Source organism: Salipiger mucosus DSM 16094 (assembly GCF_000442255.1).
Taxonomy (GTDB): Bacteria; Pseudomonadota; Alphaproteobacteria; order Rhodobacterales; family Rhodobacteraceae; genus Salipiger; species Salipiger mucosus.
Window position 1 is genome coordinate 55,221 of record NZ_KE557280.1, and the last position, 54,917, is coordinate 110,137.

Here is a 54,917-nt window from a genome sequence, read left to right on the forward strand (position 1 = left end):
CGAAACTGACGGCGAACTTGTAGTCGGTCGAGAGCAGCTGCACGAGCCCCGAGGGTTCGAGGCTCTCGGGCAGAAGATGGCCCAGCACCTTCTTCCAGGCATAGGTGATCCCGACCTCGGAGAAGGCAATGATGTAGCCGCCCGCGATGGCCCCGAGGGGCGAGCCCATGCCCCCCACGATGGCGCTGGCGAAGATCGGCAGCAGCAGCTGGAAATAGGTGAAGGGCTTGAAACTCTTGTCGAGGCCGTAGAGCACGCCCGCGATGGTCGCCAGTGCCGCGACGAAGAGCCAGGTCACCAGCACGACGCGCTCGGGGTTGATGCCCGAGAGCAGGGCGAGGTCCTCGTTGTCGGAGTAGGCCCGCATCGACTTGCCGGTGCGGGTGTGGGTGAGGAACCAGAAGAGGAAGGCAACCACCAGGACGGCCACCACCACCGTGATGCCCTGCGTGGTCTTGATCGCCAGGCCCTCGTCGAGCCCCGTCATGGCGCGGAAGTCCAGCGCGCTGATGATGAAGCGCTCGCCGTCGGCGAAGCGCTGGTCGTCGGGCCCGATGACGAAGCGGGTCAGCCCGTTGTAGACGAACATCACCCCCATCGACACGATCACGAGGATCACGGGCTTGGCCTTCTGAGCCCTGTAGAAGCGATAGACCACCCGGTCGGTCGCCAGCAGCAGCGCCGCCGCGCCCAGGATGCCCGCCGGGATCGCCAGAAGCGCGGTCGGCAGCGGCCCGAGGCTCACGCCCATGCCCTGCAGACCCCAGGTGGCCAGCACGGCGCACATCGTGCCCCAGGCCATGGAATCGCCGTGCGCGAAGTTCGAGAACCGCAGGATCCCGTAGATCAGCGTCACCCCCAGCGCCCCCAGCGCCAGCTGGCTGCCGTAGGCCACGGCCGGGATCAGCACGAAATTCGCCAGCGCCACCAGCGCGTTCACGATATCCATCAGACCCGCCCCCCGGGCTTCTTCTTGTTCCAAATACGCACGTCCGGCCCTCTCCGCCTCGTCATCCGCCCAGGAAGCTGCGCCGCACCTCGGCATCGGCCAGAAGCTCGCGCCCCGTCCCGGTATGCGCGTTGCGCCCCTGCACCAGCACGTAGCCCCGGTCGGCGATCTCCAGCGCCTGCCGTGCGTTCTGCTCCACCATGAGCACCGGCAGCCCGGTGCGCGCCACCTCGATGATCCGGTCGAAGAGCTCGTCCATCACGATGGGGCTCACCCCGGCCGTGGGCTCGTCCAGCATCAGCACCTTCGGCTGCGTCATCAGCGCCCGGCCCACCGCCACCTGCTGGCGCTGCCCGCCGGAAAGCTCGCCCGCCGCCTGCCGCCGCTTGTCGCGCAGCACGGGAAACAGGTCGTAGACCTGCTCCATGGTCCCGCGGAAATCGTCGCGACGCAGGAAGGCGCCCATCTCGAGGTTTTCCTCCACCGTCATCGAGGTGAAGATGTTGCCGTTCTGCGGCACGAAGCCCATGCCGCGCGCCACCCGCGCCTGCGGCGCCAGTTCGGTGATCTCCTCGCCGGCGAGCGTCACCGCGCCCTCGCGGAGGCTCAGCATGCCGAAGAGCGCCTTCATCGCCGTGGACTTGCCCGCGCCGTTGGGGCCCACGATCACGGCGATCTCGCCGCGCTCGACCGCGATGGTGCAGCCGTGCAGGATGTCCGCCCCGCGCCCGTAGCCGCCGGTCATCGCCTCGCCCACGAGGTAGGGCCCGCCGGGCGCCGCATGCGCCTCGCCGCCACCGGCCACCGGCTGCGCCGTGCCCGCGCCCGCGCCCGCAGGGTTGGCGATCGAGCGATCCCGGTTGCTGCGATCGTCGGAATAGGGCCCGCCGCTCATGCCCCGGCCCCGTGCTTCTTCTTGTTCCAAATACGCATCCGCGCCCTCTCGTCCGGGCGCCCCGCGAGGGCAGGCGCCCGCAGATCGTCATGGCCCCTCATGCCGGCTCCCGGTTCTTCAGCCCGGTGCCGAGATAGGCCTCGATCACCGCCTCGTCGGCCTTGATCTCGTCGATGGTGCCCTCGGCCAGTACCTTGCCCTCGGCCATGACGATGACCGGATCGCAGAGGCGGCCGATGAAATCCATGTCGTGCTCGATCATGCAGAAGGTATAGCCGCGCTCCTCGTTGAGCCGCCGGATCGCGTCGCCGATGGTGTTGAGCAGCGTGCGGTTCACGCCCGCGCCGACCTCGTCGAGAAACACGATCTTGGCGTCCACCATCATCGTGCGCCCCAGCTCGAGCAGCTTCTTCTGTCCGCCCGAGAGGTTGCCGGCCTTCTCGTCCTTGAGGTGCGAGATCGTCAGGAACTCCAGCACCTCGTCGGCCTTCTTGAGCAGCGCGGCTTCTTCCTGTGCGATGCGGCCGCGCCCGAACCAGGCGTTCCAGATCGATTCCCCCGCCTGGCTGCCCGGCACCATCATGAGGTTCTCGCGGCAGCTCATGGAGGAGAACTCGTGCGCGATCTGGAAGGTGCGCAGCAGCCCGCGGTGGAACAGCTCGTGCGGCGCAAGGCCGGTGATGTCCTGCCCGTCCATCACGACGCGCCCGGAGGTCGGCGGCAGCGCGCCCGCGATCACGTTGAAGAGCGTCGACTTGCCCGCCCCGTTCGGGCCCACAAGCCCGGTGATCGTGCCGTCGGCGATCTCGAGGCTCGCCCCGTCGACCGCATGGAACCCGCCGAAGTGGCGGTGAAGGTTCTCGACCCGGATCACTGCATGCACTCCCCTTGCTCGGGCTCCGACATTACGAAAAGGCCCGGGGGCATGCCCCGGGCCACGCGTCGCCGGGCGGGCCCGGCTTACTTGAAGGAGACGGTCTCGAAGGCGCCGTCCTTGATCTCGTAGTAGCGGTAGGTGCCGGCGGCCTCGCCGGGGCCGATCAGCTCGACGTTGGTCGCGCCGACGTAGTCGACCTCGCCGCCGTCGGCCAGGATCTCGAGCGCCTTGCCCAGCTCGCCCGGCAGGATCTTCTCGCCCGGGGCGTTGGCCACGTCCATGACGTTGGCCGCCACGGCCGCCGAGGAGGCCTCGCCGCCCTTCATCATCGCGAGCGCGATCAGCGCCGCCGCGTCGTAGCTTTCGCGGGTGTAGGAGCTCTCGGCGTTGATGCCGGCCTCGGTCGCCACCTCGGTGAAGGCCTCGGTGCCGTCGCCCTCGGCCCAGGGGACCGAGCCGAAGGAGCCGTCGAGGTAGTCGCCCAGGTCCGCCAGCAGCGAGTCGGCATACATGCCGTCACCCAGCATGAAGGTGTCGAAGGCGCCGGTGTCGAGCGCCGAGCGGATCATGCCCTTGCCGCCCGAGTCGGCGTAGCCCAGCACCGCCAGAACCTCGCCGCCGGCCGAGGCCAGCGCGCCGATCTCGGCCGAGTAGTCGGCCTTGTTGTCCTCGTGCGGGGCCGAGAGGGTGATCGTGCCGCCCATCTCCTCGAAGGAGGCCGCGAAGGCATCCGCGAGACCCTTGCCGTAGTCGTTGTTGGTGTAGGTGACCGCCACCTCGGAGATGCCGCGCTCGTCGAGGATGCCGGCGAGCACTTCGCCCTGGCGCGCATCCGACGGCGAGGTGCGGAAGAAGAGGCCGTTGTCCTCGGTGGTCGACAGGCCGGGCGAGGTCGCCGCGGGCGAGATCATCGGCACGCCGTTGGGCACGGCCACGTTGGTCAGGATCGCCCCGGTCACGCCCGAGCAGTCGGCGCCCATGATGGCGACCACGCCGTCGGTGGTCACGAGCCGTTCCGCGGCTGCGGTGGCGGCCGAGCTGTCGACGCAGGTCGCGTCGCCCCGTTCGGGCACGAGCGTCACGCCGTCGAGGAAGTTGCCGCTCTCGTTGACCTCGGTCAGCGCCAGCTCGGCGGACTCGCCCATGGGCGGGGTGAGGGATTCGATCGGACCGGTGAAGCTCAGGATGACGCCGATGCGGGCGTCCATCGCGTGGCTTTCCGCGTGTGCGGTGCCGGCTGCGATCAGGGTGGCGGCGGATGCCATCAGCCACTTCTTCATGTCATCAGTCTCCCGTGTTGAAAACTCTTGGTTTTGGCCCGACCCTAAGCAGCCCCCGCGCAAAAGAAAAGCCCGCAGCCGGCGCACGCTGCGTCAGCGCTCAGCGCCGCCTGCGGATCAGCCCGCGCGCCGGGTCGTAGCCCCGAAGCGCCAGCGCGAGGAAGCCGAGGGTGGCGAGCGCCGTCCATCCCAGCGCCGGGAGATTCCATTCGAGGTAGAGCGCGAAGCGGATCAGCTCGACCGCGTGGGTGAAGGGGTTCACCGCGCAGATGTCGCGCAGCAGCGGCGAGGATTCGGCCATCTTCCAGAGCGGGTAGAGCGCCGAGCTTAGAAAGAACATCGGGAAGATGACGAAGTTCATCACGCCCGCGAAGTTCTCGAGCTGCTTGATGAAGCTCGAGAGCGCCAGCCCCAGCGCCCCCAGCATGAGCCCGGCGAGCAGCAGCGCGGGCAGGGCGGCAAGGTATCCCCCCGGGGCCATGTCGATGCCGAAGGCCGCGGCGATGGCGAGGAAGGCATAGACCTGAAGGATCGAGATGAAGGTCGCGCCGAAGAGCTTGGAGACCAGCAGGAACCAGCGTGGCAGCGGCGCGGTCAGCAGCAGGCGCATCGAGCCCATCTCGCGGTCGTAGACGAGGCTGAGCGAGCTCTGCATCCCGTTGAAGAGCAGGATCATGCCGCAGAGGCCCGGCACGATGTAGGTCTCGTAGGTGATGTAGGTCTGGTAGGGCGGGATGATCGAGAGCCCCAGCGCCGCGCGGAAGCCCGCCGCGAAGACGAGAAGCCAGACCAGCGGGCGCACCAGCGCGGCGAGGAAGCGCTCGCGCTGATGGATGAAGCGCAGGGCCTCGCGGGCGACGATGGCTGCGAAGGCGGTGACCCAGGGCCTCATGCCTCGGCTCCCGTGCGGGCGAGGAACCACTCGCGCAGGGGCGTGGCGCCGTGCAGCTCGTGCGCGGTGCCGTCGGCGAGGATGCGGCCCTGGTGGAGCAGGATCAGCTGGTCGTCGTTCGCGACCTCGTCGGTCAGATGCGTGGCCCATAGCACGGTGAGCCCTTCGTCGCGGGCGAGCGCGTGGACGTGGTCGGTGATCGCGGTGCGGGCGGCCGCGTCGAGGCCCACGGTGGGCTCGTCGAGCAGCAGCACCGAAGGGCGGTGCAGCAGGGCGCGCGCGATCTCGGTGCGCCTGCGGTGGCCGCCGTTCAGGTCCCGTGTCTTCTCGGAGGCACGCTCGCGCATCCAGAGCCGGTCGAGGGCGGCGTCGATGCGGCTGCGGGCCTCGCGGCCGGCGAGGCCGTGCAGCGCGGCGAAATAGGCGAGGTTCTGGCGCACGGTGAGATCGAGGTCGAGCGTGGGCTGCTGGAAGACCACGCCCATGCGCGCCAGCGCGCCGCGCGGGCTGCGCGCCATGTCGTGCCCCGCGATCGCGATCCGGCCCGAGGGCGCCGTGAAGAGCCGCGTCAGCAGCCCGAACAGCGTGGATTTGCCCGCGCCGTTGGGCCCCAGAAGCGCGGCGAAGCGGCCCGGCGGCACGATGAAACCCACGGCGTCGAGGGCCGTCTTCGACCCGTAGCGGAACGTCAGGTCCGCGACCTCAAGGCTCATGTGATGTCCTCCCCGGGGCCACGGTAACAGAGCGGGCGGCCGGCGCCAGTGCTCCGGAAGGCGGTGTTGTCGAGGCATCGCGCAAAGATTTTTCGGACGAAAAATCTTGGGTCTGCGACGAAGGTTGCGGTGCTGCGGGCTTGCAGGCGCGCGCAATCGGCGCAATCCTCGCGCCCGGGGACCGGCTCGGCGGCACCGGGCGGCTAGGCCATTGGTCCCGATTTGCGCCGCGCGGCGACGTGACTACTGTGGACCCGGCAAGAAGAGGAACACCCACATGCACATGAGCGACACCCGCGATATCGAGGCCCCGCGCGAGGTGGTCTGGGCGGCGATCACCGACCCCGAGGTCCTGAAGCAATGCGTGCCCGGCTGCACCGAGATGACCGGCAGCCCCGAGGAGGGTTTCCAGGCGACCGTGGTGCAGAAAGTCGGCCCGGTGAAGGCCACCTTCAAGGGACAGGTGACCCTGTCCGAGATGAACGAGCCCGAGAGCCTGACGCTCAGCGGCGAGGGCAAGGGCGGGGCCGCGGGCTTTGCCAAGGGCGGCGCCGACGTCACGCTCACCGACAAGGGCGACGGCGTGACCGAACTGCACTACGAGGTCGAGGCCAAGGTCGGCGGCAAGCTCGCGCAGCTGGGCAGCCGCATCATCGACGGATTCGCCAAGAAGATGGCGGACCAGTTCTTCACCAACCTCCAGGACGCGGTCGAGGGGCCCGAGGATCCCGATGCCGCCCCCGAGGCCGACGGCGAGGCCGCAGAGGATGGCAAGAAGAAGGGCTGGTTCAAGCGGATGGTTTCGGGCTGATCGGCCCGCAGCGCCATGCCGCGGTTGACGCGCGGCGCGGCGCGGGAAAGGATTTCAATGACAACAGGATACCCAGGGAGGGATTGAATGACCAAGGTAACGATGACGGTGAACGGCAAGACGGTCGCGAAGGAGGTCCGGGGCAACATGCTCATGACCGAGTTCCTGCGCGACGAGTTGCATCTCACCGGCACCCACGTGGGCTGCGACACGAGCCAGTGCGGCGCCTGCGTGATCCACGTCAACGGCCAGGACGTGAAGGCCTGCACCATGTTCGCCGGCGAGGCCGAGGGCGCAGAGGTCGCCACGATCGAGGGCATGGCCAATGCCGACGGCTCGCTCAACACGATCCAGCAGGCGTTCCAGGACTACCACGGGCTGCAGTGCGGCTTCTGCACGCCGGGCATGGTGATGACCGCGGCGGCATTGCTGCGCGACAATCCCAAGCCCAGCGAGACCGAGATCCGGGACTACCTCGAGGGCAACATCTGCCGCTGCACGGGCTACCACAACATCGTCAAGGCGATCATGGCGGCCAGCGGTCAGGACGTGAGCGCCATCGCGGCCGAGTGACGAGGTCGGCGTGCGTCGCGTGACGCGCGCCGGGAGGCAACGTGCGCCCGAGGCGCACCGCATAGGGAGGAGGACCCCATGCCCAAGGATCATGGAATCGGAGCGGCTCCGAAGCGCCGGGAGGACGTGCGCTTTCTGACCGGCACCGGACAGTACACTGACGATATCAACGTCTACGGACAGACCTATTGCCACTTCCTGCGCTCGGACGTGGCGCACGGCAAGATCACCTCGATAGACACCAGCGAGGCCGAGAAGATGCCCGGCGTGGTGCGCATCTTCACCGGCAAGGATTTCGAAGGTCTGGGCGGTCTGCCCTGCGGCTGGCAGGTGACCGACAAGCACGGCGCGCCGATGAAGGAGCCCGGACACCCGGTGCTCGCGCAGGGCAAGGTGCGCCACGTGGGCGACCCGATCGCCGCGGTGGTGGCCGACAGCCTCGAGGAGGCGCGCGACGCCGCCGAGGCGATCATGGTCGAGATCGAGGACCTGCCGGCGGTGGTCGACATGAAGGCCGCGCTGGAATCCGGTGCCGCCAAGGTGCACGACGATCTCGACGACAACCTCTGCTACGACTGGCAGTTCGGCTCGGAGCAGGAGGCGGTGGACAAGGCCTTTGCCGAGGCCGCGCATGTCTCCACGCTGGAGCTGGTGAACAACCGCCTCGTGGCGAACCCGATGGAGCCGCGCGTCGCGGTGGGCGAATACAACCGCGCCAACGACGAATCGACGCTCTACACCACCAGCCAGAACCCGCACGTGATCCGGCTGCTGATGGGCGCTTTCGTGCTCAACATCCCCGAGCACAAGCTGCGAGTGGTGGCGCCCGACGTGGGCGGCGGCTTCGGCACGAAGATCTTCCACTACGCGGAAGAGGCCTTCGTCACCTGGGCCTCGCGGCAGATCAACCGGCCGGTGAAATGGACCTCGACCCGGTCCGAGGCCTTCATGTCCGACGCCCACGGGCGCGACCACGTCACCAAGATCGAACTGGCGCTGGACAAGGACAACAACTTCACCGGGCTGCGGACCGACACCTACGCCAACATGGGCGCGTATCTGTCGACCTTCTCGAGCTCGGTACCGACCTGGCTGCACGGCACGCTGATGGCGGGCAACTACAAGACGCCGGCGGTGCAGGTGAACGTGAAGGCCGTCTTCACCAACACGGTGCCGGTGGATGCCTACCGTGGGGCCGGGCGCCCCGAGGCGACCTTCCAGCTGGAACGGGTGGTCGACAAGGCCGCGCGCGAGCTGGGCGTGGACCCGATCGCGCTGCGCCGGCAGAACTTCATCACCGAGTTCCCCTACGCGACCCCGGTGGCCGTCGAGTACGACACCGGCGACTACGTGGCGACCATGGACAAGCTCGAGGAGATGATCGACCGCGCGGGTTTCGAAGCGCGCCGCAAGGAGAGCGAGTCGCGTGGCAAGCTGCGCGGGCTCGGCATCAACTGTTACATCGAGGCCTGCGGCATCGCGCCGTCGAACCTCGTGGGGCAACTGGGCGCGCGCGCGGGCCTCTACGACGCCGCGACCGTGCGGGTGAACGCCACCGGCTCGATCAGCGTCATGGTCGGCGCGCACAGCCACGGGCAGGGGCACGAGACGGCCTTCCCGCAGGTGGTCGCCGAGATGCTGGGCATCGACGAGAGCATGATCGACATCGTGCACGGCGACAGCAGCAAGATCCCCTTCGGCATGGGCACCTACGGCTCGCGCAGCCTCGCGGTCTGCGGTTCGGCGATGGTTCGCGCGACCGAGAAGATCATCAACAAGGCCAAGAAGATCGCGGCGCACCTGCTCGAGGCCTCGGAAGGGGACATCGAGCTCAAGGACGGCCAGTTCACCGTGGCGGGCACCGACAAGTCGGTCGCCTGGGGCGACGTGACGCTCGCCGCCTACGTGCCGCACAACTACCCGCTCGAGGAGATCGAGCCGGGGCTCGAGGAGACGGCCTTCTACGATCCGGCCAACTTCACCTACCCGGCGGGCGCCTATGCCTGCGAGGTCGAGGTGGATCCCGAGACCGGCAAGGTCACGATCGAACGGTTTGCCGCCGCGGACGACTTCGGCAACGTGGTGAACCCGATGATCGTCGAGGGGCAGGTGCACGGCGGGCTGGCGCAGGGCATCGGGCAGGCCATGCTCGAAAACTGCGTCTACGACGAGAGCGGGCAGCTGCTGACGGCGTCCTACATGGACTACGCCATGCCGCGCGCGGACGACGTGCCCTTCTACGCGGTGGATCACAGCTGCGCCACGCCCTGCACCCACAACCCGCTTGGGGTGAAGGGCTGCGGCGAGGCCGGGGCCATCGGCTCGCCGCCCTCGGTGGTGAACGCGGTGATCGACGCGCTGCACTCGGGCGGTCACAAGGTGGAGCACATCGACATGCCGGTCTCGCCGCACCGGGTGTGGCAGGCCATGCAGGGCTGAGGACAGGCGGCGCCTCCGCCCCCTCCCTGACCCTCCCCTCGACGGGGGAGGGAAAGACGGCGGGAGGGGGCGGAGGCGCCGGAGACAACAGGAGAGACACGAGATGTATTCTTTCGATTTCGAACGGCCGACCACGCTGGATGACGCGGTCAAGGCGCTGGGGCAGGACGAGGCCCAGGCGCTTGGGGGCGGGCAGACGCTGATCCCCTCGCTGAAGCAGCGGCTGGCGATGCCCTCGAAGCTGGTGAGCCTCGCGGCCATCGAGGAGCTCAAGGGCGTGACGGCCGAGGGCGGCGTGCTGACCGTTGGCGGCGGCACAACGCATGGCACCGTGGCGGCCGAGGCCTCGGCCTATCCGGCGCTGGCGGCGCTGGCCTCGAACATCGGCGACCCGGCGGTGCGCAACCGCGGCACCGTGGGCGGCAGCCTTGCCAACAACGACCCGGCGGCCTGCTATCCGGCGGCGGCGCTGGCCTCGGGCGCGACCATCGTGACCAACACCCGCGAGATCGCCGCCGACGACTACTTCCAGGGCATGTTCACCACCGCGCTGGACGAGGGCGAGATCATCACCGCGGTGAAGTTCCCGATCCCGGAAAAGGCCGCCTACATCAAGTTCGAGCAACCCGCCTCGCGCTTTGCCCTCGTGGGGGTCTTCGTCGCGAAATACTCCGACGGCGTGAAGGTCGCGGTGACGGGCGCCTCGGAAGAGGGCGTGTTCCGCTGGACCGAGGCCGAGGAAAAGCTGTCGGCGGACTTCTCCGCCGGCGCGGTCGAGGGGCTGAGCCTGCCGGCCGAGGGCATGATGTCGGACCTGCACGGATCGGGGGCCTACCGCGCGCACCTGATCGGCGTGCTGACCAAGCGCGCCGTGGCCGCCGCCGGCTGACACGAACCCGGACAGGCTGTCGCCGCCCGACGCGGCGGCAGCCCGCTTGACCGCGATCCCGGAAGGCGCTTTTCTGCAAGCGACATCAGGGGGGTGCAGGTCATGCTTGATCCGGATTTCGCGCGGGCGCAGTTTCCCGCCTTTGCCGAGCCGTCGCTCGACGGCTGGGCCTTCTTCGAGAACGCGGGCGGCTCCTATGCCTGTCGGCAGGTGATCGACCGGCTGACGCGCTTCTACCGCGAGCGCAAGATGCAGCCCTACGGTGCCGCGGCTCCCAGTGCCGCGGGCGGCGCCGAGATGGACGAGGCGCGCGAGCGCCTCTCGGCCCTGCTGGGCGTGGCCTGCGACGAGCTGAGCTTCGGCCCCTCGACCACGCAGAACGCCTATGTCCTCGCGCAGGCCTTCCGCCGGTTCCTGTCGCCCGGCGAGGCCATCGTCGTCACCGACCAGGACCACGAGGCCAATTCCGGGCCCTGGCGGCGGCTGGCCGAAGCGGGCATCGAGATCCGCGAGTGGAAGATGAACCCGGCGACCGGGCAGCTCGATCCCGACGACCTTGCGCCGCTGCTGGACGATACAGTGCGGCTGGTCTGCTTTCCGCATTGCTCGAACGTCGTGGGGGCCACCAACCCGGTGGCCGAGATCACCGCGCTTGCCCATGCCGCCGGCGCCTTCACCTGCGTGGATGGCGTGAGCCATGCGCCGCACGGCTTCCCGGACATCGGGGCGCTGGGGTGCGACATCTACCTCTTCTCGGCCTACAAGACCTATGGCCCGCACCAGGGGATCATGACGATCCGCCGCGCGCTGGCCGAGGTGCTGCCCAACGAGGCGCATTTCTTCAACGGTGACACGCTTTACAAGAAGTTCACGCCCGCGGGTCCGGACCATGCGCAGGTCGCGGCCTGCGCCGGCATGGTGGACTATGTCGAGGCGCTTGGCGCGCATCACGCCTGCGCCGCGAAGGACGTGGCGGGGCTCATGCACGACCGCGAGACGATGCTGCTCCAGCCGCTGCTGGACTGGGCCGCGTCGCGCAACGGGCTACGGCTGCTGGGACCGCGCGAGGCGGAGCGGCGCGCGCCGACCGTCGCGCTGGACCTGGGCCGGCCGGCCGCGCCGGTGGCTGCCGCTCTGGCCGAGCACGGGATCATCGCGGGCGGCGGCGACTTCTACGCGGTCCGTGCGCTGCGGGCGCTGGGGGTCGACCCCGACCAGGGCGTGCTGCGGCTGTCCTTCGTGCACTACACCACCGAAGAGGAGGTCGCCCGCGCCATCGAGGCGCTGGAACGAGTGATCTGAACCGGAGGGCCTGTCGTAGGTTATTGAAACACTTGCAGGCAGACCCGAGGAGCAGCATGCCCGAGACTTCGCCCGTCATCGTGTGGATCCGCCGCGATCTGCGCCTGAGCGACCACGCAGCGCTGCACGCGGCCGGGCAGGCGGGACGGCCCGTCATTCCGGTCTTCATCCGCGACCACACCGTCGACGACCTCGGCGCCGCGCCGAAATGGCGGCTGGGCCTGGGCGTCGGGCACTTCGCCGAGACGCTGGCCGCGAAGGGCAGCAGGCTGGTGCTGCGCGCGGGGCCCGCGCGCGAGGTGCTGGAGCAGCTGGTGGACGAGACCGGCGCCGGTGCCGTCTGGTGGCAGCGCGCCTACGATCCGGCTTCGGTCGAGCGCGACACAGCGGTGAAGAGCGCTCTCAAGGATCGCGGCATCGACGCCCAGAGCTTTGCCGGGCACGTGCTGTTCGAGCCCTGGACGGTCGAGACCAAGCAGGGCGAATTCTACAAGGTTTACAGCCCGTTCTGGCGTGCTGTTCACACGCGTGACGTGGCCGAGCCGCTGCCCGCGCCGGACCGTCTGCCAGCGCCGGAGAGCTGGCCCGAGAGCGACGCGCTGGACGACTGGCGCCTTGGCGAGGCGATGCGGCGCGGGGCGGCCGTCGTCCGTCCCTGGGTGCAACTGGGCGAAGAGGCGGCGCAGGCGCGGCTGGGCGGTTTCATGTCCGGCAAGATCGGCGCTTACAAGGACGGCTGCAACGCGGTGGCCGAGGATGGCACCTCAAACCTTTCGGAGAACCTCGCGCTTGGCGAGATCAGCCCGGCGCAGTGCTGGCACGCAGGCCTGCGCGCGCAGGAGGCCGGCAAGGAGGGCGCCGAGACCTGGCTCAAGGAGCTGGTCTGGCGCGACTTCGCCTATCACCTTCTGTGGCACACGCCGCATCTGCCCGAGAGCAACTGGCGCCCGGAGTGGGACGGGTTTCCCTGGAACGAGGACGAACGCCGCAAGGAAGTGATCGCCTGGAAGCGCGCGCGCACGGGTATTCCCTTTGTCGATGCGGGCCTGCGTGAGATGTACGTGACCGGACGGATGCACAACCGGGCGCGCATGGTCGTGGCAAGTTACCTGACCAAGCACCTGATGTGCCATTGGAAAATCGGTCTGGAGTGGTTCGAGGACTGCCTCATCGACTGGGATCCGGCCAGCAATTCGCTTGGCTGGCAGTGGACCGCCGGCTCTGGTCCTGACGCCGCGCCCTATTTCCGGGTCTTCAACCCGATCACCCAGCGCGAACGCTTCGACCCCGATGCCGACTACGTGCGCCGCTGGATCGCCGAGGGGCAGCGGAACCCGCCGGAAACGGCACTGGCCTACTTCGACGCGATCCCCGAAAGCTGGGCGATGTCGCCGGAGGATGACTACCCCGAACCGGTCGTTGGTGCCGACGAAGGCCGCAAGGCGGCGCTCGCGGCCTATGAAAACAGGGACTTCTGAGCCATTCCCGCGCATTGGCGCTTGCCGGATCGTGGGGGGCGACTAATCTTGCCCGAACGCCGGCCGAGAACAGCAAGAAAACGGAGACGTGCATGATCCTCACCGACACGACGGGCCAGACCGGGCTGCCGCGATACTTCTCGCGCGTCTTCGACGCGGTGAACGACATGAACCGGGGCCGGCTGGACTTCGTGTTGCCCGACGGGCGGCGCTTTCGCGCCGAGGGGCACAATCCCGGTCCCGTGGCGGAGCTGCACATCCACAACTCCGATATCTTCGCCCGGCTTATCCGCGAGGGCGACCTGGGCTTCTGCGAGGCCTACATGGACGGGTGGTGGACCTCGCCCGACCTGATGGCCTTTCTCGATCTCGTGCATGCCGACAACGACGACCTCTACGATGGTTTCCCCGGCATGGGACTGGTGCGAGCCTTCGAGAAGCTGCGCTTCGTGCTGCAGTCGAACACCAAGCGGCAGGCGCGCAAGAACATCTCGCATCACTACGACCTCGGCAACGAGTTCTATTCCCGCTGGCTCGACGACACGATGACCTACTCCTCGGCGCTCTTCGAGACCGGGCAGGAGAGCCTCGAGAAGGCGCAGATCGCGAAATACGCCTCGATGGTCGACCAGATGGGCGCGAAACCGGGCGACCACGTGCTGGAAATCGGCTGCGGCTGGGGCGGGTTCGCGGAATACGCCGCGCGCGAGCGGGGGCTGCGGGTGACGGGCCTCACGATCAGCCGAGAGCAGTTGAACTATGCCCGCGAGAGAATTGAAAAGGCAGGACTTTCCGACCGTGTCGAGCTGAAGCTGCAGGACTACCGCGACGAGCGGGGCAGTTATGACGGCATCGCCTCGATCGAGATGTTCGAGGCGGTGGGCGAACGCTACTGGCCGGCCTATTTCGGCACGCTGCGCGACCGTCTCAAGCCCGGCGGCAATGCGACGCTGCAGATCATCACCGTCCAGCACAAGCGCTGGGAGGTCTACCGGCGCGGCGTGGATTTCATCCAGAAATACATCTTCCCGGGCGGCATGCTGCCGAGCCCGGTGGTGCTGCGTCAGGAAATCGAGAAGGCCGGCCTCAGCGTCGCGCGTTCGGTCGAGTTCGGCGAAAGCTATTCCCAGACCCTGCGGCGCTGGCACGAGCGCTTCAACGAGGCCTGGGAGGACATTGCCTGTCTCGGATTCGACACAAGATTTAGAAGAATGTGGAATTTCTATCTCACATCTTGCGCGGCCACGTTCCACAGCGGAAACTGCGACGTGACGCAGATCACGGTGACGAGGCCAAGCTGATTCCATGTGGACCGCCGCAAGACTGGTAACAGCCCTCTGCCTGGCGGTGCTCGGATACCTCGCGTCCGAGGTGGTTCGTGGTCTCTGGACGGAAACCACTCAATTCGGCTGGTTCAACTGGGTGAACACCGTCATCGGATTTTTTTGCGGCTGGTTCATCGTCGGCCCGAGACTGGGAAACGGTATGGGCCCGGGGATCTCTCTCGGGGCGACCGGCGCGGCGGCGCTGGTGTTCTGGGGCCTTTTCGTTCAGTCCGTGAACGAGATGGTGCGGCTGGCCATGCGTCACCGGTTCGACGGCCCGGTCGAGGCCTTTTCGGCCATCTTCGACCTTGGCACCGAATACGGCGCTGTCCTGCTCGACGGCGGCTTCTTCATCTTGATGATCGTGGGTGCGATCATCACCGGTGTCCTCGGGGAGATCGCGGCGCGGAACTGGCGCTAGGAGTAGGGAGTCATCTTGACCGACCGTTTCGTTTTTGGCGCGCTGTGCTATCGCCCGCTTCTGGAAATCGTGCTCGGCGGGCCGGTGACGCGGCAGCCCGCGCGGCTGCCGGACTACAGCGTCTACGCCCTGCGCGGCGGGCCGCTCGACCTGGGCGCGCTCTGTGCGACACCGGGCGCGGCGGCAGAGGGATTGCTGCTCACCGGGCTCGACGCCACGCAGGCCGCGCGGCTGGATTTCCACGCCGGCGGCGTCACGCCGCAGAAGGTCGAGGTGGTCGCTGCCGAGGGCCGGACTCCTGCCGAGGCGCATGTCGAGGGGTGCCCGCCGCAGGACTGCCGGGCGCTCTGGGATCACGATGGTTGGATCGCGGACTGGGGCAGCCTGGCCTGCGCCACGGCCGAGGCGATGATGCTGCGTTTCGGCCGGGTGGATGCGGCCGAGGTCGCCGGCCTCGCACCCTTTCTCGCGGCGCGCGCCTGGGCGCGGCACCTCGCGCAGCACGGTGCGCCCTGCAGCCTGCGCAGCGACATGGGCCGCGACAAGGTCGAGCTGGTGCGCGACAAGCCGGGCTTCGAGGGATTCTTCCGCCTCCGGGCCTTCGACATCCGCCATCGCCGCTTTGACGGCACCATCTCGGAAACCATCGGGCGCGAAGGCTTCATCGCCTACGACGCGGCGCTGGTGCTGCCCTACGACCCGGTGACCGACCAGGTGCTACTGATCGAGCAGCTGCGCTACGGGCCCGTGCTGCGCGGCGACCCGCACCCCTGGGTGCTCGAGCCGGTGGCGGGCCTCGTGGACGCGGGCGAGAGCCCCGATTCCTGCGCGCTGCGCGAGGCGGTGGAGGAGGCGGGCCTGCACCTGCGCGACATCCGCCCCATGGCCCGGGTCTATGCCTCGCCCGGCTACACGACCGAGTTCTTCCACTGCTTCCTGGGGCTGGCGGATCTGGCATCCTACACGGCCGGTCTTGGCGGGCTGGACAGCGAGCACGAGGACATCCGCAGTCACGTGATGAGCTTCGACAAGGCCATAGCGCTGGTCGAGAGCGGCGAGGTCAACGTTGGACCGCTGGCGATGATGCTGCTTTGGCTGGCACGCGAGCGTGATCGGCTGCGCGCGACCGCTTGAGTTCCCGGCGACCTCACCATAGACACGTGGGACAAATTCGGAACCACGGGAGGGCGCCCCAATGCGCGTGGCACAGGATCTGGCACAGGCCATCGGACACACGCCGCTGATCCGGCTCAAACACGCCAGTGAGGCGACGGGTTGCGAGATCCTCGGCAAGGCCGAGTTCATGAACCCCGGCCAGTCGGTCAAGGACCGCGCGGCGCTCTACATCATCCGCGACGCGATGGAGAAGGGCCTGCTCGAGCCGGGCGGCACCGTGGTCGAGGGGACCGCCGGCAACACCGGCATCGGACTGGCACTGGTGGGCGCTTCGCTGGGGCTCAAGACGGTGATCGTGATCCCCGAGACCCAGAGCCAGGAAAAGAAGGACATGATCCGCCTGGCCGGCGCGGACCTCGTGCAGGTGCCCGCGGCGCCCTACAAGAACCCGAACAACTACGTGAAGTACTCCGGCCGGCTCGCCGAGAAGCTGGCGAAGAGCGAGCCCGGCGGCGCGATCTGGGCCAACCAGTTCGACAACGTCGCCAACCGCCGCGCGCACGTCGAGACCACGGGGCCCGAGATCTGGGAGCAGACCGACGGCAAGGTCGACGGTTTCGTCTGCGCCGTGGGGTCGGGCGGCACGCTTGCGGGCGTGGCCGAGGCGCTGCAGCCCAAGGGCGTTAAGATCGGTCTCGCCGATCCGATGGGCGCCGCGCTCTACAGCTACTACACGACCGGCGAGTTCAAGGCCGAGGGTGACTCCATCGCCGAGGGGATCGGGCAGGGGCGCGTGACCGCGAACCTCGAGGGGTTCACGCCCGACTTCTGCTGTCAGGTGCCCGACGACGAGGCGCTGCCGGTGGTCTACGACCTGCTGTCGCAGGAGGGGCTCTGCCTTGGCGGCTCCTCGGGGATCAACGTGGCCGGCGCCATGCGCATGGCGCGCGAGATGGGGCCCGGGCACACGATCGTCACGGTACTGTGCGACTACGGCAACCGCTACCAGTCCAAGCTCTTCAACCCCGAGTTCCTGAAGGGCAAGGGCCTGCCGGTGCCGCACTGGCTGGATCGCGCGCCGGCGAGCATTCCCGGCGTCTTCGAGGACGCCTGACCGGAAGGGCCGAGCCATGAGCGAAGCGGTCGACGGCCGCGCTGGCCGAGTCCTCCCGATCCTGACCCGTGGTGCCGCGCTGTGTGCGGCGGCGCTGGTGGCGCTCGTGCTCACGCTGAGCGCCGTCTTCGGGCAGGTCGACCGGGACCAGTACGCGGAATGGGAAAATCTCGCGACACGGGCCGAAGAGGTGCTTTCGGCCGAGCGCGCGTCGGACGATGCGCTCGAGGAACTGCGCGCATCTCTGGCGCAATGGCGCGAGACCTTTCTGAACGGCGAGAACGTGAACGCGGCGCGCATCGACACGTTGCAGTCGCAGCTCGACTCGCTGGGCCCGGCGCCCGACGACGGCTCCCGCGAGACCGACAACCTCGCGCAGCGGCGCAGTGAACTCGAGGAGCAGCTGGCCGCGGCGCAGGCACCTGTGCGGCGGGCCGAGGAAGCCTACATCCGGGCCGACGGGCTGATCCGCGAGATCGACGAGATCATCCGCACGCGGCAGGCCGACGAGTTGTTGCGCATCGGACCCTCGCCGCTGATCCCGCAACTCTGGCCGCAGGCGGCCGAGGAAGCGCTTGGCGCGCTCAACAATCTCTGGACCGAGATGCGCCGTAACGCGGGGTCCGAGTTGGTGCTGACCTCTCTGCGAAGCAACCTGCCGGTCATCCTGTTGCTGGTCGCGGTGGCGCTGGTGCTGGTCATGCGCGGGCCGATCTGGGTGCGCAGGGCCGGTGACAGGCTGCGCCACTGGGCACGGCGGGGCACCGGCGTCTGGCGCTTCCTCGTGTCGCTGGGCCTGATCCTGGTGCCGCTGGCGGGCCTGATCGCCCTGACGAGCGCGGCCTACCTGACCGAACTGGCGGGCGCGAACGGGCAGACGATCCTGCTCATGGTGCCGATCTGGGGCGGCGTGCTGCTCTTCATCCGCTGGCTGGCCGACCGGAGTTTCAACCAGGACGACGCGGTCGCCACGCTGCCGCTGGGACCTGCGCGGCGGACCGAGGCCTGGGTCTATTCCAGCTTCCTCGCGCTGCTCTTCGTTCTGCGGTCGGTCGGCGAGACCTTTGCGAAGATCTACGAGTTTTCCGAGGACACGCGGGTGGTGCTGGACTTCCCGGTGCTGGTGCTGTGCTCGCTGGTGCTGTTCCGCCTGGGCCAGATCCTGGCCGGAGTGGTCGCCGAGGCCGCCCAGGATGGCGACGACCATCCGGCGACGGCGACCGACGAGCATGGCACGCTGCTGACCGGCGCCTACTTCCGCCTGCGGCTCACGCGGCTGGTCGGGCAGGCCTGCATGGGCATTGCCGTCGTCGGCCCGGCGATGGCGGTGATCGGCTATGTCATGGCCGGCGACGCGCTCGTCTACCCGGCGATAGAAACGCTGGCGCTGATGGCGCTGGTGCTCGTGCTGCAGCGCTTCATCAACGACCTCTACGAGCTCGTGACCGGCCGCAACGCCGATGAATCGAACAGCCTGATCACCGTGCTGGCGGGCTTTGCGCTGATGCTGGGGGCCCTGCCGCTGCTGGCCTTGACCTGGGGCGCGCGGCCGGCGGACCTGACCGAGCTCTGGGCGCACTTCCGCGAGGGGCTGGTGCTGGGCGACACGCGGATCTCGCCGACCTCGTTCCTTGCGATGATCGCGATCTTCGCCCTGGGCTACGCGCTAACCCGGCTGCTGCAGTCGGGGCTGCGCAACTCGATCCTGCCGCGCACGCGCATGGATCTCGGCGGGCAGAACGCCGTGGTCACGGGGCTGGGCTACATCGGGGTCATTCTCGCCGCGCTGGCCGCGATCACGGCGGCGGGGATCGACCTCACCGCGCTGGGGTATGTCGCCGGTGCGCTGTCGGTCGGCATCGGCTTCGGTCTGCAGAACATCGTGTCCAACTTCGTCTCGGGCATCATCCTGCTGGTCGAGCGCCCGATCTCGGAGGGCGACTGGATCGAGGTCGGGCCCAACATGGGCATCGTCAAGGACATCTCGGTGCGCTCGACCCGGATCGAGACCTTCTCGCGCACCGACGTGATCGTTCCGAACTCGGATTTCGTCTCGGGGACGGTGACCAACTACACCCGGGGCAACACCATCGGGCGGGTCTTCATCGAGGTGGGCGTGGCCTATGGCACCGACACGCAGAAGGTGCATGACATCCTGCTCAGCATCACCCGGCAGCACCGGCTCGTGATGCTGAACCCGGCGCCCATGGTGACCTTCGCGCGCTTCGGGGCCGACGCGCTGGAGTTCGAGATCCGGGCCATCATCACGGACGTGAACGAGGTGCTGATCGTCACGTCCGAGTTCAACCACGAGATCGCCCGCCGCTTCCAGGAAGAGGGGATCGAGATCCCCTTCGCGCAGCGTGACATCTGGCTGCGCAACCCCGAAACGCTACGACAGCGTCCGGAGCGGTCGGGGCAGGAGCCCTTCGCCCGGGCCGCGGACGGGCGGGGCAAGGGCGACGACCGCGTGGCGCGCGACCCGGAACAGTACGACGATGGCGCCGGCGACGGCGAAGGAGAATAGACCATGACGACGAAGCTGCTGTTTCGCGAGGACGCCTATGCGCGCGACGCGCAGGCCGAGGTTGCCGCGCTGACGGAAGAGGGGGGGATCGTGCTCGATGCCACGATCTTCTATCCCACCGGGGGCGGTCAGCCCGGCGACAGCGGGCGCCTCGACTGGCCCGGCGGGTCGATGACCATCGCGACGGCCGTGAAGGGAGAGGGCGGCACCGTGGTGCTGGTTCCGGCCGAACCCGTTGCGGTGCCGCCTGTGGGCACGCGGGTGACGCAGAACCTCGACTGGGAGCGGCGCCACAAGCACATGCGCGTGCACACGGCGTTGCACCTGCTGTCGGTGGTCGTGCCCCTGCCGGTGACCGGCGGCTCGATCGGTGCCGGGTCGGGGCGGCTCGACTTTGCCATGCCCGAACCGCCCGAGGACAAGGCCGCGCTCGAGGCTGCGCTGAACGAGCTGGTGGATCGGGACCTCGTGGTGAGCGAGGAATGGATCGACGACGCGACGCTCGACGCCAACCCCGAGCTGGTCAAGACGATGGCGGTGCAGCCGCCGCGCGGACAGGGCCAGGTCCGGCTGGTGCGGATCGGCGAGGGCCCAGAGCCGGTGGATCTTCAGCCCTGCGGCGGCACGCACGTGGCGCGCACCGGCGAAATCGGCAGTGTGCGGCTTGGCAAGATCGAGAACAAGGGCCGGCAGAACCGCCGGGTGAACCTCATCCTCGAGTAGGGCGCCCGTCGCGGCTCAGGCGGGGGCGCGTTGCCGCGCGCTGCGCCGCCCGTGCAGGATGTAGAGCGCCAGCGCGCCAAGCACGACGGCACCGCCGGCCAGCATGCGCGGGCCGGGCGTCTCTCCGAGCGCGGCCCAGACCCAGACCGGCCCGAGCACGGTTTCCAGTAGCATGAAGAGGCTCACGTTGGCCGCCTGCGTGTGGCGCGAGGCCGAACTCAGCGAGAAGAACGAGGCGGGCAGGATCACCAGCCCGGTCAGCAGGATCGCGGTGACGTTGCCATCGGTCATCTGCGCGGGCCCGGTGAGCAGAAGCCCGGTCAGGCCCGAGAGCGACGCCCCGGTGCCGAGTGCCGGGAGCAGCGGCAGCGCAGGCGCGCGGCGCAGGGTGACGAAGGTCGTCGCAAGGCAGCCCGCCACGCCGAAACCGCAGAGCGCGCCCGTCAGCGCCGCGCGGTCGAAGGCCAGTTCGCCCTGGTCCGAGACGGCCAGCGCGATGCCCGCGAGGACGACGGCGATGGTGATCCATGTGGCGCGCGAGGTGGGCTCGCCCAGCCAGAGCCGCGACAGGACCGCCGCCCAGACCGGCGAGGTGGCGATGGCGATGAGCACCACGGCGACCGGCGCTGCGGCGATGCCCAGCGGGAAGAGCATCGCGTTGAAATACTGCGCCGCGATCAGCACGACGCCCGCGCCACTGGCCACCCGCGCCAGCGCGCCCCGGTCGCGCGATGTCAGCAGCCAGGCGCCCCAGAAGACCGCGCCGACGCAAAGCCCGCGCCAGCCCAGCATCTGCAGGCCCTCCATTCCGGATAACCGCATGAAAAGCGCGTCGGGGGTCAGCACCAGGGCGCCGAAGGCGGCCAGCCCGATGCCGTAGAGCGGGTGCGCGTGCATCCTGTCTCCGAGGGATCGCGAGTGAAAAGGCCCCGCCCTTGTCGCGGGCGGGGCCGGGAAAGGCAAGCCGAAGCGGCTCAGGCGTAGAGCGGCTGCAGGCCCATCTGCATGTGCAGCACGTTCACGCCGGTCTCGGGCAGGGCCATCGCCTTGGCCAGTCGGTCGAGGTACTGCGCCTCCTCGGGCGTGTCGACGCGCATGGTCATGAGCGAGGCGGCATAGACCTGCGTGCGCAGCGCTGGCGGCGTGTCGCCTGCAAGGCCCTCGGGGTCGAGCGGCGCGGCGATCTGGTCCTCGACGAATGCGACGTCCGCGCGGTCGGCATCGGCGCCCAGGGTGTCGAGGATCTTGGCCCGTTCCGCCTGGTCGATCTCGCCATCGGCCTTTGCGGCCTGGATCATGGCGCGCAGCATGAGGGCGGCGGTCTTCTCGGCCTCGGGCGCGGTCTCGGCGGTGCGGAACTGGTCCACCATGCCGCCGACGTGCCGGCCACCCGAGATGGCGGCGCCGCCCGCGGCGGCCAGCAGCCCGGCAAGACCCGGGCCGCTCTGGTCCGACATGGCCGAGAGCAGGCCGCGCCGCGTGTCGCTCGCAGCGCCCGGGCCGCCTGTCGCGGCGCCGGTCATGGCTCCCATGTTGCCCATGCTGCCGAGCAGGGCGCCGAGCCCGCCCTGCTGCATGCTGGCCATCATGTCCTGCAGCGGGTTCGACCGGCCGGCCATCGCCTCACCCATTCGCGCCTGCATCTGCGTTCCGGGCTCCTTGCCCGGCACCTGGGCGCCGCCGCGTAGCAGGGCGCCGAAGCCCTGTCCGCCCGACAGCCGATCGACGCCCCGCGCCGCGGCATAGCCGATCGCCACCTTGGCAAGCGTTCCCATGAGACCCATCCGACACCTCCTTCGTCTCCGATGATTCAAGGCCAGCCTGACAGAAAGCGGAGCCGCTGGCGAAGGGGAATCGGGGCCCGTCTTGACGCCGCAGGGCCGCCGGTGTCTGTGTCGCGGATGACGACACGACGCGCGATGGACATGGCCGGGGCTGCCGGGCTTTTCGGATTCTCGACCTTGCTGGCCTTCAACCAGGTGGTCATCAAGGTCACCAACGCGGGCTTTTCGCCGGTTTTTGCCGCCGGGCTGCGTTCGGTCATTTCGCTGGCGGTGATCGGCCTCTGGCTGCTGCTCCGGCGGCGCTCACTGGGGGCGATGCGTCGCTCGGTCGGGGGCGGGCTGCTCGTGGGGCTGTTCTTCTCGGCCGAGTTCCTGATGCTCTTCACCGCGCTCGACCTGACGACGGTCGCGCGGGCCTCGATCATCTTCTATTCCATGCCGGTCTGGCTGGCACTGGCGGCCCACTTCGTGTTGCCGGGCGAGCGACTGAGCCCGGTGCGCGCGCTGGGACTTGGGCTGGCCATGCTGGGGGTTGCCTGGGCACTTTATGACCCGGGCAGCCAAGGCTTCGGCGATTGGCGCGGCGAAGCCTTGGCCCTGGCGGCCGCGTTGTGCTGGGCGGGGATCGCACTGACCCTGCGGCTGAGCCGCGTTTCCGAGATTCCGCCGGAGGGGCAGCTCGTCTGGCAGCTTGCCGTCTCGGCTTTGGTGCTCACCGCGGTGGCGCCGCTCTTCGGCCCGGTCCTGCGCGCGCCGGAGGCGCTGCACGTCACCGGGCTGGTCTTTCAGGGTGTGGCCGTGTCTGGCCTGGGCTTTCTCGCCTGGCTCTTCCTGCTGTCGCGCTACCGGGCTTCCGACGTGGCGGCCTTCAGCTTCCTGTCGCCGGTGCTGGCCGTGGGCATGGGCTGGGCGCTTCTGGACGAGCCGGTGGGCCCGGGCCTGCTGGGGGCGCTGGCGCTGGTGGCCGTCGGTGTCGTGCTCATCAACAGGCGCTGAGGCGGGGCCTCAGGTGCCGCAGAAGGTGGCGGGCACGACCTCGTCCGGCAGTGGCGGGCGCTGCAGTTCCTCGGCCTCGGGCTGGTCGTCGTAGGGGCACGACAGGACCGCGTTGAGGTGGTGGAAGGGCCGGTCATCGCCATCGACCGCCGCGGCGATCATCTGTTCGATACGGTGATTGCGCGGGATGAAGGCTGGGTTCACGGAGCGCATCAGCCCCTCGGGATCGGGCTCCTCGGCGATCCGGCTGCGCCATCGCGCCTCCCACGCATCAAACGCCGCACGGTCGGTGAACTGGTCGCGCGCCGTGCCGGCGGGCAGGGCGCGGAAGGTGTTCGTGAAGTCCGCCTGGTTGGCGTGCATCGCCGCCAGCAGGTCGCCCACGAGCTGCGCGTCCTCGGGGCGCGGCTCGGCAATGCCGATCTTGGCGGCGAAGCGGCGCAGCCACTCGGCGCGGATCAGGTCGGGCATGGCGTGCACGATCTCGGTGAACTCTTCGACCGCGCGGTCGTGATCCTCGGTCAGCGGCACCAGCGCGGTGGCGAGCTGTGCCATGTTCCAGACGACGATTTCGGCCTGCGCGGAATAGCCGTAGCGGCCCCAGCGGTCGATCGAGGAATAGACCTGGTCGGGATCGAAGGCGTCCATGAAGGCGCAGGGCCCGTAATCGATGGTCTCGCCCGAGAGCGTGCAGTTGTCGGTGTTCATGACGCCGTGGATGAAGCCCAGGCTCAGCCACTGCGCGACGAGCATCGCCTGGCGCTCGCATACCTGCGAGAGCAGCTCGGCGGGGGTCGTGGCCTCGGGGTAATGGCGCTGCACGGTGTAGTCGAAGAGCCGCTTGAGGTCGTCGTACTGACGCCGCGATGCGAAGAGCTGGAAGGTGCCCACGCGGATGTGACTGGCGGCCACGCGCGTCAGCACGGCGCCGGGCAGGGGCGCCTCGCGCAGGACATCGTCGCCGGTGCGCACGGCAGCCAAGGCGCGGGTCGTTGGCACGCCCAGTGCGTGCATCGCCTCGGAGACGACGTATTCGCGCAGCACAGGCCCCAGCCAAGCGCGCCCGTCGCCGCCGCGGGAAAAGGGCGTGCGGCCCGAGCCCTTGAGCTGGATGTCGCGGCGCTTGCCGTCGCGGCCCACGACCTCGCCCAGCAGGTGCGCGCGGCCATCGCCGAGTTGTGGGTTGAAGCTGCCGAACTGGTGGCCGGCGTAGATCTGCGCCAGCGGTTCGGCCCCCTGCGGCACCTCGTTGCCGGCAAAGACCGATGCCAGCTCGGCGGCCTCGGCGGTGCCGACGCCGAGCAGCTCGGCCAGGGATTCGTTGACCGCAATGAGCCGCGGCGCGCTGACCGGGGTCGGCGCAAGGCGGGCATAGAAACCGTCGGGCAGGCGGGCGTAGGAATTGTCGAAGGGGATCTGCAGCGTCATGCCCCGAATATAGGGATTGTGCCGGGGCGCGACCAGTGCGCTTGCCCTGCGCGACAGCGCACTAACTCCGTGTCCAGAAATATTGACAGGAGGAGCGACATGGCCGCAACAAATCATTACAGCATGCAGCTGCGCGATCGTCCGGAATACGCCAGCAAGCCCGCGCCGCTGACGTTTTCGCCGGAGACACCCGTGGCCGAGGCGGTGGCCGCGATGAACGAACGCAACTACGGCTCGGTCGTCGTCGTGGATGCCGAGGACAAGGTTCAGGGTATCGTGACCGAGCGTGATGTGCTGCGAAAACTCGTCGGCGCGGGTCGCGCTGCAACCGAGACCCGGCTGAGCGAGATCATGACCGCCAACCCTCGCGTGGCCCGCGAGACCGACGAGGTCATCGACTGGCTGCGCATCATGTCGAACGAGCGCTTTCGCCGCTTGCCGGTCGTGGACGAGGCGGGCCGCATCCGGATGATCTTCACCCAGGGCGATTTCGTCTCCTACACTTGGCCCGACCTCATCTACCAGGCCAAGGAGCTCGCCAAGGCCAGCGTCGGGCGCAATTATCCCGTCTGGCTGATCGGCGGTGGCATCATGCTCTACTCGATCCTCATGGTGATCGTGGTCGCCTCGATCATCTAGGGCGACCCGCGGCTCACAGCGCGCGGGTCATCGGCGCGGTCTGCTCGCGCAGGCGGAAGCGGGCGCGGCGGTAGAACCTTTGCAGGCCCTCGTCGTCGCGGTCGACCTCGATATGCAGGGCGGTGATGCCGCTGTCGCGCAGGCCCTTGGCCAGCACGTCGAGCGCTTCGCCGCCCATGCCGCGACGGCGCACGGCCGCGCGGATGAAAATCTCGTTCACCGTGGCGTCGAGCCCCCCGAATTGTAGCGACCAGCCAAAGCTGACCGCCACGTAGCCGACGGGGGCCTTGCGCGGCCCGATGAGCCAGACCGCGCCGTGCGGCTGCCCCTCGAGCAACGGGGCGAGCGCCGCGCCGATATGGTCGGCGTCGATCTCGTTGCCCCGCTCGGCGTGAAATCCCGCCACCAGCGGCAGCAGCCGGTCGAGGTCCTCGGGTCCCGCGAGATGCAGCGATTTCATAGCCGGGCCAGCCTTTCCGTCAGCAGGGAGAAAAATCCGTCGGAGTCGAGGTCGCCCATGAAGGTGGCGTTGGGCGCCCGGTCGGTGACGCCCCACCAGTCGGCCACCGTCATCCCCAGCGTGAGCTGCGAGGTGGTCTCGATCTCGACGTTGATGTGCCGGCCGGTGAACAGGTCGGGGTTCAGCAGCCAGGCGGTGACGCAGGGATCGTGCAGCGGCGCGCCGAGCGAGCCGTATTTCTCGCGGTCGAAACGCTCGAAGAAGTCTGTCATCCGCGCCACGGCCTCGCCCACCGGGGTGCCGAGGCGGCGGAAGGCGTCGTTGCGGGGCTTGGTGACCAGCGCCTTGTGCGTCACGTCGAGCGGCATGACCGTGAGCGGCACGCCGGAGCGGAAAACGATATCGGCGGCCTCGGGGTCCACGTGGATGTTGAACTCGGCCGCGGGGGTGATGTTGCCCACCTCGAAGTAGGCGCCGCCCATGAGCACGATCTCGGCAACGCGGCCGACCACGTCCGGCGCCCGCTGGAAGGCCGTCGCGATGTTGGTGAGCGGGCCCAGCGGGCAGAGCGTGACCGTGCCCTCAGGCTCGTCGCGCAGCGTCTCGATCAGGAAGTCCACCGCGTGCTTGTCCTGCAGGTGCATGGTGGGCTCGGGCAACTCGGGGCCGTCGAGACCGGTCTTGCCGTGCACATGCTCGGCGGTGATGAGCCGGCGTTCCAGGGGCGCCTCGCAGCCGGCGAAGACGGGCAGGTCGGGACGGCCCGCCAGTTCGCAGACGATGCGCGCGTTGCGCGCCGTCAGCTCGAGCGGCACGTTGCCGGCGACCGCCGTGATGCCGAGCACCTCTAGCTCGTCCGGAGAGGCCAGCGCCAGCAGGATCGCGACGGCGTCGTCCTGGCCGGGATCGGTGTCGATGATGATGCGTCGTGCCATGTCTGTCGCGCCCCCGCGTTTCACCCGCGGACAGGTGACACGCACCGACCTCCCGTTCAAGCGCCATGACGGGCAGGGCGCGGGACTTCGCTCGCCGCGAAGCAGCGAAAGTCAGCCGTTGCCGCGACGCGGCGCGGTGTTAGACTCGTGGCGAAAAATGGGATAGGAATGGCCTCGGTTAGCGCTAACACCGTTGGCCGCGCAGCAAGGAATATCCATGCCCCATACAACTGGAGTTCGCCCCGAGATGGTATCCCGCGTCATTCCCGTCGATCCCTTCGACCTCGTGATCTTCGGCGGCACCGGCGACCTTGCCCGCCGCAAGATCCTGCCCGGTCTTTTCCGCCGTTTCCGCTCGGGCCAGATGCCCGAAGGGGCACATGTCATCGGCGCCGCGCGTTCGGACATGGACGACGCGGCCTACCGCGACATGGTGCGCGAGGCGATCGGCGAGCACGGGGGCTCGGAAGCCAAGGATTCCAAGGCCCTCGAGCATTTCCTAGAGCACGTGCGTTACGTCGCCGTGGATGCACGCGGCAACACCGGCTGGGACGCGCTGAAGGAGGTTCTCCGCGAAGACGAGGGGCTCGTGCGGGCCTTCTATTTCTCCGTGGGGCCCGGCCTCTTTGCGGAATTGGCAGAGGGCCTGCGCCGCCACGGGCTGGCCGATGCCGAGACGCGGATCGTGGTGGAAAAGCCCTTCGGTCACGACCTCGAAAGCGCGCGCGCGCTGAACGAGGAACTGGCCCGACATTTCCACGAAACGCAGATCTACCGGATCGATCACTACCTGGGCAAGGAGACGGTGCAGAACCTCATGGCCGTGCGCTTCGGCAACATGCTGTTCGAGCCGCTGTGGAACTCGCAATACGTCGACCACATCCAGATCACCGTGGCCGAGACCGTGGGCGTGGGCGGGCGCGGGTCCTACTACGACAAGTCGGGCGCGATGCGGGACATGGTGCAGAACCACCTGATGCAGCTGCTGTGCCTGATCGCGATGGAGCCGCCGGCGCGGTTCGAACCCGACGCGGTGCGCGACGAGAAGCTCAAGGTGATCCGCGCGCTCGATCCGGTGGACCCGGATTCCATCGTGCGCGGACAGTATACCTCGGACGGCACGGTGAACTCCTACCGCGAGGACGCCGAGAACCCGCTTTCGAAGACCGAGAGCTTCATCGCGCTCAAGACCTACATCTCGAACTGGCGGTGGGCGAACACGCCCTTCTACCTGCGCACCGGCAAGCGGCTGAGCGCGCGGGCCTCGGAGATCGCCGTGGTGTTCAAGGACGCGCCGCACTCGATTTTCGGCATCGACGCGGGGCGCCATTCCAACGTCCTGTCGATCAGGCTGCAGCCGAACGAGGGCATGACGCTGGGTGTCACCATCAAGGAGCCGGGTCCGGGCGGCATGCGGCTTGTCGACGTGCCGCTGGACATGACCTTCGCCGACGCGCTTGGACCAGAGGCCGAGGAAGTGCCGGACGCCTACGAGCGGCTCATCATGGACGTGATCCGGGGCAACCAGACGCTTTTCATGCGCGGCGACGAGGTCGAGGCCGCCTGGGCCTGGACCGACCCGTTGATCGAGGGCTGGCAGCGCCGCGGGGATTCGCCCAAGCCCTATGACGCGGGCAGCAGCGGCCCGGACGATGCGGCCTTTCTCATCAACCGGGATGGCCGTCGCTGGAGAGGAGTTCGCCAATGACCTTCGAGTTCCGCGAATATCCCGACCGCGAGATGCTGGCGATGGATCTCGCCAACCAGATCGCCGGAGAGCTGCGTGCCGCGCTGTCCCATGACAAGCGGGTCGCGCTGGCGGTGCCCGGCGGGACCTCGCCGGGACCGGTCTTCGACACGCTCTGCGCGGCCGACCTGAACTGGTCCGGCGTCGACGTGCTGTTGACCGACGAGCGCTGGGTGCCCGAGACCTCGGAACGCTCCAACACCCGGCTGCTGCGCGACCGCCTGCTGGTGAACCGCGCGCGGGCGGCGGGCTACCTTCCGCTTTATTCCGACGCGGGCCCGGCCGAGGCATGCCTGGACAATCTCGCCGAAGCGATCCGCCCGGTGCTGCCGCTCGCGGTGGTGCTGCTGGGCATGGGCGCGGACAAGCACACCGCCTCGCTCTTTCCCGGCGCGGATCGGCTGGACGAGGCGCTGGACGACGACGCGCCGATCCTGCTGCCCATGCGCGCGCCCGGCGCGGCCGAGCCGCGCATCACGCTGACGGCTCCGGTGCTGGCCGGGGCCATGCGCAAGCACGTGTTGATCTTCGGCGCGGAAAAACGCGCCGCGCTCGAGGGTGCGCGGGGCATGTCGCCGAAAGAAGCGCCGATCAACGCGGTGCTCGACGATGCCGTCGTGCACTGGGCAGAATGACAATAAAACAAAGGCCGGAAACGGCATGACGAGAGGGACAGCCATGTGGGACGACCTGAAGGGCCTTGCCGCCGCGCGCAAGGACCGGCGCATCGAGAGCCTCTTTGCCGAGGACGAGGGCCGCGCCGCGGACTTTTCGGTGCGCATGGGCGACATGCTCTTCGACTATTCCAAGACCCAGCTTGACGCCGAGGTGCGGGCGGCGCTGGTCGATCTGGCCGAAGGCTGCGAGGTCGCAAAGCGGCGCGATGCGATGTTCGCGGGCCAGAAGATCAACGAGACCGAGGGCCGCGCGGTCCTGCACACGGCGCTGCGCAACCTCGATGCCGCGCCGGTGCTCGTCGACGGGGCCGACGTGATGCCCGAGGTGCTCGAGACGCTGACGCGGATGGAGGAGCTGGCCAACGAGCTGCGCGCGGGGTCGGTGACCGACGTGGTCAATATCGGCATCGGCGGCTCGGACCTGGGGCCGGCCATGGCCTACCGCGCGCTCTCGCCCTATTGCGACGGGCCGCGCTGCCACTTCGTCTCGAACGTCGACGGCGCCGATATCGCCGACACGCTCGACGGGCTCGACCCCGAGACGACGATCTTCATCATCGCCTCCAAGACCTTCACCACCATCGAGACCATGACCAACGCGCGCACTGCGTGGGACTGGATCGAGGATCGCGGCGTCTCGACCGAAGGCCGCTTCATCGCGCTCAGCTCGAACCAGGGCAAGGCGGCGCAGTGGGGCATCTCGGCGGACCGGGTCTTCGGCTTCGAGGACTGGGTCGGCGGACGCTATTCCATGTGGGGGCCGATCGGGCTTTCGCTGATGATCGCCATCGGGCCCGAGGATTTCCGCGCCTTCCTGGCGGGCGGGCAGGAGATGGACCGGCACTTCCGCGACGCGCCTCTGTCCGAGAACATGCCGGTGATGCTGGCGCTCGTGGGGATCTGGCACAACCAGGTGCTGGGCCATGCGACGCGCGCCGTGCTGCCCTACGACGACCGGCTCGCGCGGCTGCCGGCCTACCTCCAGCAGCTCGAGATGGAGAGCAACGGCAAGGGCGTCAGCATGGACGGCAGCGACCTTGCGGTGAACTCCGGCCCCGTGGTCTGGGGCGAACCGGGCACCAACGGGCAGCACGCCTTCTACCAGCTCATCCACCAGGGCACCCGGGTCGTGCCCTGCGAGTTCATGGTCGCCGCACGCGGCCACGAGCCCGCGCTGGCGCATCACCACGCGCTTCTCATCGCGAATTGCCTCGCGCAGTCCGAGGCGCTGATGCGCGGCCGATCGCTCGACGAGGCGCGGGGCAAGGTGGCGGGCCAGTTCGAGGGCGCGGAACTCGAGCGGCAGGCGCGGCACCGGGTCTTTCCGGGCAACCGGCCATCGACCACGCTGGTCTATCCGCTGCTCGATCCTGCGACGCTCGGGCGCATCGTGGCGCTCTACGAACACCGCGTTTTCGTGGAGGGCGCGATCCTCGATATCAACTCTTACGACCAGTGGGGCGTGGAGCTGGGCAAGGAGCTCGCAACCGCGCTGGGGCCCATGGTCTCGGGGGAGGCCGACGCTGGCGACAAGGATGGCTCCACCCGGCAGCTTCTCGCATTCGTGCACGGGAATATGGGCTGAAGTTCCATGAAATGACGTAATTTAAATAATTTAGGTCATCGCGGAACGGTGAGGCGATCTGCTTGTTGTCTGTGCAGTGAGACACTTCACATGACGGAGGACACGATAATGATGACTCGCCTTACCACGACCGCAGCCGTGATCGCGCTGACCGCAGGCACCGCAGCCTATGCCGATTCGCATGACGGCGACGCGATGGAGCAGACCGAGCAGTCCGCAGAGCAGACCATGGAAAGCGCCGGCGAGACCGTCGAGAACGCGGGTGAAGCTACGGCCAACGCCGCCGAAGATGCAGGTGAAGCGACCGCTGACGCTGCCGAGGAGATGGGCGAAGACGTCGAGCAGGCCGCGGAGAACGCTGCAGCCGAAGGCGAGCAGGCCATGGAAGAAGCCGGCGACGAGATGGCCGAGGCCGGCGAAGAAATGGAGCAGGAAGCCGAAGAGATGGCGAACGACGCCGAGAGCCTCTTCGCCAACGACACCAACATGATCCGCACGCGCGACATCACCGGCGGTGCCGTCTATGCCATCGACGCCGAGGGCGGCGAAACCGACTGGGACTCCACGACGACCTACGACTCGGTCAACAGCGACTGGGATAACGTCGGTACCATCGAAGACATCGTTCTCAACGCCGACGGCTCGTTCAAGGGCATCGTGGCCGAGGTTGGCGGCTTCCTCGACATTGGCGACAAGCACGTGATGATCGAGATCAATGACGCCAAGTTCGTGCCGGTCGAAGACCAGACCTACGCCGTGGTGACCAACTTCACCGCCGACGAGCTGGACAGCATGGAAGGCGTTGACGAGGCACCCTACAACTAATCGGGTGATCTCTCGAGATTGAGAGGCCGGGGCGGTAGCGCCCCGGCCTCTTTTTTTGTCAGCCGGTCGGTGCCGGAATGTCGAAGCCGGGCGCCGCAAGTTCGAAGCCCTCGAAGCGGAAGGCGGGCGAGACGGTGCAGCCCACGAGCGTCCAGTCGCCGGTCGAGCGCGCCGCCTGCCAGTGACCTTCCGGCACGATGAGCTGCGGCGCCTGACCGGAGGCCAGGTCGGCACCCAGCATCAGATCCTCGCGCGGGCCCGCGTCGGTGGCAGAGATAGACAGCACCAGCGGCGCCCCGGCGTAAAAATGCCAGATCTCGGTGGCATCCACCCGGTGCCAGTGGCTGCTTTCGCCCCCTTTGAGCAGGAAGTAGATCGAGGTCCCGGAGGGGCGTTCGCCCTCGGGCGCCTCCGCGATCCAGGTCTGCCGGAAATGTCCGCCCTCGGGATGCGGGGCGAGGTCCAGCTGCTTGATGATCTGGTCGGCCGTCATGGCGTGCATCCGTGCGCTCCCCTGAAGCTTGGTTAACCATTTCTGACAAGGCTTCGCTGCGAGGGAAACCCCTCGAGAGGCAAAGAGCGGAGCTGAGAGATGACACCCGACGACACGGTCCGGCGCATTGCCGAAGGAATCGTCGCCCGCGAAGGCGGCTACGTGAACGATCCGGACGACCCGGGCGGGGCCACCAACCACGGCGTGACGATCCACACCATGCGGCGGCTGGGGCTCGACCTCGACGGCGACGGTGACGTGGATGCGCGCGACGTCCGGCACCTGACCCGCGAGCAAGCCATCGAGATCTTCCTGCGGCACTACTTCGAGCATCCCCGGATCGGTGAACTGCCTGCGCCACTGCAAGCCACTGTCTTCGACATGTACGTGAATGCCGGGGCGAACGCCGTGAAGATTCTGCAGCGGCTGCTGGGCGAGATGGGCGAGCGCGTGAGCGTCGACGGCGTCATCGGGCCGCAGACGCTGGGTGCTGCCGCGCGGGCCCATGCCGCCGCGCCTGACCACATCGTCGACGCCTACGGGATCGCGCGGCGCAACTACTATTTCGCCCTGGCCGACCGGCGCCCCGCCAGCCGCAAGTACGCGCGCAGCCGCGCCGGCGGCAAGGGCGGCTGGATTCGCCGGGCCGAGGAGTTCATCGCGCCGCGCTACCACATGAGCGCGGCGCAGTTCCGCGCGCGGGTGGCGGCATGGGACTGATGGAGCGGCTTTTCGGCATGATCTTCGGCTCCGGCGGCAACGTGGTCAAGGAGACCGCCGAGGTGTTCCGCGTCAACGCCGAGGCCCAGGCCACGCGCGACGCGGGCCTGCGCGAGGCTGCGCTCGAGCAATTCGCGGCCGAATTCGCCGCGCCGCGCCGGTCGCGGTTCGACAGGCTTATGGACGCGCTCAATCGTCTGCCGCGTCCGGCGATGGCGCTGGGGACGCTGGGGCTTTTCGTGGCGGCAATGGTGGACCCGGCCTGGTTCGCGGCGCGCATGACCGGCATCGCGCTGGTGCCGGAGCCGCTGTGGTGGCTGCTGGGCGCGGTGGTGAGCTTCTATTTCGGCGCGCGGCACCAGGCCAAGGGGCAGGAGTTCCAGCGTCAGCTCACCGCGGCGATGGCGGATGCCCCGCGCGTGATGGGGCAGTTGCGCGAGATCGAGGCGCTTCGCGCGGCGCCGGAGGCGGCTCATCCGCCGGACGACACGCTCGTGCAGGAGAACGCTGCCCTCGCGGACTGGCGCGCCACACGCGGCTGACCGGCGCTCTTGCCGACCCGGGGGCGCTGTGGCACCTGTTGCCCGACGCAAACGGCGGAGGGCAGGGGATGCGCAAGACATTGATGAGACCGGAGATGAAGACGGGTGTCTCGACCCCGGTCGTGACACCCATCATGCCCGCGGCGGTCTATGCCGCGGACAGCCCCGACGCGCTCGACGCGCAGTACGAGGGCCGGACCGAGGGCTACACCTATGCCCGGGAGGGCCATCCCAACGCCGATGTGGTGGCCACACGCATCGACGCGCTCGAGGGGGCCGAGGGCGGCATCGTCACGGGCTCGGGCATGGCCGCGGTCTCGGCCGCGCTGCTGGGGCTGCTGTCTTCGGGCGATCACGTCGTCGGCGCCGACCAGCTCTACGGCCGCTCGCTGCGCATGATGTCCGAGGACCTGCCGCGGCTGGGGATCGCCACGACGCTCGCTGACGCGGGCGATGCCGACAGCATCGCGCAGGCGCTGCGCCCCGAGACCAGGATGGTTCTGATCGAGCTGGTCTCGAACCCGACGCTGCGGCTGGCGGAGCTCGACGGGATCGCGGCACTCTGCCGCGAGCGGGGCATCCTTCTGGCGGTCGACAACACCTTCACGACCCCGGCCAGCGTTCAGCCGCTGGCACGCGGGGCCGATATCGTGATCCACTCGGTGACCAAGCTGCTGGCCGGCCATGCGGACGTGACGCTGGGCTACGTCGTGGCCAAGGATCCCGCCATCAACGACCGGATGCGGGTTTTCGCCGTGACCGCGGGGCTGACGCCCAGCCCCTTCGACTGCTGGCTCGCGGAACGCGGCCTGATGACCTTCGGCCTGCGCTTCGAGAAGGCGCAGGAGACCGCCGGCGCGCTGGCCGAGTTCCTGTCCGGTCAGCCCGGCGTCCGCCAGGTGCTCTATCCCGGGCGCGCCGACCACCCGGACGCGGCGCGCACGCAAGCGCTGCTGCGCGGGCGTCCCGGCACCATGCTGAGCTTCGAGATCGAGGGCGGGCGCCCTGCCGCCAATGCCTTCTGCGAGGCGGCCGATGGCGTGGCCTTTGCGCCCACGCTTGGCGACGTCGGCACGACGCTCTCGCATCCGGCGTCCTCCTCGCACCGCGCGCTCACCCCTGAGGGGCGCGCCGCGCTCGGCATCTCCGAGGGGTTCTTCCGCGTGTCGGTGGGGCTCGAGGAGCCGGAGGCCCTCTGCGCCACCTTCGCCGAGGGGCTCGCCGCGGCGCGCGGCGCATGATGCAGACCGATGTGCGCCGGGTCGTCGATGCGGTGCCGCTGCCCGCGCTGGTGATCCGCGCGGACGAACGCGTCGCGGCCGCCAACGCCGAGGCGCTGGCGCTGCTGGGCCCCGAGCTCGAGGGGCGGCATTTCATCACCGCCCTGCGTCAGCCCGTGCTGCTGGATGCCGTCGAGGGCACCTTCCGCGACGCCGAGCCGCGCATGACCCGCTTTCTCGCGCGGGACGAGCGGCAGGACACCACCTTCGATGTGTCCTGCCGCACGCTGCCGCTCGACGGTGCGCCGGGGGTGATGCTGACGTTCCAGGACATCACCCACCTCGAGCAGGCCGGCCAGATGCGCCGCGATTTCGTCGCCAACGTCAGCCACGAGCTGCGCACCCCGCTCACTGCGCTGCTTGGCTTCATCGAGACACTGAAGGGTCCGGCCCGCGACGATGCGGGTGCGCGGGACCGTTTCCTCGACATCATGGAGGCCGAGGCCGGCCGGATGGAGCGCCTCGTGGGCGATCTGCTGTCGCTCAGCCGGGTCGAGGCCGAGGAGCGCGTGCGACCCACCGATCCGGTGGATCTGCCGGGGGTGGTGCGCTCGGCGCTGAACCGGCTCGCGCCGCTGGCCGAAGAAGCCGAGGTGGCGTTGGACCTGGACCTTGCGCAGGATCAGCTCGAGGTTTCGGGCGACGAGGACCAGTTGCGGCAAGTGGTGGTGAACCTCGTCGAGAACGCGGTCAAATACAGCGGCTCCGGGTCCGAGGTCCGGGTCGGGTTGTCCGCGCCCGCCTACCAGCCTCGTTTGCGCGGGCAGGGGGTGGTGCTGTCGATCTCGGACACCGGGCCGGGCATCGAGCCGATCCACATTCCGCGCCTGACGGAACGGTTCTACCGGATCGACAACCACCGCTCGCGCGAGATGGGCGGCACCGGGCTGGGGCTGGCGATCGTCAAGCACATCGTCAACCGCCACCGCGGCCGGCTGCGCATCGACAGCGCGCCCGGCAAGGGCACGACCTTCCGGGTGATCCTGCCGATCCGCGCGTGACCGGGGTCGCGCAGGGTCACGCGCCGAGCGCGTTCAGGCCGCCTCGGCCAGGGCCTTGTCGAGGTTCGCGTCGATCTTCTCGAGGAAGCCCGTGGTGGTCAGCCATTTCTGGTCCGGTCCCACCAGAAGCGCGAGATCCTTGGTCATCCAGCCGGATTCGACCGTCTGCACCACGACCCGTTCCAGCGTTTCCGCGAAATGCAGCAGCTCGCCGTTGCCGTCGAGCTTGGCGCGGTGCTTGAGCCCGCCGGTCCAGGCAAAGATCGAGGCGATGGAGTTGGTCGAGGTCGCGTGGCCGGCCTGGTGCTGGCGGTAATGCCGCGTCACGGTGCCGTGCGCCGCCTCGGCCTCGACGATCTGGCCATCGGGCGTCATCAGCTGCGAGGTCATCAGCCCCAGCGAGCCGAAGCCCTGCGCCACGGTGTCCGACTGCACGTCGCCGTCGTAGTTCTTGCAGGCCCAGACGAATCCGCCGTTCCACTTCATCGCGCAGGCGACCATGTCGTCGATCAGCCGGTGTTCGTACCAGATGCCCTTGGCCTTGAACTTGGCGGCGAATTCAGCGTCGAAGACCTGCTGGAATATCTGCAGGAACTGGCCATCGTATTGCTTGAGAATGGTGTTCTTGGTCGACAGGTACAGCGGCCAGCCCATGTCGAGCGCGTAGTTCATCGAGGCGCGCGCGAAGTCCGCGATGGACTGGTCGAGGTTGTACATCCCCATGTAGACGCCCGAGGAGGGGGCCTTGTAGACCTCCTTCTCGATCACCTCGCCGTCCTCGCCCACGAATTTCATCGTCAGCGTGCCGGCGCCCGGGAACTTGAAATCGGTCGCCTTGTACTGGTCGCCGAAGGCGTGCCGGCCGATCACGATGGGCTTGGTCCAGCCGGGGACGAGGCGCGGCACGTTGCGGCAGATGATCGGCTGGCGGAAGACCACGCCGCCCAGAATGTTGCGGATCGTCCCGTTGGGGCTCCGCCACATCTGCTTGAGCCCGAATTCCTCGACCCGCGCCTCGTCGGGGGTGATCGTGGCGCACTTGACGGCGCAGCCGACCTCCTTGGTCTTCTCGGCGGCGTCGACTGTCACCTGGTCCTCGGTCCGGTCACGCTCCTCGATGCCGAGGTCGTAGTAGAGAAGGTCGATGTCCAGGTAGGGCAGGATCAGCTTCTTCTTGATGAAATCCCAGATGATCCGGGTCATCTCGTCCCCGTCCATCTCGACGATCGGGTTCTCGACCTTGATTTTCGACATGCGTGCACCTCTTGCGCCCGGGTTGACTCGCTTATCCCCTAGCGTAATTCTGCGCTGCGGAAAAGCACGGTATGCATTCGTATACTAAAATTGAGCGTATTCGCCCGTGAAATCGGCCATGACTTAACGATTGGACAGGAAACGCGGCGTATCAGGGCCGCATGCAAGCAACCCTGTGCGACATACGCGACCTCGTGACCATCGCTTCCGTGCTGCTCTTCGGGGCGGGGCTGACGCTCGCCTCCGCTCTCGGACCGGCGCCCTCGGCGGCGGGACGGCCGGTGCTGGTGGTGGCGCCGCCCTGGGGGCCGGGTGCACCGGCCATCGTGGCCCTGGCGGGGGGCCGCATCCTGGGCCCGGTCGAGGCGCCCTTCGGCGTGCTTGCTGTCTTCGATGATCCCCGGCCCGCCGAGCGGCTCCTGGCACTGGGTGCCTGGACGGCCTGTGACGCGCGCGCCATGGCGTCCCTTTGCGGAGTGAACGAATGATGACCCGACTGCTGGACCGAATCCGCCGGACGAACGAACCCGTTCTGGTGCTTCTGCTGGGCTACATGCTGCTGCCGGTCCACGTGGTGACGGACCTCTACTTCACCAATGACTACATGCAGGTGAGCGCTTCGGCCCTGGTCCTGCTGCTGGTGGCAACGGTCATGCTGCGCATCGGTTCGCGCTTCGCGGACTACGTGCTGGCCACCGTGCTACCGGTCGAGGTGATGCTCCTTACCGCCGCCTACCAGATGCACCCCTGGCAGATCGACACGCACATGGTCTATTTCGTGATGCTCGCCGGCATCTCGATTCTGGGCCGGATCGACGTGATGCTCTACGGTGCCGGGCTGGTCGCGATCCACCATGCGACGCTGACCTTCTTCATGCCGGCGCTGGTCTACCCTTCGACCGAACTGCTGGAAAACGTCATGCGCACTGCGCTGCACGGCGGGATCGTGGTGATGGAGACCGCGATCCTGATGCTGGCGATTCTTCAGCGCAACGCGGTCAAGGCGCGCATTGCCGAGGGCAACGAGAAGCTCGCCGACGAAAGCCACCGCGCGGCCGAGGCGCAGGCACGCACGGAGGCTGCCGCGCGCGAGACGCGCGAGGTCGTTGCGCTCTTCAACGAGCACCTGCATCGGCTCGCCGACCGCGACCTCTCGTGCACAATAGACAACGAACTGCCCGCGGCATTTGAGTCGCTGCGCCGGGATTTCAATCGCGCGGTCGGACAGCTCAACGGCGCACTCGTGGGCGCACGGGACATGGCCCAGACATTCGACGAGGAAGCGGGCGCGCTCGAGGGCGTGACCGGCGATCTTTCCAGCCGAAGCGAGCGTCAGGCGAACGATCTCAGCAACGCGGCCCGCGCCATGACCGAGGTCACCGAGGCACTGAACAATACGGCGGGCGAGGCTGGAAAGGCATCTGACCGCGCGCATTTCGCCCGCGAAAGCGCGGTCGAGGGCGGGGCGGTCACGGAACGCGCGGTGGCGGCGATGCAGCTCATCGAGCAAAGCTCCTCCGAGGTCGGCAAGATCATGGACCTGATCGATGACATCTCTTTCCAGACCAACCTCCTTGCGCTCAACGCCGGCGTAGAGGCGGCCCGCGCCGGCGAAAGCGGCAAGGGCTTCGCCGTTGTTGCCTCCGAAGTGCGTTCGCTGGCGCAACGGACTTCCGAGGCGGCGGCGGGGGTCAAGCAGCTCATCCTTGACAGCGAACAGCAGGTTGCGAACGGCGCTCAACTGGTGAACGACGCGGGCGCCCGCCTGTCGAGTATCGTCGACGAGGTCTCGGCGGTGAGCAGCATGATCGCGCAGATCCGTGACGACAGCCGCAGCCAGTCCGAAAGCATGGGCACGCTCTCGGAGACCGTGGCGCGGCTTGACGGGGCGACCCAGGACACCGCCGGCCTTAGCGAGGAAATGGCGGCGATGGGCCTGCGCCTGCGCGGCCATGCGCGCGAGCTTGCGCAGGACATGGATGCCTTCCGTATTCAGACGAATGCGCCGGCCCTTCAAAAGGCGCGCGCCTGATCTGGATTGTGCGGCCCGTACCGACGGCGCATCCCCAGCCAAGCCCGGGCACACTCAGGCCCGTGTGCTCGTGGCATGGCCTCTTGAGGCAAACCGCGCAACAGCGTGGCACCACAAGGTCAGGCGGGCTGCGCGGCCTCTTTCCTGGCAAGCCAGCGCATCAGAAGAAGCGCCAGTCCCGCCTCGACACAGATGCCGATGGCCAGCGGAAGAGGCGTTCCATCGAACATCAGCCCCACCGGCACCGCGAAGAGCACCGCCATGACCGTTGCCAGCGCGCCGATGACCGAGGCGGCGAGGCCGGCGATATGGCCCATGGGCTCCATGGCGATTGCGTTGATGTTCCCGACGGTGAGGCCCATCTGGAAGAAGACGGTGACCTGCCAAAGCAGAAAGACGACGAAGCCCCAATCGCCGGATATCCCGCCTGTGAAGAGTGTCACCGTGATGCCGGCCGCCACGAATTGCACCGCAAGCATGGTCGTCACGAGGTAGCGCATCCCCAGCCGCATCACGAGCTTGGCGTTCAGGAAGCTGCCGGTGGCCGCGAAAATGGCCGAGCCGCCGAACCACAACGGAAAGGTCTCGGCGCGTCCGAAGCTGGTATCGTAGATCTGCTGCACCGAGGAGATCATCGAGAACAGCATGGCAAAGATCAGCGCCTGCACGCCGATGGAGATGCGCACCACCGGATTCGACAGGACCTCGCCCACCGCGTGCCGCAGCGTGCCGACGCGGAACGGGCGCCGTTTTTCGCGCGGAAGCGTTTCGGGCAGGCGCAGCATGAGCCAGGCTGCCGAGGCGGCAGAGAACACAACGAAGGCCAGGAAGATCGAGCGCCAGCCGCCGACGTCGATGATCAGTGCCCCGATCGAGGGCGCGAAGGCCGGAAAGACCGTGAAGACCATCATGATGAAGGACATGATCCGCGCCATGCCGCGCCCGGAAAAGAGATCGCGCAACACCGCGAGGGCCACGACGCGCGGGCCCGCCGCACCCAGGCCCTGCAGCACCCGGGCGCCAAGCAGCAGCTCGAGCGTGTCCTCCTGCGCGGCCACCAGCGACATGACGATATAGACCGCGGCGCCGCCGAGGATGACCGGCTTGCGCCCGAAGCTGTCCGACAGCGGCCCCGTGAAGAGCGTGCCGATCCCCATGCCCAGCACGAAGCTCGTGATCACCAGCTGCGCGCGGTTGAGATCGTCCGGCGAAAGCTCGGCCCCGATCTCGGGCAGGGCGGGCAGCATGGCGTCGATGGAAAAGGCGATGGTGGCGATAAGCATCGCGAGAAGCGCGATGAGTTCGGTCCGGCCAGGGGGCGATTGCATGGCATCCTCGGGATGGCACCCCCGGCTGCGGGGTCCGCGGGTCTGGAAATGGTGACTGTCACCAACCGCTCTGTCCGAGATGCGTTCCGCCGTAAAGATGCCCGCCGCCCGAAAGCCGCCATGCGCCAAACGCATGGCGGGCCCCGGTCAGGCCTCGGGGTCGGCGCCGGCGCGCAACTCGTCGATGACGCGTGTCCAGAGTTCGGGCGGCTGCGCGCCCGGCACCGCGTGACGTCCGGCGACGACAAAGGTGGGCGCCGCGGTCACACCCATGCCGCGGGCGGTGGCGTCCATTTCCACGATTTCCTTGCGGTCCGCGTCCGAGCGCAGCAGCCGCATGATGAGGCTCGCGTCGAGCCCGCAGCCGTCGGCGAGATCGCCCAGAACCTCGGCGTCGCCGATGTCGCGGCCCTCGACGAAATAGGCCCGGAAGAGGGCCGAGACCATCGCGGTCTGCACCCCCTCGATCTCGGACCAGTGCAGCAGGCGATGCGCGTCATGCGTGGGCGGCGTCCGCGTGATGGCATCGAGATTCATCGCGATGCCGGCCTGTTCGGCCTGTTCGTGCACGGGGCGATAGGCCTCTTCGGCGCCCTCGGGCCCGCCGAACTTGGCCTCCAGGTAGGCGCGCCGGTCCATGCCCTCGGCGGACATTTCTGGGTTGAGCATGAAGGGCCGCCAGCGGATCGTGAAGCCGTGGTCCGGGCGCTCGGCGAGGGCGCGGTCGAGGTTGGCCTTGCCGATGTAGCACCAGGGACAGATCGGGTCCGAAAAGATGTCGAGCGTGACCATGCGTCTCTCCTTTTCAGACCCTCGTATCAGGCGCGGAGAAGAATTGCGACAGCGACGGGAGTCGCGGGCGACGGGCTCAGTCGGCCTCGGCCAGGGCGCGCAGCGTCTCGGGGTCGATCAGTCGCACCTCGCCCCGGCCCAGTTGAAGGAGTCCGCGCCGGGCCAGCGCGTCGAGCCGGCGCGAGACGACCTCGCGTGCCGATCCGATCATCGTGGCGATCTCTGCGTGGGTTGCGCGCAGGGTGCCGTCCTCGGCCCGTTCGAGCAGGACGCGTGCCAACCGGCATTCCACCCGCTGGAAGGCCACGCGCTCGAGCAGGTGCATCATGCCCTGCATCCGCTGCGCGAATGCGGCGAAAACGAAGCTGCGAAAGGCCGGGTCCCGGTCCATCAGCGACAGGAAGAGGCTACGCGGCACGAGGACGAGCGTGCAGTCCTCGCGCACCACCGCTTCGCCCGAGTAGTCCTCGCCGCCAAGCAGGCCCAGCGTCGACTGGATGCAACTCTGCCCGGGCTCGACGGCGTAGAGCAGGATGTCGCGGCCGGTGGAGCCCGTGAGGAAAACGTCGATCCGCCCGGCGAGCACGAGGACGAAGCCCTTGACCGTCTCGCCCGGGCGAAAAAGCATCGTGCCGCGTGGCGCGTGCTGCGGCGCCAGCCGGTCGAGTGCCGCCGCGCTTTCGGGCGCGAGCGCTGGCAGGGTGGCCGAGGCCGGTGTCTTGCCATGCACGAGGGTCATGGCACCAGACTGGCACCCCGCGCGTGCCCGGTCCAGCGCGCTCAGCCGCGACCCCTTGTCTCGAACCGTGGCAGCATGGCCGAGAAGTCGCGGCCCTTGCCGCCTTCGTCCTCGACGAAGGTGCGGTAGAGTTCGTGCGCGCGGGCGCCCATCGGCGTATCCGCATCGGCGGCCCCGGCGGCCTGCTGCGCGAGTCCGAGATCCTTGAGCATCAGTTCGGCCGCGAAGCCGGGGATATAGTCGTTGTCGGCGGGGCTTTTGGGGCCGACGCCGGGCGCGGGGCAGTAGGTGTTCATCGACCAGCTCGACCCCGACGAGGTCGAGACCACGTCGAACATGGCCTCGCGCGAGAGGCCCAGCTTGTCGGCCAGCGCGAAGGCCTCGCAGGTGGCGATCATGGTCACGCCGAGGATCATGTTGTTGCAGATCTTGGCGGCCTGTCCGTTGCCGGAAGGTCCGCAGTGCACGGCCTTCTGCCCCATGATGTCGAAAAGCGGCTTGGCGGCGGTGAAACCTGCTTCGTCGCCGCCCACCATGAAGGTCAGCGTACCCGCCTGCGCGCCGCCGACGCCGCCCGAGACCGGCGCGTCGAGGGCCGAGAGCCCGGCGGCGCGGGCCTGTTCGCCCACCGCGCGGGCGCTGTCGACGTCCACGGTCGAGCAATCCAGGAAGACCGCGCCCTCGGTCATCGCGGGGATGATCTCGTCCGCGACGCGGCGCAGGATCTCGCCGTTGGGCAGCATGGTGATGACCACCTCTGCCCCGCGCGCGGCCTCGGCCGCGGAGCCGGCGCTCGCGGCGCCTTCGACAGTGACGCCCGCGACGTCGAACCCGGTGACCTCGTGGCCCGCCGCGACGAGATTGGCCGCCATGGGCCCGCCCATGTTGCCCAGCCCGATGAATCCGATCTTCATGTCTTTCTCCTCCCTCGATGGCGTCAGAGCGCCAGTTCGTCCTCCCCGAGCGGTGCCAGCAGGGCCGCGACCGCCTCGGGCGTCGCCTCCTCGGGGCCCAGCCGCCAGCTCGGGCTGCGATCCTTGTCGATGATGGCCGCGCGCACGCCTTCGAGGAAGTCGCCGCGCTCCATGATGCGGTGCGCGACGCGGTATTCCTGGCGCAGGGCGGCGCGGATGTCGCCCCCTTCGCTGCGCAGGCGGCGCAGCATCTCGAGCGTGGTTGCCATCGAGAGCGGCGAGTTGCGGCCAATGGCTTTGCGCGCCCGGGCGGCGACCTCGCCCTCGGCGGTTTCCAGCGCGGCGGTGATGCCGGGCAGGGTGCCCGCGGCATAGAGCGCGTCGATTTCGGGTTGTGCCGCCTGCAACGGGCTGTCGGGCGGGGCCTGCCGGGCGCTGTCGATCTCGGCCGGATCGCCGGTCTCGACGAGGCGCGCCTTGAGCGCGGGCCAGTCCGCCTCTGGCACGAAGTGGTCGGCAAAGCCCGCGTGCAGTGCATCGCCCGGGCCCATACGGTCGGCGGTGAGCCCCAGGTGATCGCCCAGCCGGCCCGGCGCGCGCGCCAGCAGCAGCGAGCCACCGACGTCCGGCACGAAACCGATGCCGCATTCGGGCATGGCCACCTGCACGCTTTCGCCGACAATGCGGTGCGGGCAGTGCCCGGCGAGGCCCACGCCGCCGCCCATGACGAAGCCGTGCAGGAAGGCCGCGATGGGCTTGGGATATTCCGCCAGCTTGGCGTTCATGCGGTACTCGTCGCGCCAGAAGCAGCGGCCGCTCTCGTAGTCTCCATTCGTGCCTGCGCGCTGGATCTGCGCCACGTCGCCGCCGGCGCAGAAGGCGCGCTCGCCCTCGGCGTCGATCATCACGAGGGAGACGGCGTCGTCGGTGGCCCAGGCATCGAGCGCGCGTTCGATCTCCATGCACATGTCGTAGGTCAGCGCGTTGAGCGCCTTTGGCCGGGTCAGCGTGATGCGGCCGGCGCGGCCTTCGGTGCGGATCTCGATATCGCTCATGTGCGGCCCTTTCGTCGGTGTTCGCCAAATTCCTTCGAAGGAATTTGCAAAAGTCTTCGAAGACTTTTGCGGCTCAATCCCGAGGCATTCAAGACGCGACCAGGTCGCGCGCCACGATGAGCCGCATGATCTCGTTGGTGCCCTCGAGGATCTGGTGCACGCGCAGGTCGCGCACCGTCTTCTCGATGCCGTAGTCCGCGAGATAGCCGTAACCGCCGTGCAGCTGGAGGCACTGGTCGGCGATGCGCGAGCCGGCCTCGGTCACGAATTTCTTGGCCATGGCGCAGAACTTGCCGGCATCCGGCGCGCCCGTGTCGAGCTTCCAGGCCGCCTGGCGCAGGAAAGTCCGCGCCGCCTGCAGCTCGATCTCGATGTCGGCAAGGCGGAACTGCAGCGCCTGGAACTTGTCGATGGACTGGCCGAAGGCCTTGCGTTCGGCCATGTAGGCCAGCGTCGCGTCGAGCGCGGCCTGCGCGGCGCCCAGCGAGCAGGCCGCAATGTTGAGCCGCCCACCGTCGAGCCCGGCCATGGCATAGCGGAATCCCTTGCCTTCCTCGCCCAACAGGTTCGCGCGGGGTACGCCGCAGTCGTCGAACTGAACCTGCCGGGTGGGTTGGCTTTTCCAGCCCATCTTCTGTTCGAGACCGCCGAAGCTGAGCCCCTCGGCGCCGTCCTCGACCACCAGGGCCGAGATGCCGCGCGGGCCGGCCTCGCCGGTGCGGCACATGACGACATAGGCGTCGGAATATCCGCCGCCTGAGATGAAGGCCTTGGTTCCGGTCAGGCGGTAGGCCTCGTTGGTGGATTCGGCCCTGGTGCGAAGCGCGGCCGCGTCCGAGCCCGAGCCCGGCTCGGTCAGGCAGTAGGAGAAGATCGTCTCCATGCTGAGCGCCCCGGGCAGGAAGCGCGCGCGCAATTCCTCGGAACCGTAGGCGTCGAGCATCTTGGCGCACATGTTGTGAATCGACAGGAAGGCCGCCACCGAGGGGCAGGCCATCGAGAGCGCCTCGAAGACCAGCGTCGCGTCGAGCCGGGAGAGCCCGGCGCCGCCGTTCTCCTCGCTCACGTAGATGCCGGCGAGCCCCAGTTCGGCGACACGGGGCCAGAGTTCGCGGGGGATCGTGCCCGCCTCTTCCCAGGCGCGGGCGTTGGGCGCGATGTGCTCCTGCCCGAAGCCCTGCGCCATTTCGAAGATCGCCTGCTGCTCCTCGCTGAGTGCAAAATCCATCGGCCCCTCCTCCTGGCGTGGAAATTGAACGGTTGTTCAGATTGTGTCGGGAGTCGTGGCGCGATGCAAGGGGACCAGCGCGCGCCATCGCACCCGTGACGCGCGGTCGCGGGCGGGGTCATGCGTATTTGGAACAAGAAGAAGCGCAGGCGTCAGGCCCGCGCCGCCACCGTCTCGCGGATGACGTCCTCGACACGGGCGAGAAGGACGTCGTTGTCGAAGCGCTCGACCGCGGTGCGGCGGGCGGCCTCGGTCATGGCGCTGCGGTCGGGCATGTCGAGAAGCTGACCGATGCAGCGCGCGAAGCCCGCCTCGTCCCACTCCGGCACCAGCAGGCCGTTCACGCCGTGCTCGACCGCCTCGGGGATGCCGGCGTGGCGGGTCGAGACCGGGATGCAGCCGGCGGCCAGCGCCTCCTGGATGGCGGTGGGCAGGCCCTCGGTGTTGCCGTCGCGGGCGGTGACCGAGTGCTGCAGGAAGATCTCGGTCCGGGCCAGATGCGCGCGGACCTCGTCGTGGGGCAGGGCGCCGGCGAAGGTGACCTGGTCGGCGACGCCAAGCTCGGCCGCAAGGGCCTTGCAGCTGTCGAGCAGGGGGCCGTCGCCGACGACGGTGAGATGCGCCGGGCAGCCCTGCGCGGCCGTCGCGAAGGCACGCAGGGTGACCTGCGGCGCCTTCTTCTCGACCATGCGGCCGACGGCGAGGAAGGAGCCGGGTTGTTTGTCGCCCGGGCGAAAGCGGCGGATGTCGACGCCCGAGGGCACCACGTGGGCGTTCGGATGGGTCACGCGGTGGGCCGCGAGGTTGTCGAGCAGGAACTGCGAGACCGAGAAGACGCCGTCGAGACGCGGCATCATGCGCCGGTACGAGCGCACGCGCTGGCGCGAGCGCAGCGCGCGGCTGGCGTCGGTGCCGCGGAAGTAGGTGAAGACCGGCAGGCCCATGTCCCGGGCGAGCTTCGCCACCACCAGCGCCTGGGTGCCGAACTCGGCCAGCACGACCTCGACGCCCTCGGCGCGCAGCCAGTCCGCGAGGCGCCGGCGGTTGTCGCCGAAGGGGAGGCGGCCGGTGCCCTGCGTGAGGGCGTTCCAGCCCATGGCAAACGGCGCGCGCAGTCGGTCGGGCGTGGAGAGCGGCGCGCGGCGTTCGAAGCGTGGCTTGCCCAGCGGGTCGGTGCCGTTGAAGCGGCCGGTCAGCACGCAGGTGTCGCCGCCGAAGAGGTGCTCGATGTGCCGGTTGATGAAGGTCTCGCCCGGCACGAAGTAGTCGGAGGTGACGATGCAGGTCTTCATGGGCGGCGATGGTCCGGGATGGTTGCGCTGCGGTCTTGTGCCTGCGCGGGCGCCGCGCCGCAAGGGCGGGGCTCAGAGCGCCTCGTGGAACTCCCGCACGAGATGGGCCACCACCGCGCGCATCTGCCCGTCGGCATCGGCGCCGCGCGCCTCGGCCTCGGCGCGCACGGCGCGCTGGCGGGTGGCGGAATTGCCCGAGGCGACGATGTCGCGGGTGCGCTCCAGCTCGGCCAGGCAGCCCAGCGCCTCGGCGTCTTGGGCCAGCAGCTCGATGAGTTCCTCGGTCAGTTGCGCCATGGGCTTGATCGCACCGGCGCCGAAGTCGATCAGCCCGCCCTCGAGCCCGTAGCGCTGCGCGCGCCAGCGGTTCTCGGCGATGAGCACGTTGTCGTAGATCCGCCAGCGCTGGTTGCGGGCGCGCAGGCGCCAGAGCATGCGCATGATGCACTGCGCGAGCGCGGCGAGTGTCAGGGCGTCCTCGAGCCGGGGTTGCACGTCCATGATGCGGGTCTCGAGCGTCGGGAACCGCGCCGAGGGGCGCATGTCCCACCAGATCTTGGAGGCGTCCTCGATGATGCCGAGATCGACCAGCACCTGCACCGCGCGGGCATAGTCCTCCCAGTTGGTGAACTGCGGCGGCAGTCCGGTGCGCGGCAGGTTGTCGAAGATCGAGATGCGGTAGCTGGCGAGCCCGGTGTCCTGTCCGCGCCAGAAGGGCGAGGAGGTCGAGAGCGCCAGCAGGTGCGGCAGGAAGTAGCCTGCCTGACGCATGAGATCGGCGCGCAGCCGGTCGTCGCCGAGGCCCACGTGGACGTGCATGCCGCAGATCAGCATGCGCCGGACGACGCCCGCGAGATCGCGCCGCAGGTCGTTGTAGCGATCCTTGTCGGTGTGGTGCAGCGTCTTCCACTCGGCGAAGGGATGGCAGGAGGCCGCTATGGGGGCGAGGTTGTGCTCGGCCGCGTGGGTCGCGACCGTCGCGCGCAGGCGCTTGAGGTCCTCGCGCGCAGCGACGATGTCGGGGCAGGGGCGGGTTCCGATCTCGATCTGGCACTGCAGGTACTCGGGGCTCACCTGGTCGCCGAGATCCGCGACGCAGGCCCGCATCAGCGCCTCGGGCGCCTCGGCGGGCGCGAGGCGGTCGCGGTCGACAAGGAGGTATTCCTCCTCGATCCCGAGACTGAATTCCGGATCGCTCATCCCGGCCTCTCCCGCGCTGTCGCAGGGCCGAGCAAAGCAGAGGTTCGGAGCCACGGCAAGCCGTGCCGCGGGGATCTCAGCCGACGGTCGCCAGCAAGCCCGCGATGGTGTCCTCGGGCTGGTCCAGGAAATCGAGGGCACCCCGCTCGCTTCGGAAGACGCCCACCTCGAATTCCAACATTTCGGACGAGACCTGCTGGTACATGCGCGCCATGCCGAAGGTGAGGTCCTCGGGCGCCAGCACCGCGTGCTCCGTGCCCGGCGTCACCTCGATGTCGAGTGCGGCCTTGCGCGAGACCGTTCGCAGTACGTCGTGGAAGTTTTGGTCGATCTCCTGCACAGGTCGCAGATCGGACAGAAGCTTCTGGTCGGCCGGGATTGTCCCGTCAGGCCGGGCGTGCTCGAGGCCGGCCACGCAGTCCTCGAGTGTCGTGCGACCGTAAAACCGCTGGTACGCCAGGTTGCGGTCCCTCAAGATGAAGACCTCGACACCCATGGCAACTCCTCTCCGAGCCCCTTTCGGAAACCCTCAGGGATCAGGTGGGGTCTGTAAAGTCCGCTTCAACCTTCGGGTGCGGGCGAGAGATGCCAAGGCTCCGCCCGGCGCCAAAAAAAAGGACCGGCGCCTGGGCCGGTCCCTTGTCCTTCTTTGCCCGGCAAGGCGGGATCAGTCCATCGCCTTGAAGTTGAACTCGCCGCCTTCCTTGATGCCCGAGAACCAGCGCGCCGTGACGGTCTTGGTCTTGGTGTAGAAGCGGAAGGCGTCGGGGCCGTACTGGTTGAGATCGCCGAAGGCCGACTTCTTCCAGCCGCCGAAGGTGTGGTAGCTCAGCGGCACCGGGATCGGGAAGTTGATGCCCACCATGCCCACGTTGACGTTGTGCGCGAAATCGCGCGCGGTGTCGCCGTCGGCGGTGTAGATCGCGGTGCCGTTGCCGTAGGGGTTGTCCACCACCAGCTCGAGCGCCTCCTCGTAGGAGCCGGCGCGCACCTGCGTCAGCACCGGGCCGAAGATCTCTTCCTTGTAGATGTCCATGTCCGGCGACGCGCGGTCGAAGAGCGAGGGACCGACGAAAAAGCCGTTCTCGTAGCCCTGAAGCTCGAAGCCGCGGCCGTCGATCACCAGCTCGGCACCCTGATCCACGCCCGAGGCGATGAGGCCCTCGATGCGCTGCTTGGCGGCGGCGGTGATGACGGGGCCGTAGTCCACGTCCTCGCCCGCGGTGTAGGGGCCGACCTTGAGTTTCTCGACGCGCGGCTTGAGCTTCTCGACCAGCCGGTCGGCGGTTTCCTCGCCCACGGGCACGGCCACCGAGATCGCCATGCAGCGCTCGCCCGCAGCGCCGTAGCCGGCGCCCACAAGTGCGTCGGCCGCCTTGTCGAGGTCGGCGTCGGGCATGATGATCATGTGGTTCTTGGCGCCGCCGAAGCATTGCGCGCGCTTGCCGTTGGTCGCCGCGCGGCCGTAGATGTATTGCGCGATCGGCGTCGATCCCACAAAGCCCACGGCTTGCACCGTCTCGTTGTCGAGGATCGCGTCAACGACCTCCTTGTCGCCGTTGACCACCTGCAGCACGCCCTTGGGCAGGCCCGCTTCCTCGGCCAGTTCGGCCAGGCGCAGCGAGGTCGAGGGGCAGCGCTCGGAAGGCTTGAGGATCATCGCGTTGCCGCAGGCCAGTGCCGGCGCCATCTTCCACAGCGGGATCATCGCGGGGAAGTTGAAGGGCGTGATGCCCGCCACGACGCCCAGCGGCTGGCGCATGGAGTAGAGGTCGATGCCGGGGCCGCCGTCGTCGGTGTACTCGCCCTTGAGCATGTGGGGCGCGCCCATGCAGACCTCGACCACCTCGAGCCCGCGCTGCACGTCACCGCGTCCGTCGGGCAGGGTCTTGCCGTGCTCGCGGCTGACAAGCTCGGCCAGCTCGTCCATGTGCTCGTTGATGAGGGCGCCGAACTTCATCATCACCCGCGCGCGACGCTGCGGGTTGGTAGCGGCCCAGCCCTTCTGCGCCTCGGCGGCGCTGGCGACGGCGGCGTTCAGTTCCTCGACGGTGGCGAGCGGCACGCGGCCCTGCACCTCGCCCGTGGCCGGGTTCATGACGTCCGAGAAACGGCCCGATGTCCCCTTGACCCGTGCGCCGTCGATGTAATGCCAGAGCTCTTCCATGATCGATCCTCCTTGGATGATTTGCGGCCACTCTACTCTTGCAAAAATGCCGGTCACAGGGGCAATCTGGCAAAAAGGTTTTGCGTGATTGCAAAGGGTGACGCCATGCAGGAGCAATGGGACGACCTGCGCGTCTTTCTCGCCGTCGCGCGCGGGAAAGCCTCTCGTCAGCGGGGCGCGTGCTGCGGATGGACCCGGCGACCGTGGGCCGCCGCGTGGCGCGGCTCGAGCAGGGGCTGGGCGCGCCGCTTTTCGTCAAGTCGCCGCAGGGCTACGCGCTGACCGAAGCGGGCGGACGCCTGCTGCGGCACGCCGAGGAGGCCGAGCAGGCGGTCGGCCTCGCGACCGAGGCGGTGCGCGGCCGGGCCGAGGGGCTCTCGGGGCAAATCCGCATCGGCGCGCCGGACGGGGCCGCGAACTTCCTGCTGCCGCAGGTCTGCGCGGCGATCGCGGCGCAGAATCCCGACCTCGACGTGCAGATCGTGGCGCTGCCGCGGGTCGTGAACCTCTCGCGGCGTGAGGCCGACATGGCGGTCGCGGTCTCGGCACCCACGGCGGGGCGCCTGGTGGTGCAGAAACTCACCGACTACCGGCTGCACCTCGCCGCCTCCGAGGACTACCTCGCGCGGCATGCACCGATCCGGACCCGCGCGGACCTGCAGGGGCATCGCGTCGTCGGCTACATCCCGGACATGATCTTCGACAAGGAGCTGGATTACCTCGCCGACCTGGGGCTCGAGCGGGTGCGGCTGGCCTCGAACTCGGTCTCGGTGCAGTTTCACTGGCTGCGGCAGGGGGCGGGCCTTGGAATCGTGCACGACTTCGCGCTGCCCGCCGCGCCCGGCCTGCGCAGGGTGCTGACCGACGAGGTGAGTCTCAGCCGCAGTTTCTACCTCGTGCGGCACGCCGACGATCGACGGCTCGAGCGGCTCAACCGCTTTGCTGCCGCCCTGGCCGAGGGGTTGCGGCACGAGTTGCAGCGGCTCGAGGCGCTGGCCGATGGCACGATAACCTCGTCGAAAGGTCTGACTTGACAGAATGTCGCGGTCTGCGGAACGCTGAAAGCTCAAGTCAGGTGAGGAGGACCAGACGCATGCAGGTGCAACAGATTCTGAACGACAAGCCGGTCACGGGCGTCATCACGGTAAAGCCTGGGACCAGCGTGTCGGACGTGGCGAAACTTCTCAGCGAAAAGCGCATCGGCGGCGTCGTTGTCTCCGAGAACGGCGAGACCGTCGCGGGTATCCTCTCCGAGCGCGACATCGTGCGCGCGCTGGCCGCCAGCGGGGTGTCCTGCCTCGATGGCACCGCCGAGAGCCTGATGACCAAGGCGGTCGAGGTCTGCGCGCTCGACGAGGACACCGACAAGGTGCTCGCCCGAATGACCAACGGCCGGTTCCGTCACATGCCGGTGGTGCGCGACGGGGCGATGATCGGCCTCATCTCGATCGGCGACGTGGTCAAGGCGCAGATATCGGAACTGGCTATGGAGAAGGATGCCCTTCAGGGCATGATCATGGGATACTGACCCTTTCGGGTTGCATTCGGTAACGCAATATTGTTGCGTTTGCCGGACTGCACCCGCCGGCGCGGGGCCGTGGGGCGGGGCATGTCCGTGTGTCCATCGCTGTCCGGGCCCGTTCCGGCGCATGGACCACTACGGGAGGCCCCATCCCCATGCGCATCGGACTCTACCCGGGCACCTTCGATCCCATCACCATCGGTCATATCGACATCATTCGCCGCGCCGCCGCGCTGGTGGATCGGCTGGTGATCGGCGTGGCGATCAACCGCGACAAGGGCCCGCTCTTTTCGCTCGAGGAACGGGTCGCGATGATCGAGGCGGAATGCCGCGCACTCTCGGCCGAGACCGGAACCGAGATCGTGGCGCATCCCTTCGAGAATCTGCTGATCGACTGCGCTCATGACGTGGGCGCGCAGATCATCATCCGCGGCCTGCGGGCCGTGGCGGATTTCGAGTACGAATTCCAGATGGTGGGGATGAACCGCGCGCTCGACAGCAGCGTCGAGACGGTCTTCCTGATGGCCGAGGCGCGGCACCAGGCGGTCGCCTCGAAACTGGTCAAGGAGATCGCGCGGCTGAACGGGGACGTGTCGAAATTCGTCACGCCGCCGGTGCGCGAGGCGCTGGAGGCCAAGTTCGGCTGACCTCCGGCGCCGGCGCGTCAGGCGCCGTAGACCGCGCGGTGCGCGATCCGGTGGGCGTCGGCCCGGTCGAGGTCCAGGTCAAGCGCCACGTCGAGCGGCATGGAGCGCAGCTCGCGCACGGCACGGTGGTAGCGGGCGCGGCGTTCGATGCGGGTCTTCAGGGTCGAGAACATGGTCATGTCGTTCTCCTTCGTTCGGGCGCCAGCGTGCGGCGCGGGTGGTTGCTACGTTTGCGCTAAACCTAGGGATGCTGCGTTGCAGCACAATCTCCAAAAACTGGAGCCCGGCCTGCACTCTCTGCATGGCGGATGCAGCGCCCCGGCCCGAACGAAAACGCCCGCCGCGAGGTCCGCGACGGGCGTCTGACTGTCTGCGCCGATGTCGGCGCGGGGCAGGGCGATCAGATGAGCTTGCCCATCGCCACGGCGGTGTCCGACATGCGGTTCGAGAAGCCCCATTCGTTGTCGTACCAGGTCAGGATGCGCACCATGGTGCCGTCCATCACCTTGGTCTGGTCCATGTGGAAGACCGAGCTGTGCGAGTCGTGGTTGAAGTCCGTCGAAACGAGTTTCTTGTCGGTGTAGCCGAGGATGCCCTTGAGCGGGCCGTCGGCGGCGGCGCGGATGGCGTCGTTGATCTCCTCGACCGTGGTCGCCTTCTTGGCCTCGAAGGTCAGGTCGACGACCGAGACATTGGGCGTCGGCACCCGGATCGCCACGCCGTCGAGCTTGCCGTTGAGCTCGGGCAGGACGAGGCCCACGGCCTTGGCGGCCCCGGTCGAGGTCGGGATCATCGACAGGCCCGCCGCGCGGGCGCGGTAGAGGTCCTTGTGCATGGTGTCGAGCGTCGGCTGGTCACCGGTGTAGCTGTGGATCGTGGTCATGAAGCCTTTCTCGATGCCCACGGTGTCGTTCAGCACCTTGGCCACCGGAGAGAGGCAGTTCGTCGTGCACGACGCGTTCGACACCACGATGTCGTCCGAGGTCAGCGAGCCGTCGTTCACGCCGAAGACGATGGTCTTGTCGGCGTCGGAGCCCGGCGCCGAGATCAGCACGCGGCTCGACCCGTTCTCGAGGTGTGCCTGGCACTTGTCTTTCGAGGTGAAGATGCCGGTGCATTCCATCACCACGTCCACGTCCGACCAGGGCAGGTCGGCAGGGTTGCGCTCGGCGGTGACCTTCATCTTGCCGCGGCCGACATCGATCCAGTCGTCGCCGGTGGTCACCTCGGCGGGGAAGCGGCCGTGCACGCTGTCGAACTGCAGCAGGTGGGCGTTGGTCTCGACCGGGCCGAGGTCGTTGATGGCAACCACTTCGATGTCGGTGCGGCCGGACTCGACGATGGCCCGCAGAACGTTGCGGCCGATACGTCCGAAGCCGTTGATGGCGACCTTGACTGTCATGAAAATGTCCTCGCTGTCCGGGGTCTACGGTTGGCAAGACGCAACCACCAAGCTCCGGGCAAGTCAACCGGAAGGCGCCGCTTTCGCGTCAACGCCAGAAGGCCATCCAGTCGAGCAGCACGAAGAGCTTGCGTGCGAGGAACAGCATGTGTTCGTTCCCGAACAGGTAGATGTCCAGCGCGATGGCCGCAATCAGCAGCAGGGCAATCCACAGGGCAATCTTGTTCGTCATGATCGGTGTCATGCCACGGGGCGCGGCGTCTGTCACGCCTGCCGCGCGGGCCGGTCGTTCGCGGCCTCCTCCGGCGCGGGGCTGCCCGCATTCATCAGGTCCTCGATGAAATGCGACAGGAAGGCGCCGCGCCCGGTCACGCCCGCCTTGCGATAGATGGCGTTAAGGTGCGATTTGACCGTCCCCTCGGCCGAGCCGCGCATCTGCGCGATCTCAGGGATCGACAGGCCCTTGAGCGTGAACATGGCCACGTCCTGTTCCGACGGGGTCAGCCGCCACTGCCGGAACTGCGCCTCGGCGATCTCGTGAAAGGCACCTGCTGCCAGCGAAAGCTGCCGCTCGAGGTGTGCCTTGCGCCGGAGCAGCCGCATCAGGTAGCGTACCTCGACCACCACGGCGGCCACGAGGCTCAGCGCCGCCACCAGTTCCACCATGAAATGCCAGTGCGTGAAGGGCGGCCAGCCGATTTCGACCCCGTCGCTGCCGACATCCCACATGAAGAACGCCGCGCAGATGCTCTGCACGGCGATCAGCGCCGCGAGCGGCGCCGATCGTTCGATCTGTCTGGCTCCGTGGATCATCGCTCGATCTTTGCACCATCCGGCACGGCCTTGACACCTGTTATCATGGCCCGCGGCAGATTGACCCCGGTGCGCCGGCTCTCGTAGAGGGCCGCCGCGATGTGCAGCACCACCGAGATCTCGGCCCAGGTGACAAGCGCCTCGTGCGCCTCCTCCACCCAGTCGACTCCCCCAGAAGGCATTGGTGGTCATCATGTAGCCCGTGGCGGCGATCGCCAGCAGCGAGGCCAGCAGGTTGAAGATCATCAGTGCGCCCAGCGGGGTGTGCATCAGGTGCACGCGCCGGCGTCCGGTGGCCATGTCGGTGAGCTGCATGCGCAGGCCCGCGCGGGTCGGCACGAAGCTCGAGAACCGCGCCGAGCGGGGCCCGACCACCCCCCAGACCAGCCGCAGCGCGACCAGTCCGGCGATGGCATAGCCCACCCATTCATGCAGATCGCTCTCGGGATCGGTGAAAAAGGCGTTGGCGACGAAGAGCGTCGCGACGCTCCAGTGAAAGATCCGCAGGGCCGGATCCCAGACCGCGTGTCTGGTCATGGCTGTCTCCCATGCAAAGGGGCGGGCGGACGCGGCCCGCGGCCGCGCCCGGCGCAGGATCAGTCTTCGGTCTTGGTGCGGACAATCTCGAGCTGGTCGTCGAGGTAGAGCTCGAACCGCTGGCCGTCCTTCAGCGCGTAGACCTCGATCATGCCGTCCTCGGCGTCGATCTTGCGCACCTCGTAGCCCTGCTCGGCGAGCCTGGTGCGGATCTCGTCCTGGCGTGCGCTGTCGATGTCGGGCGAGGCCTGGGCGATACCGGCGGCGCCGAAGGTCAGGGTGAGGGCGAGAAGCGGGGCGGTCATCTTGGCGAACATGATGTCTCTCCTGGATCGATGTGAAGCGGCCGCGTCAGTGCGGCGCGCTCCTTCGATCTGCAGGCGAGAGGATCGCGAAACCATGGCCCGACGGGTGCAGATCGGCCATCTGCAACTCCGGTTCAGGCCCTTTTCGGGGCGCCTTGCGCCCGCGTCAGCCGCGTTTCGCGGCCATGAGCCAGAGCGCTGCGAGGCCGAGGCAGATCAGCGCGTTCCAGCTCGCCATCGAGAGGCCGAGCAAT

General features: G+C 68.3%; 55 protein-coding genes and 1 pseudogene (2 of these 56 cut by a window edge). 27 read left to right on the forward strand and 29 right to left on the reverse strand.

Translation table 11 applies throughout. The annotated features are described in order from the left end of the window. The 6 genes from SALMUC_RS18910 to SALMUC_RS18935 form a co-directional block, all read right to left on the reverse strand. Positions 1 to 949 carry the 5' portion of a branched-chain amino acid ABC transporter permease gene (locus SALMUC_RS18910; RefSeq protein WP_020039200.1) on the reverse strand. The gene continues 62 nt to the left of window position 1, outside the view, so only the first 949 of its 1,011 coding nucleotides appear in the window; it begins with the start codon at positions 947 to 949; the stop codon falls past the left edge of the window. Positions 950 to 1,010: 61 nt separating this feature from the next. Further along, positions 1,011 to 1,844, reverse strand: coding sequence for an ABC transporter ATP-binding protein (locus tag SALMUC_RS18915; RefSeq protein WP_020039201.1), 834 nt, complete (start codon positions 1,842 to 1,844; stop codon positions 1,011 to 1,013). A 97-nt stretch (positions 1,845 to 1,941) separates the two neighbouring features. Beyond that, positions 1,942 to 2,718, reverse strand: coding sequence for an ABC transporter ATP-binding protein (locus SALMUC_RS18920; protein WP_020039202.1), 777 nt, complete (start codon positions 2,716 to 2,718; stop codon positions 1,942 to 1,944). 86 nt (positions 2,719 to 2,804) lie between these two features. Next, positions 2,805 to 4,001, reverse strand: coding sequence for an ABC transporter substrate-binding protein (locus tag SALMUC_RS18925; RefSeq protein ID WP_020039203.1), 1,197 nt, complete (start codon positions 3,999 to 4,001; stop codon positions 2,805 to 2,807). 100 nt (positions 4,002 to 4,101) lie between these two features. Next, positions 4,102 to 4,893 (reverse strand): ABC transporter permease, encoded by a 792-nt coding sequence (locus SALMUC_RS18930; protein WP_020039204.1) that lies wholly within the window; start codon positions 4,891 to 4,893, stop codon positions 4,102 to 4,104. After that, positions 4,890 to 5,606 (reverse strand): ABC transporter ATP-binding protein, encoded by a 717-nt coding sequence (locus tag SALMUC_RS18935; protein ID WP_020039205.1) that lies wholly within the window; start codon positions 5,604 to 5,606, stop codon positions 4,890 to 4,892. The genes SALMUC_RS18930 and SALMUC_RS18935 overlap by 4 nt, the downstream gene beginning before the upstream one ends. Before the next feature lie 277 nt (positions 5,607 to 5,883). Here SALMUC_RS18935 and SALMUC_RS18940 point away from each other — a divergent pair, with 277 nt between their 5' ends. From SALMUC_RS18940 to SALMUC_RS18995, 12 genes are all read left to right on the forward strand, one after another. Further along, positions 5,884 to 6,417 carry an SRPBCC family protein gene (locus SALMUC_RS18940; RefSeq protein WP_020039206.1) on the forward strand — a complete coding sequence of 178 codons (534 nt, stop codon included), beginning with the start codon at positions 5,884 to 5,886 and terminating at the stop codon, positions 6,415 to 6,417. Positions 6,418 to 6,504: 87 nt separating this feature from the next. Then, positions 6,505 to 6,990: a (2Fe-2S)-binding protein gene (locus SALMUC_RS18945; protein ID WP_020039207.1), complete on the forward strand. Its 486-nt coding sequence runs from the start codon at positions 6,505 to 6,507 to the stop codon at positions 6,988 to 6,990. Positions 6,991 to 7,068: 78 nt separating this feature from the next. Next, positions 7,069 to 9,429 (forward strand): xanthine dehydrogenase family protein molybdopterin-binding subunit, encoded by a 2,361-nt coding sequence (locus SALMUC_RS18950; RefSeq protein ID WP_020039208.1) that lies wholly within the window; start codon positions 7,069 to 7,071, stop codon positions 9,427 to 9,429. A gap of 103 nt (positions 9,430 to 9,532) precedes the next feature. Beyond that, a complete protein-coding gene (locus tag SALMUC_RS18955; RefSeq protein ID WP_020039209.1) occupies positions 9,533 to 10,318 on the forward strand; it encodes an FAD binding domain-containing protein in 786 nt (261 codons plus the stop codon). 102 nt (positions 10,319 to 10,420) lie between these two features. After that, complete coding sequence (locus SALMUC_RS18960) at positions 10,421 to 11,620, forward strand: aminotransferase class V-fold PLP-dependent enzyme (protein ID WP_037372328.1); 1,200 nt, start codon at positions 10,421 to 10,423, stop codon at positions 11,618 to 11,620. A 56-nt stretch (positions 11,621 to 11,676) separates the two neighbouring features. Further along, on the forward strand, positions 11,677 to 13,098 hold the full coding sequence (locus SALMUC_RS18965; RefSeq protein ID WP_020039212.1) for a cryptochrome/photolyase family protein: 1,422 nt from the start codon (positions 11,677 to 11,679) through the stop codon (positions 13,096 to 13,098). A 92-nt stretch (positions 13,099 to 13,190) separates the two neighbouring features. After that, positions 13,191 to 14,399 carry an SAM-dependent methyltransferase gene (locus SALMUC_RS18970; protein ID WP_020039213.1) on the forward strand — a complete coding sequence of 403 codons (1,209 nt, stop codon included), beginning with the start codon at positions 13,191 to 13,193 and terminating at the stop codon, positions 14,397 to 14,399. Positions 14,400 to 14,403: 4 nt separating this feature from the next. After that, positions 14,404 to 14,844, forward strand: a complete 441-nt coding sequence (locus SALMUC_RS18975; RefSeq protein ID WP_021120636.1) for a TrgA family protein — start codon at positions 14,404 to 14,406, stop codon at positions 14,842 to 14,844. A 15-nt stretch (positions 14,845 to 14,859) separates the two neighbouring features. Then, positions 14,860 to 15,978 carry an NUDIX domain-containing protein gene (locus tag SALMUC_RS18980; RefSeq protein ID WP_020039215.1) on the forward strand — a complete coding sequence of 373 codons (1,119 nt, stop codon included), beginning with the start codon at positions 14,860 to 14,862 and terminating at the stop codon, positions 15,976 to 15,978. A gap of 61 nt (positions 15,979 to 16,039) precedes the next feature. Beyond that, positions 16,040 to 17,074 carry a cysteine synthase A gene (locus SALMUC_RS18985; RefSeq protein ID WP_020039216.1) on the forward strand — a complete coding sequence of 345 codons (1,035 nt, stop codon included), beginning with the start codon at positions 16,040 to 16,042 and terminating at the stop codon, positions 17,072 to 17,074. Between the two features lie 16 nt (positions 17,075 to 17,090). Continuing rightward, complete coding sequence (locus SALMUC_RS18990) at positions 17,091 to 19,601, forward strand: DUF3772 domain-containing protein (protein ID WP_020039217.1); 2,511 nt, start codon at positions 17,091 to 17,093, stop codon at positions 19,599 to 19,601. A 3-nt stretch (positions 19,602 to 19,604) separates the two neighbouring features. Further along, positions 19,605 to 20,324 carry an alanyl-tRNA editing protein gene (locus SALMUC_RS18995; protein ID WP_020039218.1) on the forward strand — a complete coding sequence of 240 codons (720 nt, stop codon included), beginning with the start codon at positions 19,605 to 19,607 and terminating at the stop codon, positions 20,322 to 20,324. A gap of 15 nt (positions 20,325 to 20,339) precedes the next feature. On the opposite strand, the gene SALMUC_RS19000 is transcribed toward SALMUC_RS18995, so the two are convergent. Continuing rightward, positions 20,340 to 21,221, reverse strand: coding sequence for a DMT family transporter (locus tag SALMUC_RS19000; protein ID WP_020039219.1), 882 nt, complete (start codon positions 21,219 to 21,221; stop codon positions 20,340 to 20,342). Between the two features lie 77 nt (positions 21,222 to 21,298). After that, on the reverse strand, positions 21,299 to 22,108 hold the full coding sequence (locus tag SALMUC_RS19005) for a tellurite resistance TerB family protein (RefSeq protein WP_020039220.1): 810 nt from the start codon (positions 22,106 to 22,108) through the stop codon (positions 21,299 to 21,301). Positions 22,109 to 22,225: 117 nt separating this feature from the next. On the opposite strand from SALMUC_RS19005, the gene SALMUC_RS19010 reads away from it, so the two are divergent. Further along, on the forward strand, positions 22,226 to 23,104 hold the full coding sequence (locus SALMUC_RS19010; RefSeq protein WP_037372332.1) for a DMT family transporter: 879 nt from the start codon (positions 22,226 to 22,228) through the stop codon (positions 23,102 to 23,104). A 9-nt stretch (positions 23,105 to 23,113) separates the two neighbouring features. Here the strand turns inward: SALMUC_RS19010 and SALMUC_RS19015 are convergent, their stop codons facing one another. Further along, positions 23,114 to 24,532, reverse strand: coding sequence for a protein adenylyltransferase SelO (locus SALMUC_RS19015; protein WP_020665191.1), 1,419 nt, complete (start codon positions 24,530 to 24,532; stop codon positions 23,114 to 23,116). A 99-nt stretch (positions 24,533 to 24,631) separates the two neighbouring features. On the opposite strand from SALMUC_RS19015, the gene SALMUC_RS19020 reads away from it, so the two are divergent. Beyond that, positions 24,632 to 25,171 carry a CBS domain-containing protein gene (locus tag SALMUC_RS19020; protein ID WP_020039224.1) on the forward strand — a complete coding sequence of 180 codons (540 nt, stop codon included), beginning with the start codon at positions 24,632 to 24,634 and terminating at the stop codon, positions 25,169 to 25,171. A gap of 13 nt (positions 25,172 to 25,184) precedes the next feature. Here SALMUC_RS19020 and SALMUC_RS19025 read toward each other — a convergent pair whose 3' ends face one another. Further along, positions 25,185 to 25,631, reverse strand: a complete 447-nt coding sequence (locus SALMUC_RS19025) for a GNAT family N-acetyltransferase (protein WP_020039225.1) — start codon at positions 25,629 to 25,631, stop codon at positions 25,185 to 25,187. After that, complete coding sequence (locus tag SALMUC_RS19030) at positions 25,628 to 26,566, reverse strand: nucleoside hydrolase (RefSeq protein ID WP_020039226.1); 939 nt, start codon at positions 26,564 to 26,566, stop codon at positions 25,628 to 25,630. Before SALMUC_RS19030 ends, SALMUC_RS19025 begins: the two co-directional genes overlap by 4 nt. 247 nt (positions 26,567 to 26,813) lie before the next feature. Between SALMUC_RS19030 and zwf the strand changes: the two genes are divergently transcribed. The 4 genes from zwf (at position 26,814) to SALMUC_RS19050 (ending at position 31,400) form a co-directional block, all read left to right on the forward strand. Next, positions 26,814 to 28,274 (forward strand): glucose-6-phosphate dehydrogenase, encoded by a 1,461-nt coding sequence (gene zwf / locus SALMUC_RS19035; RefSeq protein ID WP_020039227.1) that lies wholly within the window; start codon positions 26,814 to 26,816, stop codon positions 28,272 to 28,274. After that, the gene (gene pgl, locus SALMUC_RS19040) at positions 28,271 to 28,948 is read left to right on the forward strand and encodes a 6-phosphogluconolactonase (protein WP_020039228.1); all 678 of its coding nucleotides are present in this window, start codon (positions 28,271 to 28,273) and stop codon (positions 28,946 to 28,948) included. The genes zwf and pgl overlap by 4 nt, the downstream gene beginning before the upstream one ends. 43 nt (positions 28,949 to 28,991) lie before the next feature. Next, positions 28,992 to 30,575 carry a glucose-6-phosphate isomerase gene (pgi, locus tag SALMUC_RS19045; RefSeq protein ID WP_020039229.1) on the forward strand — a complete coding sequence of 528 codons (1,584 nt, stop codon included), beginning with the start codon at positions 28,992 to 28,994 and terminating at the stop codon, positions 30,573 to 30,575. A gap of 108 nt (positions 30,576 to 30,683) precedes the next feature. Then, a complete protein-coding gene (locus SALMUC_RS19050) occupies positions 30,684 to 31,400 on the forward strand; it encodes a PRC-barrel domain-containing protein (RefSeq protein WP_020039230.1) in 717 nt (238 codons plus the stop codon). A gap of 58 nt (positions 31,401 to 31,458) precedes the next feature. On the opposite strand, the gene SALMUC_RS19055 is transcribed toward SALMUC_RS19050, so the two are convergent. Continuing rightward, complete coding sequence (locus SALMUC_RS19055; protein WP_037372377.1) at positions 31,459 to 31,893, reverse strand: cupin domain-containing protein; 435 nt, start codon at positions 31,891 to 31,893, stop codon at positions 31,459 to 31,461. A 99-nt stretch (positions 31,894 to 31,992) separates the two neighbouring features. Between SALMUC_RS19055 and SALMUC_RS19060 the strand changes: the two genes are divergently transcribed. From SALMUC_RS19060 to SALMUC_RS19075, 4 genes are all read left to right on the forward strand, one after another. Next, positions 31,993 to 32,613, forward strand: a complete 621-nt coding sequence (locus SALMUC_RS19060) for a holin-associated N-acetylmuramidase (protein WP_020039232.1) — start codon at positions 31,993 to 31,995, stop codon at positions 32,611 to 32,613. Beyond that, entirely contained in the window at positions 32,604 to 33,155 is a 552-nt protein-coding gene (locus SALMUC_RS19065; RefSeq protein ID WP_020039233.1) for a holin family protein, read from the forward strand. The genes SALMUC_RS19060 and SALMUC_RS19065 overlap by 10 nt, the downstream gene beginning before the upstream one ends. 95 nt (positions 33,156 to 33,250) lie before the next feature. Then, entirely contained in the window at positions 33,251 to 34,396 is a 1,146-nt protein-coding gene (locus tag SALMUC_RS19070) for a trans-sulfuration enzyme family protein (protein WP_020039234.1), read from the forward strand. Next, on the forward strand, positions 34,393 to 35,436 hold the full coding sequence (locus SALMUC_RS19075) for a sensor histidine kinase (protein WP_020039235.1): 1,044 nt from the start codon (positions 34,393 to 34,395) through the stop codon (positions 35,434 to 35,436). The genes SALMUC_RS19070 and SALMUC_RS19075 overlap by 4 nt, the downstream gene beginning before the upstream one ends. Before the next feature lie 33 nt (positions 35,437 to 35,469). Here the strand turns inward: SALMUC_RS19075 and SALMUC_RS19080 are convergent, their stop codons facing one another. Beyond that, entirely contained in the window at positions 35,470 to 36,690 is a 1,221-nt protein-coding gene (locus SALMUC_RS19080; RefSeq protein ID WP_020039236.1) for an NADP-dependent isocitrate dehydrogenase, read from the reverse strand. Between the two features lie 161 nt (positions 36,691 to 36,851). Between SALMUC_RS19080 and SALMUC_RS19085 the strand changes: the two genes are divergently transcribed. Together SALMUC_RS19085 and SALMUC_RS19090 are read left to right on the forward strand one after the other, a co-directional pair. Beyond that, complete coding sequence (locus SALMUC_RS19085) at positions 36,852 to 37,178, forward strand: hypothetical protein (RefSeq protein WP_020039237.1); 327 nt, start codon at positions 36,852 to 36,854, stop codon at positions 37,176 to 37,178. Then, positions 37,175 to 38,722 carry a methyl-accepting chemotaxis protein gene (locus SALMUC_RS19090; RefSeq protein ID WP_020039238.1) on the forward strand — a complete coding sequence of 516 codons (1,548 nt, stop codon included), beginning with the start codon at positions 37,175 to 37,177 and terminating at the stop codon, positions 38,720 to 38,722. The genes SALMUC_RS19085 and SALMUC_RS19090 overlap by 4 nt, the downstream gene beginning before the upstream one ends. A 119-nt stretch (positions 38,723 to 38,841) precedes the next feature. Here SALMUC_RS19090 and SALMUC_RS19095 read toward each other — a convergent pair whose 3' ends face one another. From SALMUC_RS19095 to SALMUC_RS19140, 10 genes are all read right to left on the reverse strand, one after another. Further along, entirely contained in the window at positions 38,842 to 40,050 is a 1,209-nt protein-coding gene (locus tag SALMUC_RS19095) for a multidrug effflux MFS transporter (RefSeq protein WP_020039239.1), read from the reverse strand. 147 nt (positions 40,051 to 40,197) lie between these two features. Continuing rightward, entirely contained in the window at positions 40,198 to 40,842 is a 645-nt protein-coding gene (locus tag SALMUC_RS19100; RefSeq protein WP_020039240.1) for a DsbA family oxidoreductase, read from the reverse strand. A gap of 76 nt (positions 40,843 to 40,918) precedes the next feature. Further along, the gene (locus SALMUC_RS19105) at positions 40,919 to 41,581 is read right to left on the reverse strand and encodes a Crp/Fnr family transcriptional regulator (protein WP_020039241.1); all 663 of its coding nucleotides are present in this window, start codon (positions 41,579 to 41,581) and stop codon (positions 40,919 to 40,921) included. Positions 41,582 to 41,622: 41 nt separating this feature from the next. Beyond that, a complete protein-coding gene (gene mmsB, locus SALMUC_RS19110) occupies positions 41,623 to 42,495 on the reverse strand; it encodes a 3-hydroxyisobutyrate dehydrogenase (protein WP_020039242.1) in 873 nt (290 codons plus the stop codon). A 23-nt stretch (positions 42,496 to 42,518) separates the two neighbouring features. Further along, positions 42,519 to 43,550, reverse strand: a complete 1,032-nt coding sequence (locus SALMUC_RS19115; protein WP_020039243.1) for an enoyl-CoA hydratase/isomerase family protein — start codon at positions 43,548 to 43,550, stop codon at positions 42,519 to 42,521. 88 nt (positions 43,551 to 43,638) lie between these two features. After that, positions 43,639 to 44,778: an acyl-CoA dehydrogenase family protein gene (locus tag SALMUC_RS19120; RefSeq protein ID WP_020039244.1), complete on the reverse strand. Its 1,140-nt coding sequence runs from the start codon at positions 44,776 to 44,778 to the stop codon at positions 43,639 to 43,641. A gap of 152 nt (positions 44,779 to 44,930) precedes the next feature. Next, entirely contained in the window at positions 44,931 to 46,070 is a 1,140-nt protein-coding gene (locus SALMUC_RS19125) for a glycosyltransferase (protein ID WP_020039245.1), read from the reverse strand. A 72-nt stretch (positions 46,071 to 46,142) separates the two neighbouring features. Continuing rightward, positions 46,143 to 47,270, reverse strand: coding sequence for a carboxylate-amine ligase (locus tag SALMUC_RS19130; protein WP_020039246.1), 1,128 nt, complete (start codon positions 47,268 to 47,270; stop codon positions 46,143 to 46,145). Between the two features lie 76 nt (positions 47,271 to 47,346). Further along, complete coding sequence (locus SALMUC_RS19135) at positions 47,347 to 47,766, reverse strand: hypothetical protein (RefSeq protein ID WP_020039247.1); 420 nt, start codon at positions 47,764 to 47,766, stop codon at positions 47,347 to 47,349. 171 nt (positions 47,767 to 47,937) lie between these two features. Next, the gene (locus tag SALMUC_RS19140) at positions 47,938 to 49,437 is read right to left on the reverse strand and encodes a CoA-acylating methylmalonate-semialdehyde dehydrogenase (RefSeq protein ID WP_020039248.1); all 1,500 of its coding nucleotides are present in this window, start codon (positions 49,435 to 49,437) and stop codon (positions 47,938 to 47,940) included. A 105-nt stretch (positions 49,438 to 49,542) separates the two neighbouring features. On the opposite strand from SALMUC_RS19140, the pseudogene SALMUC_RS19145 reads away from it, so the two are divergent. From SALMUC_RS19145 to coaD, 3 genes and pseudogenes are all read left to right on the forward strand, one after another. Beyond that, positions 49,543 to 50,471 (forward strand): annotated as a pseudogene (locus tag SALMUC_RS19145) (LysR family transcriptional regulator). Positions 50,472 to 50,530: 59 nt separating this feature from the next. Then, positions 50,531 to 50,965, forward strand: a complete 435-nt coding sequence (locus tag SALMUC_RS19150) for a CBS domain-containing protein (RefSeq protein ID WP_020039250.1) — start codon at positions 50,531 to 50,533, stop codon at positions 50,963 to 50,965. A 149-nt stretch (positions 50,966 to 51,114) separates the two neighbouring features. Continuing rightward, complete coding sequence (gene coaD, locus SALMUC_RS19155; protein WP_020039251.1) at positions 51,115 to 51,606, forward strand: pantetheine-phosphate adenylyltransferase; 492 nt, start codon at positions 51,115 to 51,117, stop codon at positions 51,604 to 51,606. Between the two features lie 17 nt (positions 51,607 to 51,623). On the opposite strand, the gene SALMUC_RS30575 is transcribed toward coaD, so the two are convergent. From SALMUC_RS30575 to SALMUC_RS19185, 6 genes are all read right to left on the reverse strand, one after another. Beyond that, entirely contained in the window at positions 51,624 to 51,785 is a 162-nt protein-coding gene (locus tag SALMUC_RS30575; RefSeq protein ID WP_020039252.1) for a hypothetical protein, read from the reverse strand. 221 nt (positions 51,786 to 52,006) lie between these two features. Continuing rightward, on the reverse strand, positions 52,007 to 53,008 hold the full coding sequence (gene gap / locus SALMUC_RS19160; RefSeq protein ID WP_020039253.1) for a type I glyceraldehyde-3-phosphate dehydrogenase: 1,002 nt from the start codon (positions 53,006 to 53,008) through the stop codon (positions 52,007 to 52,009). Between the two features lie 88 nt (positions 53,009 to 53,096). Beyond that, positions 53,097 to 53,240, reverse strand: a complete 144-nt coding sequence (locus SALMUC_RS30580) for a hypothetical protein (RefSeq protein ID WP_020039254.1) — start codon at positions 53,238 to 53,240, stop codon at positions 53,097 to 53,099. 32 nt (positions 53,241 to 53,272) lie between these two features. After that, positions 53,273 to 54,358, reverse strand: coding sequence for a cytochrome b/b6 domain-containing protein (locus SALMUC_RS31720; RefSeq protein ID WP_021120644.1), 1,086 nt, complete (start codon positions 54,356 to 54,358; stop codon positions 53,273 to 53,275). Between the two features lie 59 nt (positions 54,359 to 54,417). Then, positions 54,418 to 54,675: a PepSY domain-containing protein gene (locus SALMUC_RS19180; protein ID WP_020039257.1), complete on the reverse strand. Its 258-nt coding sequence runs from the start codon at positions 54,673 to 54,675 to the stop codon at positions 54,418 to 54,420. Between the two features lie 154 nt (positions 54,676 to 54,829). Further along, positions 54,830 to 54,917: the 3' end of a disulfide bond formation protein B gene (locus tag SALMUC_RS19185; RefSeq protein ID WP_020039258.1), read on the reverse strand. The gene runs 371 nt beyond the window's last position; 88 of the gene's 459 nt are visible here — the last part of the coding sequence; its start codon lies beyond the right edge, outside the window; its stop codon occupies positions 54,830 to 54,832.

Coding starts and splice junctions, on each gene's coding strand:
- SALMUC_RS18915 (WP_020039201.1), bottom strand. CDS start 1,844: ATGAGCGGCGGGCCCTATTCCGACGATCGCAGCAACCGGGATCGCTCG.
- SALMUC_RS18925 (WP_020039203.1), bottom strand. CDS start 4,001: ATGAAGAAGTGGCTGATGGCATCCGCCGCCACCCTGATCGCAGCCGGC.
- SALMUC_RS18930 (WP_020039204.1), bottom strand. CDS start 4,893: ATGAGGCCCTGGGTCACCGCCTTCGCAGCCATCGTCGCCCGCGAGGCC.
- SALMUC_RS18935 (WP_020039205.1), bottom strand. CDS start 5,606: ATGAGCCTTGAGGTCGCGGACCTGACGTTCCGCTACGGGTCGAAGACG.
- SALMUC_RS18940 (WP_020039206.1), top strand. CDS start 5,884: ATGCACATGAGCGACACCCGCGATATCGAGGCCCCGCGCGAGGTGGTC.
- SALMUC_RS18945 (WP_020039207.1), top strand. CDS start 6,505: ATGACCAAGGTAACGATGACGGTGAACGGCAAGACGGTCGCGAAGGAG.
- SALMUC_RS18950 (WP_020039208.1), top strand. CDS start 7,069: ATGCCCAAGGATCATGGAATCGGAGCGGCTCCGAAGCGCCGGGAGGAC.
- SALMUC_RS18955 (WP_020039209.1), top strand. CDS start 9,533: ATGTATTCTTTCGATTTCGAACGGCCGACCACGCTGGATGACGCGGTC.
- SALMUC_RS18960 (WP_037372328.1), top strand. CDS start 10,421: ATGCTTGATCCGGATTTCGCGCGGGCGCAGTTTCCCGCCTTTGCCGAG.
- SALMUC_RS18965 (WP_020039212.1), top strand. CDS start 11,677: ATGCCCGAGACTTCGCCCGTCATCGTGTGGATCCGCCGCGATCTGCGC.
- SALMUC_RS18970 (WP_020039213.1), top strand. CDS start 13,191: ATGATCCTCACCGACACGACGGGCCAGACCGGGCTGCCGCGATACTTC.
- SALMUC_RS18975 (WP_021120636.1), top strand. CDS start 14,404: ATGTGGACCGCCGCAAGACTGGTAACAGCCCTCTGCCTGGCGGTGCTC.
- SALMUC_RS18985 (WP_020039216.1), top strand. CDS start 16,040: ATGCGCGTGGCACAGGATCTGGCACAGGCCATCGGACACACGCCGCTG.
- SALMUC_RS18990 (WP_020039217.1), top strand. CDS start 17,091: ATGAGCGAAGCGGTCGACGGCCGCGCTGGCCGAGTCCTCCCGATCCTG.
- SALMUC_RS18995 (WP_020039218.1), top strand. CDS start 19,605: ATGACGACGAAGCTGCTGTTTCGCGAGGACGCCTATGCGCGCGACGCG.
- SALMUC_RS19000 (WP_020039219.1), bottom strand. CDS start 21,221: ATGCACGCGCACCCGCTCTACGGCATCGGGCTGGCCGCCTTCGGCGCC.
- SALMUC_RS19005 (WP_020039220.1), bottom strand. CDS start 22,108: ATGGGTCTCATGGGAACGCTTGCCAAGGTGGCGATCGGCTATGCCGCG.
- SALMUC_RS19010 (WP_037372332.1), top strand. CDS start 22,226: ATGACGACACGACGCGCGATGGACATGGCCGGGGCTGCCGGGCTTTTC.
- SALMUC_RS19015 (WP_020665191.1), bottom strand. CDS start 24,532: ATGACGCTGCAGATCCCCTTCGACAATTCCTACGCCCGCCTGCCCGAC.
- SALMUC_RS19020 (WP_020039224.1), top strand. CDS start 24,632: ATGGCCGCAACAAATCATTACAGCATGCAGCTGCGCGATCGTCCGGAA.
- SALMUC_RS19025 (WP_020039225.1), bottom strand. CDS start 25,631: ATGAAATCGCTGCATCTCGCGGGACCCGAGGACCTCGACCGGCTGCTG.
- SALMUC_RS19030 (WP_020039226.1), bottom strand. CDS start 26,566: ATGGCACGACGCATCATCATCGACACCGATCCCGGCCAGGACGACGCC.
- zwf (WP_020039227.1), top strand. CDS start 26,814: ATGGTATCCCGCGTCATTCCCGTCGATCCCTTCGACCTCGTGATCTTC.
- pgl (WP_020039228.1), top strand. CDS start 28,271: ATGACCTTCGAGTTCCGCGAATATCCCGACCGCGAGATGCTGGCGATG.
- pgi (WP_020039229.1), top strand. CDS start 28,992: ATGTGGGACGACCTGAAGGGCCTTGCCGCCGCGCGCAAGGACCGGCGC.
- SALMUC_RS19050 (WP_020039230.1), top strand. CDS start 30,684: ATGATGACTCGCCTTACCACGACCGCAGCCGTGATCGCGCTGACCGCA.
- SALMUC_RS19055 (WP_037372377.1), bottom strand. CDS start 31,893: ATGACGGCCGACCAGATCATCAAGCAGCTGGACCTCGCCCCGCATCCC.
- SALMUC_RS19060 (WP_020039232.1), top strand. CDS start 31,993: ATGACACCCGACGACACGGTCCGGCGCATTGCCGAAGGAATCGTCGCC.
- SALMUC_RS19065 (WP_020039233.1), top strand. CDS start 32,604: ATGGGACTGATGGAGCGGCTTTTCGGCATGATCTTCGGCTCCGGCGGC.
- SALMUC_RS19070 (WP_020039234.1), top strand. CDS start 33,251: ATGAAGACGGGTGTCTCGACCCCGGTCGTGACACCCATCATGCCCGCG.
- SALMUC_RS19075 (WP_020039235.1), top strand. CDS start 34,393: ATGATGCAGACCGATGTGCGCCGGGTCGTCGATGCGGTGCCGCTGCCC.
- SALMUC_RS19080 (WP_020039236.1), bottom strand. CDS start 36,690: ATGTCGAAAATCAAGGTCGAGAACCCGATCGTCGAGATGGACGGGGAC.
- SALMUC_RS19085 (WP_020039237.1), top strand. CDS start 36,852: ATGCAAGCAACCCTGTGCGACATACGCGACCTCGTGACCATCGCTTCC.
- SALMUC_RS19090 (WP_020039238.1), top strand. CDS start 37,175: ATGATGACCCGACTGCTGGACCGAATCCGCCGGACGAACGAACCCGTT.
- SALMUC_RS19095 (WP_020039239.1), bottom strand. CDS start 40,050: ATGCAATCGCCCCCTGGCCGGACCGAACTCATCGCGCTTCTCGCGATG.
- SALMUC_RS19100 (WP_020039240.1), bottom strand. CDS start 40,842: ATGGTCACGCTCGACATCTTTTCGGACCCGATCTGTCCCTGGTGCTAC.
- SALMUC_RS19105 (WP_020039241.1), bottom strand. CDS start 41,581: ATGACCCTCGTGCATGGCAAGACACCGGCCTCGGCCACCCTGCCAGCG.
- mmsB (WP_020039242.1), bottom strand. CDS start 42,495: ATGAAGATCGGATTCATCGGGCTGGGCAACATGGGCGGGCCCATGGCG.
- SALMUC_RS19115 (WP_020039243.1), bottom strand. CDS start 43,550: ATGAGCGATATCGAGATCCGCACCGAAGGCCGCGCCGGCCGCATCACG.
- SALMUC_RS19120 (WP_020039244.1), bottom strand. CDS start 44,778: ATGGATTTTGCACTCAGCGAGGAGCAGCAGGCGATCTTCGAAATGGCG.
- SALMUC_RS19125 (WP_020039245.1), bottom strand. CDS start 46,070: ATGAAGACCTGCATCGTCACCTCCGACTACTTCGTGCCGGGCGAGACC.
- SALMUC_RS19130 (WP_020039246.1), bottom strand. CDS start 47,270: ATGAGCGATCCGGAATTCAGTCTCGGGATCGAGGAGGAATACCTCCTT.
- SALMUC_RS19135 (WP_020039247.1), bottom strand. CDS start 47,766: ATGGGTGTCGAGGTCTTCATCTTGAGGGACCGCAACCTGGCGTACCAG.
- SALMUC_RS19140 (WP_020039248.1), bottom strand. CDS start 49,437: ATGGAAGAGCTCTGGCATTACATCGACGGCGCACGGGTCAAGGGGACA.
- SALMUC_RS19150 (WP_020039250.1), top strand. CDS start 50,531: ATGCAGGTGCAACAGATTCTGAACGACAAGCCGGTCACGGGCGTCATC.
- coaD (WP_020039251.1), top strand. CDS start 51,115: ATGCGCATCGGACTCTACCCGGGCACCTTCGATCCCATCACCATCGGT.
- SALMUC_RS30575 (WP_020039252.1), bottom strand. CDS start 51,785: ATGACCATGTTCTCGACCCTGAAGACCCGCATCGAACGCCGCGCCCGC.
- gap (WP_020039253.1), bottom strand. CDS start 53,008: ATGACAGTCAAGGTCGCCATCAACGGCTTCGGACGTATCGGCCGCAAC.
- SALMUC_RS30580 (WP_020039254.1), bottom strand. CDS start 53,240: ATGACGAACAAGATTGCCCTGTGGATTGCCCTGCTGCTGATTGCGGCC.
- SALMUC_RS31720 (WP_021120644.1), bottom strand. CDS start 54,358: ATGACCAGACACGCGGTCTGGGATCCGGCCCTGCGGATCTTTCACTGG.
- SALMUC_RS19180 (WP_020039257.1), bottom strand. CDS start 54,675: ATGTTCGCCAAGATGACCGCCCCGCTTCTCGCCCTCACCCTGACCTTC.